Genomic DNA, 53,886 nt, shown 5'->3' on the forward strand with positions numbered 1-53,886 from the left:
GCATGCCTTCGCGGAGGCGGGTGAGGGTGCGGGTGAGGAGTCGGGAGATCTGCATCTGGGAGATGCCCAGGCGCTCACCGATCTGCGCCTGAGTCATTTCCTGCCCGAAGCGCATCTGCAGGATGAGCCGCTCACGGCCTTCGAGCTGATTCAGCAGCGGGGCGAGCGTGCGGAAGTCCTCGAAGAGCTCGATCGCGGGGTCCTCGTTGCCCAGGATTTCGGCCAGCGGCCGGGCTGCCGTATCCGAGGACTCGTCCGTGTCCTGTTCGAGGGGCTGGCTGGAGTGGCCGTTGGCGGCCACGAGGCCCTCCACGGCTTCTTCTTCGGTGATGTCCAGGTGCTCAGCCAGTTCCCGGACGGTCGGCGCGCGGTCGAGGACCGCGTGGAGTTCTTCCTTGCCGCGCGCCAGCGCGATGCGCAGCTCCTGCAGGCGGCGCGGGACGCGCACGGCCCAGGTGGTGTCGCGGAAGTGCCGCTTGATCTCCCCGGTGATGTAGGGAAGGGCCAGGGTCGTGAACTCGTTGCCGAGGGTGGGGTCGAAGCGGTCGATGGCCTTGATGAGGCCGATGGTGCCGACCTGGATGATGTCCTCGATGTCCGTACCGTCGGTGCGGTTGCGGAACCGGCGGGCCGCGAACTGGACCAGGGACAGGTTCATCTCGATCAGCGTGTTGCGGACGTACTGACGCTCGTGGGTGCCCTCGTCCAGGGTGCGCAGCCGCTCGAAGAAGGCCTTCGAAAGGGCGCGGGCGTCTTCCGGCGCGACCTCGCGGGGTTCGGCGATCCGGGGCAGTTGCGTGGGGAGTTGCGGGGTCTCCGTCACCGCCTCGGTCGTGGTGTCCGCTGCGTGCGTGGTGAGGGTGTCCATCTCATCTCCCCAAGTACTCGGCTCCGACGCCCGGGGAGGCACCCCGGCCTGGCGCTGCTGTGTGCTGACCCCCAGATCATGCGTCAGACAGCCACACCCGTCAAGCAATACGCGAAACAGGTTTCGCGAGTTCAGTTGCTGTGCAGGAGTGAAGCGTTCCCTCCGAGAGTCCGGGCAGGTCGGTAGGGGCAGGTCGGTCGCCCGTCACGGGGCGGACGGCGGTCTCGTGTCGTGGAACCGGGCGGTGTGACCCGCCGTCGGCAGCCCTCAGGACGGTGCTGAGAGGTGCGCTCCGGCGTGACTCTGCTCAGTGAAGGTTCAGGTCCACGGTGATCCGCTTACCGTTGCCGGAGGGGGTGATGGTGAGGTGATCGGCCAGGCTCTGAACCAGGGGCCAGCCGTAGCCGCCTATGCGGATGACGGCCGTGGGGCCGGTCCGGGAGAGCGGGGCTCGGGGATTGCGGTCGGCCACCGAGAGGCGCAGCACGCCACCGTGCACGTCTGCGCGGAAGTCGGTCAGGCCGTCGCCGTGGCGTACGGCGTTGGTGACGAGCTCGGAGGTCACCATCAGGGCGTCCGTCACCGCGCGGGTATCGCGGGAGAATCCGGATCGCCGCAGCAGGTCCTGGACCTGGCGGCGGGCTTCGGCCACCGTGGTGGGAAGCGGGGGGTGTTCAGCCGTGGCAATCGTTCCCGAGTGGGGGCTGTGTCCACCCCGCTCGTCGCTCCCTCGTGACCGTTCCATGTCTCGGCGTCTGCCCGGTATCCGCTGGACCACGCCGATCCTCGCATACCGGTCCCCGCCCCCGCGGTCGCAGTGACCGCGGGGGACAAGGGCCGGCCGAGCGCGGGACTTTCGCTGGCGGACCCTTCCTCTTCGGCATTTCGAAGTGCCGCTCGGACGACGCACCGGGAGCGCGCCTCCTGGTCGAGGTCCTGAGGCATTTTCGTCGGCTGCGATGGACAGCCGGCCTCGGCAGGCGGGTCATCCGCTGTCCGAGCGGATCGGCGTCCGCGGGCCGCGCCCTATGCGGCGTCGTCCGTCACGTAGGGCGCGAAACCGTCGTTGTTCTTGCAGCCGAGTTCCTCGTAGGTGTTGACCTTCGTCTGTGGATCCGTGTGGGTGAGCCGGAACTTGCAGGCCCCCTTGATGAAACGGCCCATGACCCCGCCGGGGAAGTCGACCTCCTTGTTCCACAGGTAGGGCGAGTTGTAGTTGTTCAGGCGGGCGGTGGCGTTGACGTCGATGCCGCCGGGCGCGTGGATCTCGTAGACCCAGCCGGTCTTCGCGCTGCCGTACGTGGCGAACTTCTGCGCCACCCACTTCTCACAACTGGTGCTGAGGTGTGCGCTGTTCTGGCCGCCACCCTTGACGATGTACTCGGCGAGCGGGGTGACCTGCTCGCCCCGGGGCGTGAAGCCGGTCCGGAAGATCTCGTCCACGGTCTCGCGGGTGTCGCCGCGCCACAGGGCGTTGACGTCCGAGCGCCACTGCCACCGCTCGAACGCCGCTGCGCCGGCGACGGGGCCTGCCAGCGAGGGGTTGGTCGTCGTGCGCCACCAGTCCCAGGCCCGGTACTCGACCGCGGGCCCGCAGGGCGCGGTCAGCGGGTCGTCGCGGACGGCCGCCGAGGTGGCGGGGGACACGGCCGCCGTCGCGGGAGAGACGGCGGCGGCGAAGCCGAGGGAGGCGAGGGAGACGGCGGCGAGCACCCGCAGAGCGGCCTGGAACATGGTGAGGGCCCATCAGTCGATCAATGTGACGGGCCCCTTTATAGGTGCGGGTGCCGAGGCCCGTCCGGGACCGTCCGGCGGGTCCACCCGCATGGGCGGATCAGTAGTACTGGGGAAAGGATCCGCCGCCCCACCTCGAACCCGCCGCCACAAGGCTCACGCACCCTGCTTCGGGAGCGGACGTTCGAACAAGGCCGCCGGGGACCATCCGTCGGCACCGCCGAAGGCGCCGCCTGTCCGGAAGTTGTCGCCGACATACGACGCACTACCGACCCCGACCGAGCGGCTCATCACGGCCGCTGTCCGTAGCCCGCCGTCAACTGTGCGCAACGTTCGCCCGCGCATGCTCCCGCGGCGTCTTGACTCCGCAACACCACCGACCACCGCCCCGGCTCCCCGGGGCGGTGGTCGGTCCCGCTGGACGCGACGGTGGGGACGGGTGCCGCGCGTCGCGGTAGGTCGTCAGACCCGTTGGGCGCGGTGGAAGAGGGGGTGCAGGACGCGCCGCCGCAGGGCTGCCCGTGCGGCGTTCGCCCCGGGTGCCCCGTGGACGCCTCCGCCGGGGTGGGCGGCCGCCGAAGCCAGGTACAGGTGGGCGATGGGGGTTTCGGGGCGGCCGGTGCCCGGGGTGGGGCGGAAGATCGCCTGCTGGTGCAGGGCGGTGGTGCCGTTGTTGATGGAACCGTTGTGGAGGTTCTCGTTCATGGCCTGGAGAGTCGTGGGAGCCAGGATCCGGCGGGCGCCGATCAGGGCGCGGAAGCCCGGGGCGTACCGCTCCACCTGCGCTTCCACGCGGTCGGCCATGGCTTCCTGCTCGCGGGTGTCCCAGCGGCCGGTGATGCCGTCGGCGCCGGCGTCTCCGATGACACGTTGGGGCAGGTGCGTGTAGGCCCAGGCGGACTCCGTACCGGCGGGCGAGCGATCGGGATCGGCCGTGGTCATCTGTCCGAAGAGGACGAACGGCTCGTCGGGCACGTAACCGGTGGCGATCCGGGAGGCGAAGCGGGTGAGGCCGTCCACGCCGTCGGCGAGATGGACGGTTCCCGCCCCCACCGCCCCGGGCGCCGACCACGGCACCGGCCCGGTCAGGGCCCAGTCGACCTTGAAGGTCGCGAAGTCCCACTGGAAGCGTTCCAGGTCCCTCATCAGGCGTGCCGGGAGGTGCTCCTCACCCACCAGATCCCGGTAGAGGGCGGGCGCGGAGGTGTCCGCCAGCACGGCACGGCCCGCCGGCACGTCCTCGCCGCCCTCGGTCCTGACCCCGACCGCGCGGCCGCTCCGTACGACGACGGACGCGACCCGCTCCCCGCACCGAAGGACGCCCCCACCGCGACGGAATCGGTCGACCAGGGCCGTGGTCAGGGCGCCCGCCCCGCCCACGGGGACCGGAAAGCCGTGGCTCTGCCCGAGCATCGACATCAGCCAACCGAAGCCGCCGCTGCCGGCCGCCTCGGGGGCCAGGTCGGCGTGCAGCGCGTTGCCCGCCAGGAGCAGGCGGCCGCCCTCGCCGACGAACGTCTCCTCGCCCAGCCGTCGTACGGGCAGGGCCACCATGCGGGCGAACCGCAGCCCGCCCGCGGCACGCAGCTTCCCCGCCAACCGCAGGCCGTCGCGGACCGGCGGGAACGGTGTGAAAAGAGCCTGCACGAGGTCGGGACCCAGCCGCGCCCACGTCCGGTACAGGGCCTCCCAGGCATCGCCGTCCGCGTCCGCGAACTCTGCCAGCCCCGCGCACGTGTCCTGCACGCGTCGCTCCAGGACCGCGCACCTGCCGTCGAGCAGCGGGTGGGCGAGGACACTCGGGGCGTGAGTCCAGCGCAGGCCCTCGCGGGCCAGATCGAGGCCGGCGAGGACCGGAGAAGCCGCCGCGAGCGGATAGAACGCGCTGAAGACGTCCGAGACGAAATCCGGGTCGACCCCCCGATCACTGCGCACGGCGCCGCCGGGTTCGTCCTGTGCTTCCAGGACCTCCACGCTCCACCCGGCATCGACCAGCAGGTTCGCGGCGACGAGCCCATTGGGACCGGCCCCGATGACCACCGCGTCAGGCATGGAGCACCTCGTGCGGCCGTTGTTCCACGATCCTGGCCAGGCGGGCCAGCATGCCGCGATGCCGCAATTGGAGAGCGGCCTCGCTGATCGGGTTGTGGAGGGTTCCACCGAGGCCCCGCAACGGGTGCTCGTCGCAGACGACCAGCGTCTCCTCGCCCCAGGGCCTGAGCTGGAGGAAAATCCTCGCCGTACCCAGGGACTTGAACGCCGCCTCCAGCTCCAGTTCCTTGCCGGTCTCCCGATGTCGGACCGTGGTGGTGCCTTCGGTGGCCCACGGCCCCAGTTTGATCGTGTAGCGCAGCCGGGAACCGGGTTCGGGCCAGGCGCTGTCGAGCGGGGTGGAGTCACACGGCCCCACTACCCAGTCCCCGTAACGGTTCGGGTCGGCGAGTACGGCCCACACGGCGCGCGGGGGGCGCCGGATGAGCTGATGGCGTACGGCCACGATGACCTCCTGGCGGCAGAGCGGAACGGGGAACCAAACCTGCCGCGCCGCTGCGACCGGGACGGGAGTGCTCCCTGAGGCAGGGGTGATGGCACGGTCATGGGGCGCGTACCCCGCTCCCGCCGAATCACGCGGCCCGCGGAGGGACGGCCGGACATCGACGCGGGCCACCGGCCGCGCAAGCTCCGACATCGACGCGCGGAGTGGCGGGCACTGATCGGCGGGCCACGCCGGAGCGCCGTCGGACCCTCACTGGCGCCTACGCCCGGGGGACCCGATGCTGCTTGCCACCCGCCTCCGACGGGTTCGGCCACATGGGTGACGCCCCTCGACGTCGTCCGCATCCGTCGGCATCGGACGCGATCCGGTGAACGGCGACGTAACAGGGGCAGCAGTGGCGGGCGCTTCCCCGTTTGCGCAAGGAGGCGCGGATCCTGCGGAACCAGTAGCCCTTGTCGCCGACCACCCGGTGGGGCCGGGTGCGTGGTCGGCCGGCTCCGCACGGTGTGATGCGCATGCTGGCCCTGCCCGTGGCGGCGGCCGGCTCCCCCTACAGCGGGCCTCGGGGGCCGGGGGCGGGCAGGTGACCCGTATCGGCGGGCGGCATGGCCGGCTCCGGGCGCGGCGCGCGCGATGCCTTCCGGGGTGATCACGGGCGGCGTGGGGCGTGGCGCCGGGGCCGTACACTCGGCTCATGAGTTCCGGCGGGGTGGTGACGATGAGCCCGCGGGCTGCCACGGCGCCGTACCCGGCCGCCATCCCCGGCCGTCAAGGTCTGGATTCCGCCTGCCGCGCCGAAGCGCCGCAGCCCGTCCTCCGCGCGCTGCACGGCCACGGCTAGCTGGCTTTCCCTTCGTACCACAGGGCCGTTCAGGCCCCGCCCGCTCTGCAGGTCGATCAAGGTCGCGACCGCGCGGACCGGTGAGCAGCTCGACCTCGGGCTGCGCGACCTCGGGCTGCTCGACCTCAGGCTGTTCGACCTCAGGCTGCCCGGATCCGGGTGCTTGTTCCTCCCCTCCATCGCACCGCAGGACCCCGTCCAACGGCCGAACCCGCCCCGTCGCAGCCGGCTCGCCGAGGACCGTTCCACGTCACCACCGCAGCTTCCGGCATGCCGCCGGTCCTGCCGTCCGGCGACGGTCGCACGACAGGGCCGCGCCGTTTTCGAAGGAATCACTGTGAAGCTCAGCGACTTGCTGGCCGGGCACGACCACGAGGTACTCAGGGGTGACACCGAGGTGCTGGTCACCGCGGGAACGGCCTTCGACGCACACCGGGTGACCTCGGGCTCACTGTTCTTCGCCGTACCCGGTCATCGGGCGGGCGGCCCGGAGTCCGTGGGAGCCGCCGTCGCGCGCGGTGCGGTGGCGGTACTCGTCGAAAGCGACCTTCCGGGCCTTCCCGCATCGGTACGGGCGTCCGATTCCGGAGTCTGTCTGGTCCGGGTGGCGGACACCCGGAAGGCAGCCTCGCTCGCTTCCTCGCGCTACCACGGAGAACCGGGACGACGGATGGACGTGGTCGCGGTCACCGGAACCAACGGGAAGACCTCGGTGTCGTACATGGTCGAGTCCGCGTTGCGGATCGCCGAGGGGACGAAGACCGGGGTCATCGGGACGGGTGGCAGCCGGATCGGTGACGAGTTGATCCCGATGCCGCCGTCGGTGCTCACCACGCCGGAGGCACCCGACCTGCAGTACCTGCTCGGGTACATGCGCGACCGCGACGTCGCCGGCGTGGTGCTGGAGGCAACCTCGATGGCCCTTCTGACCCACCGGCTGGACCACGCCTTCGTCGATGTCGGGGTCTTCACCAACCTGACGCAGGACCACCTGGACGACCACGGAACGATGGCGAACTACCGGGACGCCAAGCTGCGTCTGTTCCAGGGCCTGTGCCGGCACGCGGTGGTCAACGCCGACGACCCCGTCGGGGCCGGAATCCAGCGGTTGATGCCCGAGGCGGTCACCACGTACGCCCTCGACGCTGTCGAGGCGGACTACCGGGCGACCGACATCGACATGGACGCCTCGGGCATGCGGTTCACCCTGCACCACGACGGCCACGCATACCCGGCGTCGATCCCCGTGCCCGGCCGGTACGCGGTGGCCAACGCGCTCGCCACGGTGGCGGCCTGCCACACCTTGGGACACGAGTTGGCCGGGCTCATCGCCGCGCTCGCCCGGATGCCTCCGATCCCGGGCCGGTTCGAACGCTTCGAGACCCCGGGCAGGACCTCGGTGATCGTGGACTACGCCCACTCCCCCGACTCCCTGCGCAACGTCCTGACCACGATCCAGGGTTACGCCACCGGCCGGGTCATCACCGTCTTCGGCTGCGGCGGAGACCGCGACACCACCAAACGCGCGGAGATGGGCGAGATCGCCGGAGCCCACTCCGACCTGTGCGTCCTCACCTCGGACAACCCCCGCACCGAAGACCCCGAAGCGATCCTCGACCAGATCGCCCCCGGGCTCACCTCGACCGGCACACCGTTCCACCGGTTCACCGACCGCCGGCTCGCGATCGCCTTCGCCCTCTCCGCGGCGGGTCCGGACGACACCGTCCTGATCGCCGGGAAGGGCAGCGAACCCCACCAGATCATCGGCGAGGAACTCATCCCCTTCAGTGACATGGCAACGGTCCGCGAACTCGCCGGCAGCTGAAAGAGCGCTCCGAACCGAGCCCGCCACCACCCCGACCTCGGATGACGCCCGATCCCCCGCTGCTGTCCGTCGCGTCCCAGGGCAGGGGTGCGGCCGGATGGACCTTCGGCCGCTCCCACACGAGGTTCGGCCGCTCCAGCGCGAGGGCCCGGTCACCGGGGTAGAGATCCCGGGGGCGGCGTGGCCCGGTGGTCGCGAGGCCGTCTACGCCGCCGGCGCGCCGTTCCGTACCGCCTTGCGGTGGCGGGCGGTCAGCCGCGAGCCGGACTCGCGGCGGGCGGCGCGGCGCAGGAGCGGTACCGCGAGGAGGAACCCGAGGACCGCCCAAGCCGCGAGGACCAGGGCGACCGTGGGCAGTTCCCAGGAACCGGCAGGCTCGGCGGTCCGTGCCGAGTCCGGGAGCAGTGCCGAACGCAGGCCCTGCGCCATCCACTTGAGCGGAAACACCGAGGCCACCTGTTGGACCGGCACGGGCAGTGCCGTGATGGGGAACACCGTCCCCGAGGTGAGCAGCAGCCCCATCGTCGGCAGCATGATCAGTGCCAGGGCCTCGCGGGGGTTGGGCAGGACGGCGCCGATGGCCGCGCCGAGGGGTACGACGGCGAGCAACCCGAGGGCGGTGACCCACAGCAAGGTCAGCCAGTCACCCGGCCCGCGCGGTAGTGGTCCGTCCGCCAGCAGGGCGCCGGCGACCAGGAGCAGCGCCAGGGTGCCGACCGCCAGGACGACCACCAGCAGGCATTTGGCGACGAGGTAGGCGGGTATCCCTCCGGGAGTGGCGCGCAGCCGCAGTAGGGTGCCCTCTTCCCGTTCGGTCACGAGGATCTGCGGGAGGTTGATCAGCCCGACCTGGAACAGCAGGTAGGCGGCGAAACCCGCCAGCACCAGATGAGACATCGGGGTTCGGGTGCCTGGCACGTCGTCGCTGAGGTAGGCGGCGACGAGCACCGCGACGACCACGTTGGTCAGCTGGCCGGACATCTCCTTGCCGTTGCGCAGGAAGTGCCGCAGCTCGATTCCGCCGCGTTGGAGTCCGGCACGCCAGCTGTTCGCCCGGTTCGTCATCGGTGTCCCCTCATGCGGTTGGTGTTTCCGCGTCCGTGTCCGCATCCGCATCCGTGTCCGTAATGGTGTCCGTAATCGTGTCCGTGTTCGTGCCGCCGGCCTCCCGGTGCACCATGTGCAGGTAGGTGTCCTCCAGCGTCGGGCGGCGGACCTGCAGGTCGGCGATCGGGCCGTCCGCGTGTCGGTGGAGTTCCCAGACCAGCCGTGAGGGTTCCGCCGTGCGTTCGCGGCGGGGCGTCCCGTCGTCGGCCGTCCAGCGGACCTCGGCCTGGGCGGCGGCGCGCCGGGCCAGTTCCGCAGGTGAGCCGCAAGCCCGGATCCGGCCGCCGACCAGCACGGTGATCCGGTCGGCGAGCCGCTCGGCCTCCGCCAGGTCGTGGGTGGTGAGCAGGACGGTGACGCCCTCGTCGCGGGCCAGCTGTTCGACCAGGACGTGGAACTCGTGCCGCGCCTGAGGGTCGAAGCCGGTGGTCGGCTCGTCGAGGAAGAGGAGTTCGGGGCGCCCGACGATGCCGAGCGCGACATCGAGGCGCCGGCGCTGCCCGCCCGACAGGCGGTCCACCCGTTGGCCGGCCTGGTCGGTGAGGCCGACCAGGGCCAGCAGTTCGGCCGGGTCGCGTGGGTCGGGGTAGTAGGTCGCGAAGTGGGTCAGCAGCTCGGCGACCCGCCAACGGCGGTGGTCGCGCCAGGACTGCAGGACCAGGCCGATCCGGGCCCGCCACGCGTCGCCGCCCCGCTCGGGGTCGGTGCCGAGGACGCTCACCTCCCCGCCGGAGCGCTGCCGGAAGCCTTCCAGGATCTCGACGGTGGTGGTCTTCCCCGCGCCGTTGGGTCCGAGCAGCGCGAAGACCTCGCCGCGGTGAACGTCCAGATCGATGCCGCGCAGGACGTCGACATCGCCGTACGCCATGGTCAGATCGCGCACCTGGATCACCGGCTGGACGTCGGTGCGCCCGTACGTCGTCATCGGCCGGTCTGCGCGTGGGGCTGCTGTCGGGCGGCCTCCATCGCGGGTCCGGCGCCGTCGACGATGGCTCGGAGTGCCGCCACGTGCCCCTTGAAGGCGGTGCGGCCGCGGTCCGTCAGGCGTACCTTCGTACGGCGGTTGCGGCCGCCGCCCTCCTTGTGGGTCTCCAGGTACCCGGCCCCCTCCAAGGTGTGCAGTTGCTTGGACAGCGCGGAGTCGCTGAGCGAGAGGCTGTCGCGGATGAAGGCGAAGTCCGCCCACTCGGTGGCGGCGAGCAGCGCGACCACCGAAAGGCGGGTGGCGGGGTGGATCAGCTCATCGAAGCCGGTGGGAGTGCTCATCGGCCCGCCTCCTGGTCGGCGGTCGGTTTGCCGCCGCTCCGCACCGCGTCGACCGCCCAGCGGTTGACAGGACCGAGGGACAGCAGGTAGACGGCCACCGCGACCGTGGCCTGGATGGGGCCGGCGTAGATCGGCTCCAGAGGTTCGGTCAGGAGGTCCACCAGCACGATCGTCCCGCCGACCAGCACCGCCGTCACGCCGAACGCCGCCCACGTGCGCCCGGGGTAGCGCGTGTGGTGCAGTTGCATCCGGTTCCTGCGGCTGCTCATCACGATCAGAACGCTCAACAGGCCGACGTAGGCGGCCATGAACAGTCCGACGCCCCACCCGGGCAGGTCCAAGCCGACGCCGGCCAGGAACACCCACATGAGCGCGGCCGTGCCGTAGGCCATGCCGCGCCCGCCGGACGCGGAGCGCTCGAACTCGTCGTACACCCGCTCCTGCGGCACCCGGATGCGCTGGAGGTCTTTCCATGCCTGTTCGGCATCCACTGGCGTGCCCATGATCACTACTCTCCCGATCTCGATTGCTTTCCCACCAGGAAAGTTACCTTCGACTTTCCTGGCAGGCAAGTCGAAAGTGTGCCGGAGCGGGGAGGCGGGACCGGCAACGGTCTCCTCGATCCATGGCCGATGGCCCGTTCCGGCGATCTCCAACCTCGGATCGCACGCCTTTCCCCGGGGCCCTGAGGGCCCAATCCCCTGCAGGGCACGGGAGAGGCTCGCCGCTGCTACCAGCAGGCGAGTCCCGGGAACTCCGTGTCGACCTCTTCGACGATCTGGGCGGTGACGGCCCCTGCCGGGGGCAACGCCCCGCCCGCTTCGCGGTTCGGAGGAGCCACCCGGCGGGCTCCGCCAGGGCCGGCGATGGGCGGCTCTAGGTCCGGTTGAGGGGGCTTCAGGGGCGGAATTGGGGTCGGGACGTGTGGCCCGTGGGTTGCTGGGCGGGAAACATGAGTGGCGGCTTCTGCCAAATTGTCCACCACATCATGGAGTTGTCATGCGATACCGCATTTCGGCCGCCCTGGCTCTGGGGGCCGCCCTCGCCCTCGCACCCGTGGCGACTGCCTCCGCCGCCACCCCGACCACCGTCACCGCCGACCAGTGCTTCAAGAACGGCGGCTTCTTCGGCGGCTACAACAGTGACGCCAAGGCGTTCTGCACGCGCGGCGTGTACGACGGCATCCCGTTCGACAAGGACCCGAACCAGGGCTGGTGTCCCGATGGCCAGCACATCGTCTTCCGATACCTGCAGGGCCTCTTCTGCGTACCCAACGTGCCGACCGTCAAGGGCTGACCCCGGCCGCTCGGAGTTCGCGTGAGCTGACAGCCCCGCAGCGAACCGGCCACTGCGGGGCCTGTGAGCGCCTGCGCCCCCCGACACCCGCGTCGACGTCGAGGTGTACGTGTCCGCCCCGCGCGACCACCGGTCGATTCAGTCAGTGACCGCCGCTCGGTGCGATGCAGCCGCCTTCCCCGTAGGCGCCGTGGGCCTTGATCCCGTCGGGATCGGTGGGTGTTCCGGTGACGCAGGGGCCGGCGCCGGGGATGAAGAGCGTGAAGGCGAGCGCGCCGCCGGTGCGGTAGACGTGCGCGTCGTGGCTGTCCGAGCGGTAGCCGAGTCCCTTGAGCACGGACTTAAGCTCCGCTTCGGCGGTGGGCGTGGTGGCGCCGGGCCGGGTCAACGCCTGACGGATGCGCAGGGCGTGGGCGTCGCCCCGGCAGCGCATCGCCGGGGTGAGTCGGGTCGTCTGCCGGTAGGCGTGGTTCTCGGCGTACTTGGCGGCCTCGGGATCCGTGGGCAGGGCGGAAGGCTCGGTCGGCGCGGGCTCCGACGCGGCCGTCGCGGGGCAGCCTGCCGCTATCCCCGGGAAGTCCTTGTCATGGGCTGCCACGGGGTCCGTGGGGATCGGAGCGGCGACGGGCGCGCTCTCGGAGGCCGCGCCGGCACCGGCTTGCGTGGTGCCGCATGCGGCCATGGCCGACAAGCAGAGGACGAGGGCAGCGGCGGCGAGCCGGGGCGAGCGTGTCACGGTGGTCTCCCATTCCCTTCCCCACCGGGCGGGGCAGGACCATCGGCCATTTTTTCACACGACCTGCGCGGGGCTGAAGGTGCCCGGGGCAGGCGGTGGCCGCCTCCGCTCAAGGACGGTGTGAGCCTCTTCGGGTTGTGCGAACTCTCGCCCGTGGCAGGCGTCTCGGTGCGGGTGGTGATCCCGCGGGGCCGCCGGAGCGCGCGGCGCCGAGGTCCCCTCCGGGCACCGTCAGACGGGTTCGGTGGCGAAGAGTTCGAGGTGGCCGCAGCGGGAGCAGCGGTACGCCTCGATCCTGCGGCGGGGCCGGCCCAGCCGCTTGGCGCCCCCGAACAGACCACGCTCCAACGTCCCGGCGATCCAGCGTGCGTAGCCGCGCGAGCCCTCCCCCGCGTCCTCGACGAAACCCGGTTCGAGTCCGACGGCGCCGCAGTACGTGCATTTCATCCCGTCCACGGGACGAGTGTACGAAGCGAGTGAGGGGGTTCGGTCTCCCAGGGCTTCTCGCTTCTCCTTCCTCCTGCGTGCGGGCGGGCCCGATCAGAGCTCGTACGTCGTCGGCGCCGGTCGCGGAGCCGGTCCGCGAGCGTGTGTCCTCGCTCGCGGACCGCCTCGCGGGGTCGGGGGTGTGCGAGCAGATCCGTGCGACGCGGCCGGCGGTCCGCGCGCCGGTGGCTGTGCCGGATCCGCCCGCCCCCGGTCTCTCCGAGCCGCACGGCCACGGCGTCGGACTGCGGTGCGGGCCCGCCAGGGGTCAGCGCACCCAGTAGGGCCGCTTCCGGCAGTCCACGTGCGCGGCCCGGCTCCTGTCACCGCTCCGGCCGGGAGACCCCGCGCGCGGTGCCGCTGTCCTTGGATGCGGCGTCCTGGAGGCGGTCCCGTCGATTCGGCTGAGGCGCGGCTCAGCGAAACGCGGCGATGCTGCGGGCGACCCAGTTGTCGAAGGGGCGCGGGCCGCGGCCGAGGACTCGTCGCACGTCCGGGCTGATCCGCAGTTCGGCGGGGTTCGGGGCGGCAAGGATGTCGAGGGTGTCGTCTGCGAGCTCCGGCGGAACGAACCGGGTCATCGCGTCCTTGGCCTCCTCGCGGGTGAGTTCGTGGAACCGCAGCGGCCCGCCGAGCGCGGCGGCGATGACTGCCGCTTGCCGGCGCGGCGTGATCACCTCGGGACCGGTCAGCGTGAAGATCTGGCCGGTGTGCCGGTCGTCCAGCAGGCAGGCCGCCGCGACCTCGGCGATGTCCGCCGGGTCCACGACCGGAACCCCGACATCGCCGAAGGGTGCGGCGACCGTGCCTCGGGTGCGGACGGACTCAGCCCAGGCCAAGGCGTTGGAGGCGAAGCCGCCCGGCCGCAGGACGGTCCAGTCCATGCCGGACCCGCGCAAGGCGTCCTCCACCGCGCGCATCGCGATCCGCGACGGGCCGTGCGGCCTGGTGGCCACGCCCTGCGAGGACAGCAGGACGACCCGGCGGACCCCGCCGGCCTCGGCCAGATCGATGATCTCGGTCGGCCTGGCTTCGGGGGCGTGCAGGTCGCCGGACAGCAGGAGGAACAGCGCCGTCGCCCCCTCCAACACTGCGGCGAGACCCTGCGGTTCGGACAGGTCGGCCCGCACGTGCCGGACCCCGTTCGCCACCGCCGCCTCGTGTCGCGACACCGCCGTCACCTGCTCGCCCGCCTGGACCAGGGCCTGCGTCAAAGGCCGGCCCACGTTCCCGGTAGCTCCGGTCACCACCATCATGTTCTGCTCCTGGTCAGTTGTGCGCTGTGACAACCGACGCTAGGAGGCCGACTTACTTTCCGTAAGGACATACCCGGAGGTAAGCTCCGGACATGAAGGAAGGCGCGCAGCTGACGCAGGCCGAGGCGGGCCGGCCGTATGAGGTGTTTCACACCGACTGCCCCGCCCGGGACGTGGTCGACCATGTGACCAGCAGGTGGGGGATCTGGGTTCTGATCTCCCTGCGGCACAACAACCTGCGTTTCTTCGAGCTGCGCGACAGCATTCAGGGCATCAGCGAGAAGATGCTCGCTCAGACGCTGCGCGCACTGGTCCAGGACGGTCTGCTCTGGCGCGAGGTCGAACCGACGACACCACCCCAAGTCACCTACGGGGTGACCGAGTTCGGCCAGGACATCGCCGAGCCCCTGACGGACTTGTTCGACCGGGTCACGCGGCGGCTGCCGGCCGGCGGACGTTCGCCGCAGAGCGACTGAGCACGGCAGGCCGGCGAAGCGACTGCGCGGAACCGATCGACACGGTCGCCGGCTCCCGTCATCCCGGGCACCCAACTCCGCTTCGAGGAGCGGGTGATGGGTGTGCTGTACATCGCATCGGGTAGCCGCGCCGCATCACCCCTTCCAGGAATCCCGCCGCTCCGTGGAACGACAGCACCCTCGGCCTCTTGATGTACGGGTACGCGTGGCTGCCCGGCCGGATGCGCCGGGAGTCCGCAAGGGTGGTCAGAACTCAGGGTGGTGCTCTTCGACCTGATCGCCGATGTCCTCGCTCGGGCGGTGTGCGACTGGGCGGGGCTCCCCCTGAGCGACTCGGCGGCCTCGGAGCCGGCACGCGACTGCACGGCCATGGTGGACGGGTTCGCCGTTCCCGGGTCCCGCCATCTGCGCGCCCGCCGCGCCCGTGCCCGTGCCCGACCGGAGAAGGCCTTGGCCGACCTGATCGCACGGGTGCGCGGGACCCAGCCGGAGGCCGTCACCAAACGTTCGGCCCTGGAGACGGTGGCCTGGTACCGCGACCCGGAGGGGCGGCTCCTGGACCCGCGCACCGCCACGGCCGAGTTGCTGGACCTCGTACGGCCCACCATCGCCGTCGCCTGGTTCGCCACGTTCGCCGCGCACGCGCTGCACCGGTGGCGGCGATACCCGTTCACGCGTTCACCCGTTCGGATCAGAGCGGTCACTACACGTCATACCTGCGAGACACCGTGTGGCGCAGGTCCGGCAGCGCCTCCTCCCGCGTTCCGGTGTCGCCGAGCGGTTGCGGGCGGGCGCCCCGGGGTGCGGGCTGGGGAGGGGCACGAGGTGAGCGCGGGACATCGAGGTCGCTGCGCGTCACGTGCCGTACCGCACTGGAGGAATGCACCGATGAGCGCTGGAAACGGATTCCTGAGCACCGAGCAGCTGATCAACCTCACGGCCTACGACACGGACGGTGAGAAGATCGGCAGCATCGGCCAGGTGTACCGCGACGACGCGACCGGCCGACCCGAGTGGGTCACCGTCAAGACCGGCTGGTTCGGCATGAAGGAGTCGTTCGTCCCGCTGGCCGGCGCCCGCAGCGACGGCGAGGCCCTGCACGTCCCGCACGCCAAGGAGCTCGTCAAGGACGCTCCGCGCGTCGACGCCGACCAGCACCTGGACGTCGATGAGGAGCGCAGGCTGTACCAGCACTACGGCCTGCCCGGCTCCCACGACAACGGCAAGGGCAAGGGCAACGGCAACGGCAAGGCCCGCCGCACCGCCGTGGACGCCCCCGGGACCGCCACGGGAACGTACGTCGACGAGCCGCGCGAGGGCCGCGGCGGCGACGAGGTGGTCCGCTCCGAGGAGCGGCTGCGCGTGGGTACGACGAACGAAGAGGTCGGGCGCGCCCGGCTGAAGAAGGTCGTCGTCACCGAGAACGTCACCACCACCGTCCCCGTCAGCCACGAGGAGGTCCGCGTCGTGCGCGAGCCCATCCGCAAGGGCGAGCGGGTCAGGGGCGGCATCGGTGAGGCGGAGAAGGAAGTGACCCTGCACGCCGAACGCGCGGTGACGCGCAAGGAGACCGTGCCGGTCGAGCGCGTACGGCTGGAGACCGAGAGGGTGACGGAGCAGCAGGAGGTCTCCGAGACCGTCCGCAAGGAGCAGGTCCGTTACGACGAGGACAAGAACGCCCGCCGTGGCGAGGGCAGGAACGGCCCGCGCCGCTGATCCGGCGCGGCCACGGCCGCCTGCGTGCGGGAGGGCCCGGACTCGACGAGTCCGGGCCCTTCCCGCACGCCCGGTGGGCCGGAACCGTCAGACGGGCCACCGCCATCCGGTGATCTCGGCCGGGTCGACGCCGGTGCGCCGCAGCTCCGCGCGCAGCCGGTCGCGGGTCCGCCGGTAGTGCTCGGCGAGGTCCCGGGACCGGCCGGAGCGGCTCTCCGTGTACGCCAGTGCGGCGGCGGCCAGGTCGTGGCGCGAGGTCCCGTTGAGGGTGAGCAGGTCGTACGGGGTGGTCGTGGTGCCCTCCTCGACGTACCCGCGGACGTGGAACCGCTCGGGGTGCGGGCGGCCGTGGAGCAGTTGGTGCACGGCCGAGGGGTATCCGTGGAAGTCGAAGACGACGGGGACGTCCTCGCCGAACAGGGCGCGGAAGCGGTCCTCCGCCATCCCGTGGGGGTGGCGCTCCGGCGGCGCGAGGGCGCACAGGTCCACCACGTTCACGCAGCGGATCCTGGCGTCGGGCAGGTCGCGGCGCAGCAGGTCGACGGCGGCCAGCGTCTCGACGGTGGGGATGCCTCCGGCGCAGGCGAGGATGACCTCGGGTTCCTCGCCGCCGTGGGTGCTCGCCCACTCCCACACGGAGGCGCCCGCGCGGCAGTGGGCGCGGGCCGCGTCGAGGTCGAGCCACTGGGCGGCGTCGTGCTTGCCCGCGACGACGGCGTTGACCTTGCCGGTCTCGTCCAGCAGGTCCGCCATGGTGACCAGCAGGGTGTTGGCGTCGGGTGGCAGGTAGACGCCCGTGACGGTGTTCTTCCGGTTGAGCAGGTTGTTGATGAACCCGGGGCCCTGGTGGCTGTAGCCGTTGTGTTCCTGACGCCATCCCTCGCTGGTGAGGAGGTAGGTGAGGCTGCTCACCGGGGTGCGCCAGGGGACGTCGCGGGAGGCCTTCAGCCATTTCGCGTACTGGTTGACCATGCTGTCCACGACCGCGGCGAAGGCCTCGTAGGTGGGGAAGAGGCCGTGGCGGCCGGTGAGCAGGTAGCCCTGGAGCCAGCCCTGGCAGTTGTGCTCGGACAGCATCTCCATCACCCGGCCGTCGCGGGTCAGGTCCTCGGAGTAGCCCTCTGCCGGCCAGACGTAGGCACGGCCACTGACCTGCAGGACCGCGTCGAGCTTGTTGGAGGCCAGTTCGTCGGGCGAGACGATGCGGAAGTCCCGGTTCTCGGCGCTGGTGCGCATCAGTTCGGCCAGCCATCCGCCGAGGGCGCGGGTGGGGCTCGCGTCGGCCGTTCCGGGCCCCCGGGGCAGGTCGACGGCGTGGGGCTCCAGCGGGGGGAGGTCGAGCGGCCGGCGCAGGTGTCCCCCGTTGGCGGCGGGCTGGGCGCCGATGCGGGCGCCGCCCTCCGGTACGGCGACGAGGACGTCCGGCAGCGGGCGTCCCTCACGGTCGAACAGGTCCTGCGGCCGGTAGGAACGCAACCAGCCTTCGAGGGCCCGCAGTTGCTCGGGATCCTCGTGGACGTCGGGCAGCGGTACCTGGTGGGCGTGGAAGGTGCCCTCGATCGGCTTGCCCTGGACCTCGGCGGGCGCGCCCTGGCCCTTGAGGCTGCGCAGCACGATCATGGGCCAGGCCGGGCGGACCGGCTCGTCCCCCGTGCGGGCACGCTGCTGGAGTCGGCGGATGGCGGCGTGGGCGTCGAGGACCGCGGCCCCGAGGGGGTCTGCCGGCGGATCGTCGGTGACGTCCACGATCCGCGGGTCCCATCCGCATCCGCGGAAGAGGGCGGTCAGTTCCTCGTCCGACATCGTCGCGAAGACGGTGGGCGAGGAGATCTTGAAGCCGTTGAGGTGGAGGACGGGGAGTACCGCTCCCCCGCTCACCGGGTCCAGGTACTTGGTGGAGTGCCAGGCTCCGGCGGTCGGTCCGGTCTCCGCCTCGCCGTCACCGACGATGCAGGCCACGATGCGGTCGGGGGCGTCCAGTGCGGCGCCGAACGCGGTCGCGAGGGCGTAGCCCAGCTCGCCGCCCTCGTGGAGGGTGCCCGGCACGGCCGGGGAGAGGTGGCTGGGGAAGCCGTCGGGGGCGCAGTAGCGGCGTGCGAGGGTGCGCAGGCCGGCCTCGGTCCTGGCCAGTTCCGGGTCGTGGTCCTCGTGGGTCCCTTCGAGCCAGAGGTTGGCGTGCAGGGCGGGCGCTACGTGCCCGGGTCCGGTGACGAGCAGGACGTCGGCGCCGCGCTTGCGGACCAGGGTGTTGAGCGCGGTGTAGACCATGGTGATGCCGGGGCAGGTGCCCCAGTGGCCCAGCAGACGCGGCTTGATGTGCTCGGGCCGCAGCGGCTCCCTCAGCAGGACGTTGTCCTGGAGGTGGATCAGGGCCGCGGCCGCGTAGTCCGCGGCCCGCCGGTAGGTGTGCGGATCCGGCTGTACGGGCGGCTGGGGGGACTCGGTCACGACAGGACTCCGCTCGTCGGGGGGTGCGCGCCCCGCGCCTGCCCCGCCGAGCGCGGATCAGTCCCGGCGCCGCGGGGTGGCAGGAGGGGCGCAGCCGTTGAACCGGTCGGGGTCGGGGCCGGTCCGCTCGCCCCGGTCCAGTGCGGAGATCTCCGCCATGTCGCCCTCGCCGAGGCTGAGCCAGCCGGCGGGCCTGGTCGTTCGCGTACGCCTCACACCTGCGCGCGGTCCATGAATCGGCGCAGGTCGGCGATGAGGGGCGCGGTCCCCGAGTACGTGTCGACAGTACGTGTCGACACCCATGCCGCATCGGGGCTTCGGCCACGGGAGGCTCAGCGCTTGGTCTCGTACCTGGTCAGGAGCAGGCCGTCGGGGAACGTCCGGGTCTCCCTCAGGGTCAGGTTCACCCACCTGTCCAGGGCTGTGAAGAACGGCGTGCCGCCGCCCACCAGGACCGGATGGGTGAGCATCACGTACTCGTCGATCAGCCCGGCCCGCATGGCCGCCGCGGCGAGTGTGGCACCGCCGATGTCCATGGGGCCGCCGTCTTCGGCCTTGAGCCTGGTGATCTCGGTGACCGCGTCGCCGGTGACGAGACGGGTGTTCCAGTCGACCGTGCCGGTCGTGGAGGAGAACACCACTTTCGGCATGTCCCGCCAGCGCCCGGCGTATTCGATCGCCGCCGGTGTGGCACCCGGCTGCTGGTCGGCGGTCGGCCAGTGGGAGCTCATCTCGTCCCACAGCTTGCGCCCGTACAGCGCCAGGCCCGTCGCGGCCACCCGGTCGGACCACCACTGGAACAGCTCGTCGCTCGGCACGCTCCAGCCGAGGTCGTCGCCGGGCGCGGCGGTGTATCCGTCCAGGCTCACGTTCATGGCAAAGGTCAGTTTCCGCACGGCGTCAGCCTCCTGTGAGTCGGCATGCGACGTACAGACCAGCACGGCGCGGCAGAATCATCGGTCAGCCACACTGCCACCGGTGTCGGCATCGCGAAGCCCTCCGCGTGGATCCAGCCGTGCTTCAGTCCCCGCACTGGCGCGCCCCGCCCGCCCCGGAGTGGGGGCCTGGGCCTTGCCCGGACAGCCTCCGCCGGGACGCGCGCCCTGGGCAGCGCCGGGTCAGGCCGGTGTGCTGTCGTCGCGGATCTCGAACAGGGGCAGGACGCCCGTCATCTCCAGCAGCCGCCGCAACTGGCCGGGCACCGGGCCCGCGAGAACCAGCCGGCGGGTGTGGCGCAGGCGGACGAGTACACCGAGGAACGCCGAATCCGCGAACGTCAGCCCGGCCACGTCCACGACCAGGAGGTCGGCGCCGGCGGCCTGGCGGTCACAGGCGTCCGCCAGCAGGCCGATCGAATCCAGATCGAACTCTCCCGAGCACACCACCCTGCACACGCCGCCCGTCTCGGACCGCACCGCCACCGTTGGCGCCTCCACCAGCATCTCCCCTCATCAGCACAGCCTGACCCGACCGTACGGGCCCGCCGGCCGAAGCGGTGGATTCCTCCTCGCGGAACACCGGCCGTCCCGTCGGGTCTACACCGTACGGGCGCACCGGCGCGCGGTGCACCCCGCGCCAGGGTGGCACGTCAGGTGCCGGCGCGTCCCTGCTCGCTGACGGGGGTGAACCGAAGGTCGGGCCGGTGCGCGGCGCGGGCGATCGGGGCGGCGGCGGGAAAGCCGAGGTTCGCGGCGGGGTCGGATTCGGCACGGTGGGTCCGACGCCCGGCAGAAGAACGCCACCGTACTTCTGCCGGTGGAATTGCCTGGGACCGTACCCGTCCGCCGTGATCGACTGAGCCTGCCGCAGGGGCGCTGCCCCCGCACCGGCGGTCGCCCCTGCCGCCGGCGCACAGCGCCCCTGTCCTGGCCCCCCACGTGGTCCAGGAATGAAGAGCGGGACGTGTCGAGGACAACGAGAGGCAAGAGCCAGCATGAAGCAGAAGTTCCTTTTGGTTGCCGGTGCCACGGCCGTGGCCGGTGCTGTCGCGGCCGCGGCCGCGGCCTCCGGTCAGGCGTCCGAGGCGGACCGCGGCCGGCCCCGTTTCGTCCCCGCCCCGCACGCGACGGTGGCCATCGGATACCAGCTGTCCGATTCCGACCTCGTCGCGCCGCTCGGCGAGTGGGGCGTGGGCCGACGGACGCCGCGTGCGTAGTACTCCAGCCTGCTCGGGTGTGGGAGGACAGTGGGGTAGGGCGCGGCAGGACCCGCCCGCCCGCAACGGAGGGGCGGTCGTAGGTGACCGCCGAGCCGCGGCACCCGCGCCCGGAGCCGCTTCCTCATGAAGGCGTGGTGGTGGACCGGCACGGCTGCCCTCCGGGAGTCCCGACCTCCGGTCGGGCCCCGCACCGGCCCACTCGCCCACCCCGATGGTCAGGGGGCGTCGATGAGTACCCGGCCGTCGGCCGGGACCGCCCCCGCGAGCCCGTTCGCGTAGGCGTTCTGCACGCGGGACCGCTCCGTCGAGTTGGGCACGGCGTTCGTGCAGGCCGTCCCGGCGCTGGACCCGGACATCAGCTGGGTGCACGGCCCCGGCTTGGTGTCCGGCAGGCCCAGGCTGTGGCCCAGCTCGTGCGCGGCGATGCGCGTCTTGTCGTAGCCCTGGCTCACGGCCTGCGCACCGAGTTCGACTCGTACCTGTCGCCCCGGACGCACCGGCCCGAGGTTGGCCTGCGGCCAGCCGGTGGTCGCGACGATCACTATCTCGGCCCGGACCCCGGGGGCGGCCTCCACCAGCCGTACGTTGCCGACGCTCGCGTTCCAGGACGCGACCCCGGCCGCGACGGCCGCTTCCCAGCCGACGGCCCGACTGTCGTCGTAACGGAGTGTCACCACTGCCGCGGTGGTGTCCGGGGCGGGTGCGGGTGCCGCGGTCGCGGCGGTTGCCGCGGCGAGGACGAGCGCGGCGGCGGAGGTGCCTGCTTTCAGCCAGATGCCCAGAGACATGGTTGTCTTCCTTCACGCGTGGGGGGACCCGACCCCTCGGCGGAGCCGGGGCACTGGAGACGCCGCCACCGCCCGCCTGTGGCACGCGCGTTCGGGCGGCCGCCCCTCCGGAGCCCTAAGAAGGTAGCCCCCCGCCTCCCTCACTCGTCATGCACCTGCCAGCCATTTACCGCAGGGACTCCGGCCGGTGCCCGGTCAGCGGAGGGCGCGTGACCGGGCGGGACGCGCATGGTGACGTCCTCTCAGAAGGTCGACCGCGCCGCCGCCTTCGCGGATGCGCTGCTGCCCGGCCGAGACGGTCGCCGCGTCACGTCCGCGTCGTGAGTCGCGCGACGGCCGCCTCGTATCGTGCCTGAAGTTCCTCATCGGCCGATGCGCGCAGCAGAGCGCGGAGCGCCCGTACCGCGCCGTCGTCGTAGCCGCACGATTCCGCCTCCCGGGCCGCCAGGTCGAGTTGCCGGAGGCCCTCGGCCTCGTCCCCGAGACCCAGCAGCGCCTCCCCCCTCACCACGAGGAGGAGGATCCGGGGCACGTCGGACGTGCCCGGTCGGTCGTCGAAGGCCAGCGCCTCGGTCGCCGTGTCGAGGGCCTGGCGCCAATTCCCGGCGTCGGCCCGGTGGCGGGCGAGGTGTTGGGTCGCCAGCCGCTCGATGGTCCGGTCCTCCGCCCGGCGCGACAGCTCCACCGCCCGCTCGCATCCTTCAGCGGCCTCGTCCAGCTTGCCGAGCGCCGCTTGTGCCACGGCCAAAACGATGAGGGCGTTCGCCTCGGCCACCGCGTCACCCGCCCGGGAGGCGAGCGCACAAGCGGCCCCCAGACGGGTCAGCGCATCCGCGATGCGTCCTTCCTCGATCAGCACCCAGCCGAGCACGTTCAGCACCCGTGACTCGCCGTACCGGTCGGCGTCGGCGCGTGCCGCCGCGAGCCCGGTCTCCAGGAGCGGGACCCAGCCGTCCCGTACCCGCCAGACGATCAGGGGCCACAGCGTCATGACGATCCGCCAGGTCCTGCCGTGCAGTCCGGCGGCGTGCGCGGCGGCCACCGCCAGGGTGAGGTCGTCCCGTTCGGCCGCGTACCAGGCCACGGCGGCGGATCGATCGCCGAACTCCCGCACGGCGGCGGGCGGCAGGAAGTCCGGCGGCAGCGGGAAGCACTCCTCGTTGCCGGGCTCGGCCGCCGCCACCGCGGCGAGGCCGGTGGCGATGAAGTGGTCGAGCACGCGCTTGAGCGCGTCGGGCCCGACGTCCAGGCTGCGCGCATAGAGCCGCACCAGATCGTGCATCGTCCATCGTCCGGGCGCCGTCTCCGTGACGAGGTGTGCGACGGCCAGCCGCTCCAGGGCGGTTTCGGCGGCTGCCGGGTCGGTGTCCGCCAGGGCCGCCGCCGCATAGCGGTCGACGTGCGTGCCGGGGTGCCGACCGAGATGGGCGAAGTGACGGGAGACTTCGGACGGAAGCTGTTGCAGGGTCACGCGCAGCGCCGCTCGCACACCGGTGTCCTCCACGTCCAGCAGGCTCAGTCGGCGCGTCTCGTCGGACAGTTCGTCCGCCATCGCGTCCAGCGACCAGCCGGGCCGTTGCGCGAGCCGGGCTCCTGCCACCCGCAGGGCGAGGGGCAGCCCGCCGCACAGCGCGGCCAGCCGTCGCGCGGCCTCGGGCTCCGCGCGCACCCGTTCCGTGCCGAGCACCCCGGCGAGGAGCATCGTGCCGTCCTGCGGCCCGAGCACGTCCACGGCGACGGGCCGGGCCGAGTCGGTGACGATCAGCCCCGACAGCCGGTGTCTGCTGGTGACGACGGTGACGCAGCGGCGACCGCCGGGAAGGAGCGGCCTGACCTGCTCGGAGTCCCGGGCGTTGTCGAGGACGACGAGGAGCCCGCGGTCGGCGGCGAGCGACCGGAACAGCGCGGCCGCGGCGTTCGCCGACTCCGGAATCCGGCCGTGCGGCACCCCGAGCGCCGGCAGGAACTCGCGCAGCACCTCCAGGAGGGCGGGCCCGCCCGTGTCGCCGAAACCGCGCAGGTCGGCGTAGAGCCGCCCGTCGGGAAATCCGGACCGGCACCGGTGGGCCCAGTGCAGCACGAGGGCGGTCTTGCCCACCCCGGCGGGCCCGACGACCAGACAGACGGGCGCCTCGTCCGCGGCGGCCCGGGACAGGGCGTCGAGCTCCGTCGCCCGACCGTGGAAGCCGCGCGGCGCGCGCGGCAGCAGATCGGGCACGCCCGCCGGTGCCACGGCATCCCCTGCGGCGGCGGCCGGCGGGGCCTGCGTCGCGCGGGCGGGGCGGGGACGGCCCAGGCTCGCGGTGTGCTCCAGCCGCTGGGCGGCGACCGCGTCCAGGCCGAGGGCTGCGGCCAAGGCCTGCACGGTGCGGCGCTGCGGGCCCCGGGTGTGGCCGCGCTCCATGGACGACAGCGCCCGTACGCTCACCCCCGCACCGTGCGCCAGCTCCTCCTGGCTGAGCCCGGCTCCCGTCCGCAGACCGTGCAGGAGCGCGCCGAATCCGCCGGTGGCCGGTGTACCGCTGTCCATGTCTGCGTATCCCCTGGTCAGGGCGGCCCAGCCGGAACGCCGTACCTCTCCGGCAGAAGTATGCCCGACGCCACTTCTGCCGGTGAGGCTTCCGGTGCCGTCGCGGAAGACGGCGGTCAGCACATCGGCCCGGCCTCCGGCCTCCGACGTCCGGCGTCCGGCGCAGGGCCGGCGGTAGCCCTTCTCGGTTCCGATCCGGTACGGGAGTTCCATGTCCCACCCCCTCGCCGCGGTCGGAGGTACCGCGGACGTCGGCCGGGGGCGCGGTCAGCCGCCCGAGAGGCGGTACGCGTCACGCGCCAGGGTCAGGGCGATCAGGTCGCGGGGGCGGGAGAGGGACATCGAGGTCAGGTGTTCCAGCCGGCGCAGGCGGTTGAAGACCGTGTTGCGGTGGCAGTACAGCCGGCTCGCCGCGCGGCCCGCCGAGCCCTCCGCCGCCAGCCAGGCGTCGAGGGTCTCCAGCAGCATCGCCCGGTCCGCCGGATCGAGGTCCAGCAAGGGGCCGAGCACCGCGTGGACGAGTTCCGCCGAGAGTTCGGGCTGGCGCACCACCAGCGCGGTGGGCAGCCGGTCGGCCAGCTGCACCAGGGCCCGTTCCTCCTGCCCGCAGGTGCGCAGCGCCGTCTCCGCGAGCCGACGGGCCCGGCCCAGTTCGGTGAGTCCGCCCACCACCGGGCTGATTCCGCCCGGTCCCGGGCAGCGGTCCGCGAGCTCCGCGACGAGGTCGGACGGTGCGGAGTCGCCCAACGCGACCACGGCCAGTTCGCGCTCGGTGCGCATCCGCCAGAACAGGCGCATCCCGTTCGCCGCCGCCACCCGGTGTACCGCTTCGCCCCGGTCGGCCGGCAGCACCACCACCACGTAGCGTCCCGGTTCGGGCAGGTCCAGGGCGAGGGCCACCTGGGCGGCCAGGGCCGGGGCGGTGTCCCCTTCCAGCAGGGCGTCCAGGAGGGCCTGCACCCTCTCGTCGCTGCGTCGGCGCATCTCCACCTCCGTGGTGCGGTACGCCTCGGCGGTCGCGGTCGCCTGCTGCTCGATGCCCGCCCACATGGCCCCGGCCGCGCGGGCCAGTACCGGCAGCGCCTCCGGCTCCTTCTCGGTGACGGTGTCCAGCAGCGCGTCCCACGTCAGCCGGCCCGCCCGGCGGTACGCGTAGAGGAGGAGGTCCAGCGGCAGGCCCTGTTCGGCGCGCCGGCGGCCCAACTCCTCCGCGTACGCCAGGTCCTTGCGCGGGGCCGACCGGCGGGCGGTGAAGGCTTCGATGCCGTAGTGCATGGCCTCGCTGATCTGTTGCCAGTGTTCGTCGCGCGGGACGGCCAGGTCGAACAGCGGCGAGTGTTTCGCCAGGTCCTCGATGAGGTGCTCGGTGAGCCCGGGGATGTCGGCGATCAACACGTCTGCCGCCGACAGCAGGACCGACCATTCCTCTTCCGTGCGCGTTCTGCGTCCGCCGCCCATGGCCGCTGAGAATGTCATCCGCCGCCGCCCCGTCAGGGGCGCGCGTACCAGGTCTGTGCCGGTGCACAACACGTTCCGGTTCCGGCTGGTCATCGGCAGCGATTCCGCATCCGGGCGTGGACGGGTGCCCCGGGCCGGTGTTGGGGTGTGCGCCAGCACACGGGCCGTTCGTCGGCCCTTCGAAGGCCCGTGCGGGGCCGTGCAGAGGATGGAGGAGGACGTGGGTTCGCTGGAGGTGCGCGCGCTGTCCGTCGGCTACGGGCCGGTCCGGGCCCTGCGCTCGGTGTCGCTCGATGTGCCGGCCGGCGCGGTGGTCGTCGTGCTCGGCGGCAACGGCGCGGGGAAATCGACGCTGCTGCGCGCGGTGTCACGCTCGCTCGGGTTCCACCGCGGCGCCGTGACGGGCGGGAGCGTCAGCTTCGACGGCAGGCCGCTGGACGGGCTCGGTCCGGAACGGGTCGTCGCCGCGGGGGTGGTGCAGGTCCCCGAGGGCCGGCAGGTGTTCACGCGGATGACCGTCGCGGACAACCTGCGGGCCGGAGCGCTGGGCGGCCGCGCGGGATCCCGGGCCGACACCGCCCGCTCGCTCGCCCGGGTCCACGAGCTGTTCCCCGTACTGGGTCGCCGGGCGCGGCAGCGCGCCGGGCTGTTGTCCGGCGGCGAGCAGCAGATGCTCGCCCTGGGGCGCGCCCTGATGGCCCGCCCCCGCCTACTGCTGCTCGACGAACCCACCCTCGGGCTGGCGCCCAGGATGGCCGCCACCATCGCGGAGACCATCACCGAGATCAACGCCGCGGGCGCCTCGGTCCTCCTCGTCGAGCAGAACGCCGCACTGGCGTTGCGCCTCGCCTCCCACGCATACGTCCTGGAGGTCGGCGAGGTGACCCTCGACGGCCCGGCGGCCGCACTGGCCGCCTCGGACGAGGTGCGGCGCCGCTACCTCGGCATCACCGACGGGGACGGCTCCGTACCGGCTCCCGTCGGGGAGCGGCGGGAGCTGGGGCGGTGGTCGGCGTGAGCGCGTCCTCGTCCTCTCCCCCGGCACTGACCGTCACCGACGTCACGGTCCGCTTCGCCGGGCTGACCGCCCTCGACTCCGTGTCCTTCACGGTGGAACCCGGCAGCGTCCACGCCGTCATCGGGCCCAACGGGGCGGGCAAGTCGACCTGCTTCAACGTGCTGTCCGGGGTGTACCGGGCCTCCGCCGGCAGCGTCCGGTTCGGCGACGCCGAGCTCACGGACCTTGCGCCGCACGCCGTCGCGGACCTCGGCGTCGCCCGTACCTTCCAGAACCTGGCGCTGCCCCCGCACACCACCGTCGCCGACAGTCTCCTGCTGGGCCGCCACCGGCTGATGCGGTCCGGGTTCCTGGCCTCGGGCCTGCGCCTGCCCGCCGCCGCCCGGGAGGAGCGCCGGCACCGCGAACGAGTGGCGGAGATAGCCGAGTTCGTCGGACTGGATGGGGATCTGGCGGCGCCCGCGGGTTCCCTTCCGTACGGGAAGCAGAAGCTCGTCGAACTGGCCCGGGCGCTGTGCGTGGAGCCGCGGTTGCTGCTCCTCGACGAGCCCGTCGCCGGAATGACGGCGGACGAGAGGCACCGTACGGCGGCCGTCATCGCGGGCGTGCGGGACGGCCTCGGCATCTCGATCGTGCTGGTCGAACACGACATGGGGGTGGTGATGCGGCTCGCGGACGCGGTGACCGTACTCGACTTCGGCAGGCGCATCGGCGGCGGAACTCCCGCGCAGGTGCAGAACGATCCGGCCGTGATCCGGGCGTACCTCGGAGAGGAGGAGCCGGCGGCATGACCACTTTCCTCGAACTCCTCCTCGGCGGGCTCTCCATGGGCTCCGTCTACGCGCTGATCGCCCTCGGCTTCGTCGTCATCTTCAAGGCGACCGAGGTGGTCAACTTCGCCCACGCCTCCCTGCTGCTGGCCGGCGGGTACGTCACCGCGACGCTGCACGAGGAACTGGGCTTCTGGGGCGCCCTGCTGACCGGCGTCCTCGCGGCGGCGGCGGTGGGGGCGGCGATCGAATTCCTGGTGATGCGGCGCTACCGGGGCCAGGACCAGAGCGTGCTGGCCATCGTCACCATCGGCGTCGACATCCTCCTCATCACCGACCTCACCCGGCGCATCGGCACGGACGTGCTCTCGCTCGGCGATCCGTGGGGCGATCGCGTCGTCCATCTCGGCGCGGTCACGGTGCCCCAGACGCGGATCGCCGCGATCCTCGCCGCCGCTCTGTTGATCACGGTCTTCCTGCTCGTGTTCCGCCACACCTCATGGGGCGTGGCCATGCGCGCCGCCGCCGAGCGGCCCGAGACGGCCGCGCTGATGGGCGTACGGCTGGGTCGGGTCTCGCTGGCGGCCTGGGCGGTGGCCGGGGCCCTGGCGGCCGTGGCCGCGCTCTTCCTGACGGTCTTTCCCACTCCCGGCTTGGAGCGGGCCACTTCCCTCGCCGCGCTCAAAGCCTTCCCGGCGGCGATCCTCGGCGGCCTGGACTCCACGTCGGGCGCGCTGGCGGGCGGTCTGATTGTCGGAGTGACCGAGGCGCTCGCCACCGGCTACCAGGGACAGTTGGCCTTCCTCGGCCGTGGCATCGGCGACCTGGCTCCGTACCTGGTGATGGTCGCGGTCCTGCTGGTGCGTCCCGCCGGACTCCTCGGCACGAAGGAGCTGGCCCGTGTCTGACACCCGCAGCGCCGTGCGGCGCTCCGCGGCCGCCACCTCCCGGGCGGGCGGCCGGTCGCGGTCGATGAGCGTACGTGGCGTGTCGGCGGCAGCCGCGGGCCTGGTCCTCCTGGGCCTGCCGTTCTACCTCGACCGGTTCTGGCTGCAGGCCGGGCTGTTCGCGATGGCCGCCGCCATCGGGGCCATCGGACTCAACCTGCTCACCGGGGCCACCGGTCAGCTGTCGATGGGGCACGCCTTCTTCCTCGCCGTCGGCGCGTACGGGTACTGCGCGCTCGCCGGGGACGGCGGCACGTCCGGCGGTCACGCGACGGTCGGGCTGGGCCTGCCCGGTTGGCTCGCCGCCGCCTTGGCGGTGGCCCTCGCCGGGGCCGCGGGTGGTCTCTTCAGCCCCATCGCCGGCCGGCTGCGCGGGGCGTACCTCGGTATCGCCACGCTCGCGTTGATCTTCATCGGCCAGCACCTGTTGTTCAACGCGACCAGCCTCACGGGTGGCTTCAACGGCCGCGCCGTGGAGCCGCTGTCCCTCTTCGGATTCACCTTCGACGACACCGAGACCGTCATCGCCTCCGTCCCCTTCCACTCCGCGGAGAAGCTCTGGTACGTGGCCCTGGCCGCTCTGCTGGGCGGCGCCCTGTTCGCGCGAGGGGTCCTGCGGGGCCGGCCGGGCCGAGCCATGAACGCCCTGCGCGACCACAGCATCGCCGCGGAGGTGATGGGGGTGGCGGTCGCCCGGTACCGGGCCGCCGTCTTCGTCCTGTCGTCCATGTACGCGGGTCTCGCCGGGGTGCTGCTCGCCCTCGTCTTCCAGCGCACCGTGCCCGACTACTTCGGCATGGTGCTGTCCCTGGAGTTCCTGGCCATGATCGTGATTGGCGGCCTGGGTACGGTGCGGGGCGCCGTCGTCGGGGCCGTCTTCGTCTCCCTGCTGCCCCAACTGCTCACCCGCTACAGCGACGCACTCCCGCTGGTGTCCGCGCCCGGAACGGGTGGGGTGTCGCCGGGCGAGGCTTCCCGCTACCTCTACGGCGCGGCGGTCGTCGCGGTCGTCCTGTTCCTGCCCGGCGGTCTCACGAGCATCACCCGGACCGTCCGGAGCCGCATCACACCCCCGAAGGAGCGAACGTGAACAGAAGAAGGCTCTCTGCCGCGGCCTTGGCGGCCGCACTGGTCCTGACCGGCGCCGCCGGGTGCAGCAGCAAGGCCAAGCCCGCCGGGGACAGCGCCGGAGACAAGGCGGCGGGCGGGGTCAAGGCCGGGGTCGGGGTGAACGACACGGCCATCCGGCTCGGCTCGCTCACCGATATGACGGGCGTCTACGCGTCCCTCGGCAAGAGCGTCACCCAGGCCCAGCAATTGTGGGCGAAGCAGACCAACGCCGCCGGCGGCATCTGCGGCCGCACCGTCGAACTGGCGGTGCGCGACCACGGCTACGACCCGCAGAAAGCCCTCGCCGCCTACACCGAACTGGAGCCCTCGGTACTGGGCTTCACCCAGTTCATCGGCTCGCCCTTCGTCTCCGCGGTCAAGGAGCGGATCGACGGCCGGGACAAGGGCCTGGTGATCCCGCAGGCCTGGTCGGCCTCGTTGCTGGGCAGCCCGTACGTCCGTACGGTGGGCGCCACGTACGACGTGGAGACCATCAACGCCGTCGGCTTCCTGCTGGACCAGAAGCGGATCGCCTCGGGCGACCGGATCGGGCACGTGTACTTCGAGGGCGACTACGGCGAGAACGCGCTGACCGGAGCCAAGGCAGCGGCAGCGGAAGCCGGGTTGACGGTCTTCGAGCAGAAGATCAAGCCGACCGACAACGACATGACGGCCCAGGTCGCCGCGCTCAAGCAGGCCGGGGTCAAGGCCGTGGTGATCAGCGCCGGTCCCCGCCAGGCCGCCTCGCTCGTCGGCGTGGCCGCCGCGGGCGCCTGGAACGTGCCCATCGTCGGCAACAACTCGGCGTTCGCTCCGCAGCTGTTGGCCACTCCGGCCGGCGCCGCCCTGCAGAAGGACTACTACGTCGCCTCCTCCGCCCTGCCGATCGGCTCCACCGAAGCGGCCCCGGCCGCGCTGGCCGCGGCGTACAAGGCGGAGTACCCGGACTCCGGGCTCGACAACGGCGTGGTGGCCGGCTTCACCGCCGGCGCCCTGTTCGGGGAGGTACTGAAGAAGGCCTGCGCCGACAAGGACCTGACCCGGGAGGGTATCCGCGCGGCGTTGCTCAGTTTGAAGTCGTACGACAACGGCTTCGGCATCACCCACGACTTCTCGGACCCGAAGGCCCCCTCCACCCGGCAGAGCGTGATCCTCAAGCCCGACGCGGGGGTGCCGGGCGGTATGAAGGTCGTGAAGGAGGCCACGGCGGCGCCCGCCGCGACCAAGTTCACGCCTACCCCCTGAGGTCCCCCGCCGCGACCGGCACCGGCACCGGCACCGGCACCGGCACCGGCCGACGTTGTCGGTGGTCGGCCGTAACGTTCACCGGGTGAGCGATGTCCATGAGTTGTTGATTGCCGTCGACCTGCGGGACGAGATCTCCGCGAGCGAGCTGGCCGAGCTGAGCTGGCACGTGGGGATCGGGCCCCGGCCGGATCGTCTGTCCATCGTCACCGAGTACCCGGTCGTGGTGGAGGACGAATCCGGGAACCCGGTGATCGACGACGATCCCTACCCGCTGCTGGCCGAACAGGGCGCGGCGTCACGGGTGGGTGGTGTGCTCTGCTCGACACTGGCCCCTCGCTCGGACCCGGCCCGGCCGGGCTGGGCGCTGACGTCCCGACAGGAGATCCATCCGGACGGGTTCGAGAAGGTCGGCGAGCTGCTCTGCTGGCTGGCCGGTCGGGCTCACGCCACCCACCTGCACGGAAACGGCGCGGTCGGGGTCGGATTCCTCAGGTTCTGCGAAGCCGAGGTTCCGGATGTACTCCAGGTCGAGGGCGGACAGGTCAACTGGCCCGGCTGAGAGGCGCTGTTGTCGGACCGGGGTGCTTCACTGGAAAGGGCTCCTCGCGATGGACGGTAGGGGCGTCGCGGGTGGACCGGTCGGGGGTTCAGGGGGCACGCCCGAGGGCGTGAGGCGTTGGGGGCGGCGCATGGGGGTGGTTCGGTGATGACGTATCACATCAAGCATCTACCGGTCGGGGCTCTGCCCGAGGACCGTGTGGGCAGCTGGTCCGTGACCCGGGACGGTGTCGCCTCCCGGTCCGTGTCCGGAGGCGGTATCGCCACGTGGCCCGTGGCCGACGCCGAACGATGGCGGCGGGCGGCGGTCCCGACCGTGCTCGCACCGGCCGTGGGCGGCTGGGTCCTGGCTGTCCTGGTGGCGACGGCGTACGTCCTGCTGTTCGGGCTCTCGTCCATCTCCGCGGCCTGGCACAGCGGGCCCGGGGACGGCACGGACTGGCGCGGGTATCCGGGTCTGATCCTGTTGACGGCCCTGCCGTTCTGGTACCGGTACGTTCCGGTCGCGGCCGTACCGGCGGCCGTGTTCGTCGCGGGGGAAGCGGCGTTGGCCCTGGCCCGGCCCGCTGACGTGGACCGTCCGGCGGGGGCCGGGTGGCTGGTGGTCCTCGCCGCCTGCGCCGTCGCGGCCACGGGAAGCTGTCTGCGGCTGCGGGCCCGACGACGACAGCGGTCCCTGGCCCTCGCCACCGCGGGGGCACGCCGCTTCCCACTACCGAAGGGCACCCCGGAAACGGACGGTCACCGCGGACACCAGCAGGTCTGGACCGGGCTGGCGCTCTGCCTGGTCGCCGCGGCCGTCCTCGCCGACGGCCTGTTCCGCGGACCGGCCGCCTCCGGTGTTGCCTACGACGCCGTCGGGCAGCAGGGCGTCACACTGGTGCTCCTCGTGGCCGGTACGACCGTCTACGGTCGGGGCCTGCTCGCCCACCGGGCGGCCCGGCGGTTGCACGAGGAGCCGCAGCCGGCCCTGATCGTCGGCGTGCGCGCCGGGGCGGACGGGCGCCACTGGGTGTGCCCGGACGCCCGCACCCGCTCGGCGGCGCCCCTGATCGCGTACCTTCCCCGCAAGAACGACACCCGCGCCAGGACGCGGCTCCTGGGCAGCGGTTCGGCGTACGGAGTGGGGAACGGACACCATGACGTCGACCCTCGGCACGAGCCCTTCGAGGCGGTCCTGTACGGCACCCTCGCGGAGGGGGACGAGGTCGTCCTCGCCTACGCCTGCGTGGAATACCACCGCGACCAGGACATGGGGCGGATGTACGAGACCGTGACCGCTGCCCCCCTCCGCCCGGACCGCCGCCACGGGCTGGGCCCGTGGGAACCGGCGGACGGAGCCGCCCGGCAGCGCCGGCGGCTCGAGGAGGAGCGGGAGAGGGCGGAGCGCTACCGGGAGGCGCAGCGCCGGGCGGAGGAGAGCCGTAGGAACCCGCCGCGCGGCTCGTCGAGCAGGGGGGACGGGGGCGGCTCCGGCAACCGGTACAACGCGGGCGGCTGCGGCTCCGGTTGCGGGTCGAGCTGCGGGTCGGGTTGTGGGGGTGACTGAGCCGCGACGGCACACGGGGCGGGTTCCCCCCGACGGCCCCGGTTCCGTCCGGCGAGCAAGGGCGGCGCGCCGGACGTCTTCAGCCGGCGGACAGGCTCGCCTCCGATGCCCTCAGTGGCCTCCGATGTCGGGGGAGGCGCCGAAGGAGGGGCGAGGGGGTGAGCGGGGCGGGCGCTCAGCCCAGGACGCCGTCCAAGATTTCCTCCACCCAGTACGTCAGGCGGTGCCGACGGCTGCAGAACCGCTTCGGGCGCCGCCACCGGCTGCGCCCGTCGAGCGGCCGACGGCATTGCTTGCAGTGCTTCACACGTGTCCGTTCCCCCATGGCCTGCGACTGTAGCGGCCACGCGCGGGTGGGCGGCCGCCGGGCCCCGGCCGGCACGCGGGATCGCACGAGCCGGAGCCCGACGGCCGGGCAGCAGCGAGCCCCTCCGCGGCGGGGAGCCACCGGTGAGCCGTGGTCGGGGTGGCATCAGGGCCGGTCGGCGGGGCATGCGCGGAGGAGGCGGCTGATCCCGGTCGGCTACCCACGTACGTCGTTCCCGGCCAGGGAACCTCGCCGAACCGGAGGGCACCGCAGTGACACGTACCGTCGCTCATGTGATCGTCGACGCGCTGAAGGAGCTGGGCGTTCAGCATGTCTTCGGCGTCGTCGGCGACGCCCTGAACCCCCTGACCGAAGCCATCCGCACCACCGAGGACCTCGACTGGGTGGGATGCCGGCACGAGGAGGCGGCGGCCTTCGCGGCCGGTGCCCAGTCCCAGCTGTCGGGCACCTTGGGCGTGTGCATGGGCACGGTCGGCCCTGGTTCCGTGCACCTGCTCAACGGGCTGTACGACGCCGCCAAGAGCCACGCCCCGGTGCTGGCCATCTGTGGTCAGGTGCCGCTCGCCGAGCTCGGCAGCGACTACTTCCAGGAGGTCGACAACGATCTGCTCTTCCGGGACGTCGCCGTCTACCGTGCCACCGTCACCTCGCCGGAGCAGATGCCGCGGATGCTCGAATCCGCCGTGCGCGCCGCGATCAGCCGCAGCGGTGTGGCGGTCCTGACGATTCCCGGCGACCTGGGTGACCAGGAGGTGCCGCAGGACCGGCCCGCCCGATTCGCTCTCGATCGGCCCGTGACCCGCCCGGACGACCCCGCCCTCGCGGAGGCGGCCGAGCTGCTGAACGCGGCCTCCCGCGTCACCCTGCTCGTGGGTCGGGGAGCCCGCGACGGTCGGGACGACGTCCTTCGCCTGGCCGACCACCTCGCCGCGCCCATGGTGCTGACGCTGAAGGCCAAGGAGGGTTTCGAGGGCGACAACCCCTTCCAGGTGGGCCAGACCGGGCTCATCGGCAACCCCGCCGCCGCGCACGCCATGGAGCACGCGGAGGCCCTGCTGATGCTGGGCACCGACTTCCCGTACCGGGACTGGTACCCCGAGGGCGTCAAGGTGGTCCAGATCGACACCAGTGAGGAGCGGCTCGGCCGCCGGGTCCCGGTGGACGTGGGCCTGGCGGGCGACGTCGGCGCCACCTTGCGCGCCCTGCTGCCGTTGCTGGACGAGGCACCGGACCGGGCCCACCTCGACGATGCGGTGAAGAGGTTCGGCAGCTGGCAGGAGGGCCAGGGGCGGCTGGCGGACCCGCGTCACGAACACCGCTGGACCGGCAAGCTGCGGGCCGTGTTCGACAACCGTGATCACGAGATCCGGCCCGAGGCGCTGGCGGCGGCCGTGGACGCGCACGCGGCCGACGACGCGGTCTTCACCTCCGACACGGGCATGGCGACCGTCTGGCTCTCCCGGTTCGTCTCCATGCACGGCTCACGGCGCCTGATCGGCTCCTACAACCTCGGCTCGATGGCCAACGCCATGCCCCAGTCCATCGGGGCGCAGTTGTGGGCACCCGAGCGGCAGGTCGTGGCCTTCTGCGGTGACGGCGGTCTGAGCATGCTGCTCGGGGACCTGATGACGATCAAGACGTATCAACTGCCGGTCAAGCTCGTGGTCTTCGACAACCGTCGCTTGGGCATGGTCAAGCTCGAACAGGAGCAGGCGGGGCTGCCGGAGTTCGGCACGGAACTGGACAACCCGGACTTCGCCGCCGTCGCCACCGCACTCGGCATCACCGGCATCCGTGTCACCGACCCGGACCGCATGGACGACGCCGTCCGCCGCGCCTTCGCGATGCCCGGACCGGTGCTGCTGGACGTCCTGACCAATCCCGAGGAGATCGCCGTGCCGGCGAAGCCCACCGTCGCGCAGGGGTGGGGCTTCGCCATCGCCAAGCTGAAGGAGAACCTCCCCAGCCGCGAGGGGTGACGGCTCCGGTCCGGGCGCACGCCGCGCGGCGTGCGCCCGGGCAGCCGGGCTTCGGGCCGTCGCGGGGGCGGGACGAGCGCCGACGGGAGGCCCGGACTGTATCGGCGGGTCCCCCCGGCTACGCGGCGCGGACGGCTTCCAAACTCTTCACGACCGTGAACAGGTCCGTCATCCCGGTGAGGTCGAAGAGTCGTACCAGCTGGCGCGGAAGAGGACCGACCAGGACCAGACGGCCGGAGCGCAGCAGGAGCACGAGTTCGTTGAGGACGGACGAGTCCGCGAACGTCAGCCCCTTCACGTCGACCGCGATCCGTCGCAGGCCGGGGTCCGTGAGGGCGGCCCGGCCGGCCGACCTGAGGGGTTCGATGGTGTCGACGTCGAAGTCGCCCTCGCACACGATCACGCGGACGCCGTCCGCGTCGGGCAGCACCCGTACCTGCTTCTCCACCCGAAGCTCCCCATCGATCACAGTGGACGGACTGGAACACCTGCGGTCATGCCACCTCACTCGTGATGTCCTGCGGTGCCCGGACATGGAACAAGAACTGTTGGCCCCGCTGCGGCCACCCGTGAGGGCCACGGGCCACCCGGTCCGGTGGTTCACTCCCTGCCCGGAGCCCCGTTCTCTCCCGACCGCGAGAGAAACCATAACCACACCACCTTGCAATGTCTACTTTGGCCGCATTAGCTTTCGCGTTCCGTCCCGCAAGGAAATCGCCATCAGTGGGGCGAGGAGGGCGCTGGGGGCACGAGCGCCGGGCGGCGGGCCGCCGCCGTCCGCTCCGCGTCGCTGTCGGACGTGGGGGCGTGGTTCGCCGGACGGCAACCCGGCACGTTCGGTTTCCGTCGGCCGGCCACCGGCGTTCGGGGCACCCTCCGCTTCCCCCGCGTGCGACGCCCTTGAGCGGGTAGACGTCGCGCATGATCGCCCACAGCACTCTTGCGGCCTCCGGGTCCTCGTCCTTGTTCCTCATCCTGGCCGGCGTGGTCGTCGCCGCGCTCCTGATCGTCGCGTTCTGGTACGGCAGCAGGCGTACGGCGGCGCGCAAGGACCCCGGCGCGCGGCCGGTGGACCAGAGCCCGACCGCCCGCGCCCGCCAGGATTCGTGGCAGACGCCGGACGACGCCGGGAACGACGACGCCCCGCGGCGCGGCTGATCGGCAAGGCCTCGTCCTGGCCTCCGCCCACGGTTGGCTCCGGGTGCGGAGGCCCAGGAGGTACGGGCCGCGGTCCCTCACACGACGGCTGGGGTCACCGACGCGGCGGTAGGCGGTGGAGTGTCACGTCGTCCACCCTCGCGTCGGCCACGGTCAGCGTCATGAACGTGCAGAACGGTTGACGGCGACGGTCCGTGGGCGATCCGGGGTTGAGCAGGCGCAGACGCCCGAGGGTGGTGTCCCACGGAATGTGACTGTGCCCGAACACCAGGACGTCCACATCGGGATACCGCTCGGCACAACGGCGTTCGCGTCCTGTGGCCGCTCCTGTCTCGTGCACGACTCCGAACCGCAGTCCTTCCAGCTCGACGAAGGCGACCTCGGGAAGCCGGCGGCGCAGGGCCGGGCCGTCGTTGTTGCCGTACACCCCGATGAGTCGCCGGGCCCTGGCAGCCAACAGGTCGAGCGTGGCCTCGTCGATCCAGTCCCCCGCGTGGATGACGACGTCAGCGTCGTCGACAGCCGCCATCAAGGCGTCCGGAAGGGACCCGGCGCGGGAGGGCAGGTGGGTGTCGGAGGTCAGCAGAAGCCGCATGGGACCCACGGTAGAGCGCTGCGTCCCCCCGGCGCTGCCAGGACCCGGCCTGTGGCGACGCGCGCCATGACCGTTGCGTGCGGCAAGCGCGTCGACGAGGCACCGCGCACGATCCGCGTGCCCGGCTCGGACGTCGCGTTCCGCTGCACCAAGGTCAACGAACAGACGGTTTGCGGATGGGGCGACGACAACACCCCTGTCGCCATCGCCTTTTCCCCGGCGGCCGACTCCCACGAACCGGCCGCAGCGGAGGCCCACAGAATTCGCGATGCCATCCGGAGACCGGTCGTTCCTTGACGCGAACCCATCGGCTTGGCGCGATGTCGTTTAGGACGCGCGGCGGGGGTAGGCGAGCCGCATGTTCAGGCACCGGCGGGTACGTACAGTTGCGGTCTTCCTCATCAGCTGGGTGGTGTTGTGCGGCGTCGAGCTGTGGGGTGAGGACGCGCCGTGGCGGGCGGCTCTGGTCAGCGGGCTGCTGTGGGCAGCCGTGGTCACCGGCGCCTGGTGGTTCGCGGAATGGACGCAGGCAAGCCGTCTGCGGAGGCCACACCCCGGCGGTGGCACGGGGGACCAGGACAGCCGCACCTCGGTCTGAATTCGTCACGCGGGAGCGGTTCGTGGCGACGCGGCCCGAGGCGGGGCACGGACTGACTCGGATCCCGCCGCCGCTGCGGCCATGAGTCCACGCGTGCGCGGCGGCCGGGGTGATGGGTGGGTACCCGGTCCAGCGGGCCCCGGCCGTGGGGTCGTCGGGATCGTCGGCCGCGTCGGAGGGAATGGCCACCCAGGGCCCTGTCCGTCATGCCGGGCGCGGCAGCGACGGCATGACGGTGACGGGGTACACAGATGGGCGGAGACGGCCTCGGCGCGGTGCGGGTGTCCGCAGCCCACAGGCCAGGGCGTCGACGACGAGGCCGTAGGGCTCGTCCCAGCCCGGCGGAACCAGCGCGGCGCCGGCGCCGGCGAGCAGTGCTGCGCGCTCCCGTCGGGCCAGGTGCCCCACGTACCGCGCTTCCGGTCCGAGCCGGGGCGCTACACCCCTGCCTCGAAGTAGCGCGCGTCTGCCACGGGGCCCGCGATCCGCAAGGCCGGCGGCTCGCGCCGCCCGGAGCGCCCGGTGTGGCGCCTTCTCCGGGACCAGCCGGCCGGACCACATGAGGTCGCCGCCGCCTGCGCCCGGCTTCCAGAAGTCGGTGTCGATGCCGTTGCGCACGACGCGGGCGGCCGGCACGGTCGGGCGAGCTGCCAGGTGTGCCCCTCCTGCCCGCCTGCGAACGGCTCGCTGATCGGGAAGCGGGCCGACGCGCTCAGGGCGATCCTCAACCGTCCGGTCACAACAGCCCTTGCGGCCACCAGCGCTTCGAGGTGCCGGGGGCGCCCATCGGACGCGGCTCGGTCAGCCGGGTGACGCCCTCCCGTGCGGACGCGAAGCAGTGCTGGACGTACGCGGTGGAGGAACAGCGTCCCTCGGGCCGCTCCCGCCGACTTCTTCGATGGCACGCTGCGCCTGCCCCGCAGGACGCGACGCGATCGTCGCACCGGGCGACGCCCCACACGGGGCGCGGCCGTAGTGCTCCGGGCGCGGGATTCCGGCTCGGTCGGCCACGCCGCCCGTCCCGGCGGCGCAGATTCTCGCTCGCCGCAGACCTTCGGCGGGGCCGCAGACGGTAAGGTTGAGACTTAGTTGCCGCATGACAATTTTTTAGGTGATGAATAGTGGTCCCGGGTCGGTTCGATGGCGGACATCCGCGATGGTGCCGGTTCGTCCAAGTTCGTCAAGCATGAACCTCCCGCTCGCGCGGACGCCCAGGCGATCCGCCCGACCTGTCGACCACTTCGCAAGAAACGACGACCACCATGACGAATTATCTTGCTGTGGAACGCGCTCTGCGCACGGCCGCGCCGCACGACCTCCTGCGGGCGGTCAGAACGGCACTCGTGACGCACTACGGGGCCATCGAAGTCGATCTTCTGATGGCCGACTACAGCCTGAGTGTTCTCCAGCAGGTCACCGCGCTTCCGCACACCGCCGATCCGCTGCCGGTGCAGAGCACGCCGCAAGGCCGTGCCTTCGGGAGTCAGGAGCCCTACGGACAGTACTTCACCGACGGCGCCACCCTGGACCTCCACCTGCCGGTGACCGTACGAGGAGACCGGCTCGGGATCCTCACCGTACGCATGCCCGACCAGGCGTGCGGCCCGGCCACCGTCGAAGAGCTCAAGGACATCGCCGAGTTGCTGGGTCACGAGATCATCGTCGCCGAGCGGGACACCGACCTGTACCTGCAGGCACGCCGGGCGAGCCGACTCACCCTGGCGGCCGAGATGCAGTGGCAGCTGCTGCCCGGTCGCGCCTGTGCCCGCCCGGAATACGCCATCGGCGCTCAACTGGAGCCGGCCTACGACATCCACGGCGACAATTTCGACTGGTCCACCACCGCGGACACGCTCACGATGACCGTCACCAACGGGATGGGTGAAGGGATCCAGGCCTCGCTCCTCACCAATCTCACGGTCAATGCCCTGCGCAACGCCCGCCGGGCCGGGGTGGGCATCGCGGACCAAGCGGCGCTGGCGGACCAGGCCGTCTACGGCCAGCACCGGGGCCAACAGTACGTCTCGACCCTCCTTCTGTGTCTGGAGCTGGCCACGGGCCGCGGCGAGATCGTGGACGCCGGCTCGCCGCAGCTGTGGCGGTACCGGGACAGATCGGTGGAGAGGGTCCACTTCGAGGCACAGTTCCCGCTGGGAATGTTCGAGGAGTCGCACTACTCGACACAGCCCTTCCAGGCCCTTCCGGGAGACCGTCTCGTCTTCGTCAGCGACGGGGTGTACGGGGCGGCGGACAAGGGCGGGGTGGCCTACAGCGAGCGCGCCCTGGCCCGCGCCATCCAGGCCACCAGCCTCCTGCCGGCCGCCGCGGTGCCCCGCGCGATCCTGGAGACGCTGACCGCCTATCGCGATACCGAGGCCGACGACGACGCGCTGGTCACCTGCCTGGACTGGTTCGGCAGGCCGTCGGCGCAGTGACGTCCGCCCCACCCCGCCGAAGGGACCGCGAGCGGGATGCGGGAGCGGGGGGCGCCGGCGGGCGCGAGGGGGACGCGCACGCTCGTGATGCAATCCGGGCCGTTCGCAGGGGATACTTTCGCCACTGCGGGCACACGCGGGGGTATCCCTCCCGCCGGCGGCCCGTGACGGGCGGCACGGGCGGAGAGGCACCTGCTCATTGGGGAGTGACGGCCACCATGGACCGTGCGGGACCTGAGGACGCGCTGGCCGCCATGGCACACGATGTGGCGAGCGCCGCGACCGCTCTGGTGGACCTGTGGGAGCGCACCGCCCACGCCGCCTCCCCCCGGTTGTCGAGCCTGCAGCTACGCGCCCTGACGGCCGCCCGACTCAGTCCCGGCATCAATCTCACCCGGCTGGCCGAAGAAGTGGGAGCCGGTGCCCCGGCCGCCAGCAGGCTGTGCGACCGGCTGGAGGCCGCCGGCCTGCTGCGCCGCCGACGGAACGAGGACGACCGGCGTGAGGTGGGACTGGTCCTGACGACACACGGCCACGAAATGGTGAACGGACTGCAGGAGCGACGCCGCCGGGCTCTGCAGGAGGTGCTGGGGGACATGCCGTCCGCCCACCGCCGGCACCTGTTGGAGGGGTTGCGCTCCTTCGCCGAAGTGACGGAGACCCGCGACGATTAGCGCGCGTGCGAGCCGAGTCGGCCACCGGGCGCCGGGTGCCGACCACCGGGTGCCGGACTCACGGTGATGAGGGTCGACCGTTCCAGTCCAAGCAGACGACGACGGCGTCCTTGGCGAGTTCGGATCCCCCTTGGTGCTGGATGAGGCCGTCGACGAGTGCGCGTGCGGTCTCGTGCGCGGAGGACCTGCCGGTGGCGGCGACGGTCTCCTTCAGCGCCCGCTCGCCGAAGGCACTGCCGTCCGGTGAGGGGGAGCCGTGCACCCCACTGCTCACGATCACCAGGCGGTCGCCGGGGGCGACCGTGAAGGACTGGTGCCGGTAGTCGGTCTCCTCGAACATGCCCAGGGGGGTCTGGGCCTCGAACATCACCTGCTCCACCAGGCCGCCCCGGAAGCGGAACAACTGGGGGGACCCGGCCTCCACCGCCTGGGCCCGTCCTGTTGCCAGGTCGAACCGCAACAGGAGCGACGGGGCGTACCGTTCGCCGCCGTACTCGGCGTAGACGGCCTGGTCGGCGAGGCACGCCTGCTCCGCCAGGGAGACCCCGGCCCGGCGGGCGTTGCGCAGGGCGTTGACGGCCAGGTTCGTCAGGAGAGCGGCGTCGATGCCGTGGCCCTGGCCGTCGGTGACGGTGAGGGTGAGGAAGTCCTCGGTGGTGCTCCAGTCGAAGTTGTCCCCGCCGATGGCGTAGGCCGGTTCGAGGTGGCCACCCAGGGTGTACTCCTGTCGGCTGAATCCGCGGCCGGGCAACAACTGCCACTGCATCTCGGCGGCCAAGGTGAGCCGTCGACGCCGACGGGCCTGGCGGTAGAGGTCGGTGTCCCGGTCCGCCACGACCAGTTCGTGCCCCAGCGCGGTGGCGAAGGCGGCCAGGTCCAGCACGGCGGGAGCGCCCTTGGCCGACTCGGGACACCGCACGGACAGCACGCCCAGCCGATCACCGCGCACGGTGATCGGGAGGTGGGCGATGACTGTGCCGGGGTCGTCGGTGACCTCCAGGACGGGGGTCTGCGTGGCGAAGGCCCGGCCGGCCGGGGCTCCGTCCCGTACGGGGACCCGCGTTCCCGTGTGGGGCAGGTGCGTCACCGGCTGCAGCACGTCCAGCCCGTAGTCCGCCAGCAGGAGCGTGACCTCGCTCGCCCTGACGTGGGTGGTGAGGAGTTCCCGGGCCGCTGACGGCAGTGCGGTGGGTGCTGCCGCTCGCAGCGCGTCTTCAGCGGCGCCGAGCCAGGCTTCGGAGTGGTTGCGCATGCCCTCGTCCCTTGTCGCGGTGGCCGGTGCCGGTCACGGGTGCAGTCTGCCGGGACGGGCGCCGACCCGTGCGCCTCTCGTTGCCCCGCCGCCCCGTCGGGCGCGGTTCAGGCGGTGTCCGACAGGGTGTCACCGCGCGGAGGGACACCGTGGGCCGCCGGATCGGCGGCCGCGGCGCGGAAGGCGGCCAGGCTCTCGGCGAGGGTGCGCCTGTCCTCGGTCGACATCCGCTGCATCACCTCGGCCGTCCTGAGCGCGCGCAGGGCGCGGTTGTTCGCCAGGACGGCGTGTCCGCGCCTGCTCAGGGTCAGCTCGACTTCGCGTCGATTCGTGCTGACGCGGGAGCGCTGGAGCAGCCCCGCCGCCTCCAGGCGGTCGCACAGGCGACTGACGGCGGGCGCGGCCGAACCGAGGGCGTCCCCGAGATCGCGCAGATTGATCCCGTCCCGCTGTTCGATGACGGTCAGCGCCCGCAGCTGCGACGGCGGAACCGAGCCTTCGGCGGCTTCGTGGCCCGGGCGCCACAGGACCTCGAGCAATTCGGCGACGGCGCACGCCTCCAGCACCTCCTGCTCGTCGACGAGGGGATGCAAGGCTCTGGGCATGGCCCCACTGTGTCAGCCGGAAGCCCATTTGTCAGGCGCCGCGGGATACTGCCGGGGCCGCCCGGGAGCGGCATCGCACGGCAGCGGGGGTCGGCACGTGAACAGGTCGAACCTGGCGGGTGCACGTCCGGGGGGCGCTGTGACGGAGGAAGCGCTTGGTTGCCACGGGCCTACGAGGGCTTGGTTGCCACGGGCCTGCGGGAGAGATAGTTTCCATAGGGAAACTGTTCCCTTTCGACATGATGAGGTGAGGGGTTCGCCCAGCGAACCGAAGGTGTGGTGAACTCCACGAAGGCGACCACGTCCGGTTCGGCCTCGGGGCACAACCCCTGGGCGGGCGCGCCGTATCCGGTGCTCGTGGCGGACCGTCAGGCGGTACTGCTCGCCGTCAACGAAGCCGCCTCTCTCATCCTGCCGGACGCCTGCCCCGGCTCCGCGCTGGCGGACGTGGCGCCCGCCTGGCTCACCGCCCCACCCGCGCGGCGGCCCGGGGTCGACGTCGAGTACGCGACGGTGCAGGGCCCGGTCGCCGACCGCACGTACGAAGCGCATCCCACCGTGCGGGACGACGGCACGGTGGTGTGGTGGCTGGTCGACGACACCGATCACCGGTTGGCCCGAGAGGCCCTCCTGCTCGAACGGGAGCGCACCGCATTCCTCACCGACGCCTCGAACAGGCTGCTGTCGTCCTTGAACATCGAGCGGTGCACGGACGTCACGACCATGATGGCGGCCGAACACCTCGCCGACGCCGCGGTGGTGATCGCCCCCGCACACGGCCGCGAGTTCCCCGTGGTGAGCTGCCTGCGCGGTGGAACGCCCGTCGCGTCCCGCGTGCCGGCCGATCCGCGGGACGTGCCGGGACTGGCGGAGGCGCTACAGGGCTTCCCCCCGGTTCCGGCCCGATGGATCGACCCGGTCGCGGCGCCGGCCTGGCTGGTCCCGGAGGGTTTCGGCACGGTGGGGTCGATAGTGATCACTCCGCTGCCCGGGCAGGGGGTACCCGCGGGCGCCCTGGTGCTGCTGCGGCGGGAGAGCGACACGGCGTTCACGGAGACCGAGGAGGTGTTCGCCCGGCTGTTCGCCGCGCGGGCGGGGGCGGCGATGTCGGCCGCCCGGCTGTACGCGGAACAGGCTTCGATCTCCGAGACGTTGATGCGTGACCTGTTGCCACCGTCCCTGCACCAGGTGGCGGGGGTGGAGTACGCCGGCGGCTACCGGCCCTCGAAGGACCACGAGCGGATCGGCGGCGACTTCTACGACGTCCACCCCTCCGCCGTCGAGGGCGACGCTTCGTTGGTCGTGCTGGGCGACGTGTGCGGCAAGGGCCTGGAGGCCGCGGTGATGGCGGGCAAGATCCGCAACACGATGCACGCCCTGCTGCCGATGGCCGGCGACCACCACCGGATGTTGACCCTGCTCAACACCTCCTTGCTCAACACCCGCAACGCCCGCTTCGCCACCATGGTGCTCGCCTCCGCCCGGAGGCGGGGCAACTCGGTGCACATGCGGCTGACCAGCGCCGGGCATCCCGCTCCACTGATCGTGCGAAGCGGCGGCGGGGTCGAGGAGGCACCCACCCGCGGCAGCCTCGTCGGGGCGCTCCCCCACTTCACCGCCGTCGGCGCCGACGTCACGCTGGCGCCGGGCGACGCCTGCGTCCTGTACACGGACGGGATCAGCGAGGCCCGCGGCGGTCCCACGGGCGGCGCCGAGTTCGGGGAGGAACGGCTGCGGCACGCCTTGTCGACCTGTGCGGGCATGCCCGCGGAAGCCATCGTGGAACGCGTCCAGATGCTCACGTCCCAGTGGGTGGCGGGCGGACAGCACGACGACATGGCGATCGTGGTCATCTCCGCGCCGCGCAACGAACATCTGAGCGCCGTGGACGGCCGCACCCGAGGCCGATTCACCGCATGACGATCGCTCCGCCGCCGGAACGGCGTGCGTGCCCCGGGTGGCACCGGGCCTCAGTACTCCTCGTCCGGGTAGTTCCAGTCCACCACCACGGTCGCCGCGGGCGCCGCCTCCTTCGCGTACCAGGCCAGGGACTCCTCGAACTTCGGGCGCCACAGGTAGGAGCGGCTCACGATGAGGGGGAAGTCGGTGTCCCCCACGACGAACCAGGCTCCGTCCGCCCCCTCCACGGCCAGCCGGACCTGGTCGGCGATGCGCTCTTCCCCCAGCAGTTCCTTGAGCTCCGCGAGGACCGCCTGCGCCTGCGCCTCGTCGGCGACGTTCGACACCCGGAAACTGAATTCGATGTTCACTGACATGCCGGGCAGGCTAATCGATCGCTTTCGGTCCCGGCGGAGACGGGGCACCGGAGGGCGGCCGCGAGGACGCCGGGGCCGGGGGTCAACGGACGTGGGGTGCCCGGTGGGTGAGGTGGCTCATGCGCAGGCGTAGGTCGATTTCGTAGGGGGCGGCGGCCGTTTCGGCTTCCGAGGTGAGTGCGGTGAGCGCCGCGACGACGGTGTCGGGGGTGGTTTCGGGCTCCAGCCAGACGCGCGCCCGCACGTGCAGGTGCCGGCGGCGGACGTGGATGCGCGTGCGGCAGCGGCTGACGCCGTCGATGGTCAGGGCCCGTTCGGCGAGTGCCTTCTCCAGGGCGCGGGTGCGCAGTGATCCTCCCGCCGCGGCCAGGGGCAGTCGGGGGCGGCGGCGGATGCGGAGCTGGGCGATGAGCCACCAGCCGAGTGCGAGGGTCGCGAGCACCCCGACCGCGGTGACGGTGGGGGTCCACCAGGGATGGGTGCGGAGCTCGGCGAGGGCCGCACGGTCGAGAAGGGGCGCGTCGGGTGGCGCGGGCCAACCGGAGGGGACGTGTTCGGCCACAGAGGTGTGGGCGGAGGCGATCCACCCTCCGCCGAGCAGGAGCGTGAGGCCGACGGCGGCGAGGACGGTTCGGTTGGCGGCGGTACGGGGCGGGGTCATCCGGCGTGGCCCTTCGGCTCGTCGGGGGTGTTGTCGGTCTCGGGCGGTGGGCTCTGCCAGGTCGGCTCCGGGGTCACGGACACCCTGCCTCGCGGTGTGCGGCGCAGCCGGCAGCCGGACAGGATCCGGTCGGTCGCGGCGGTGGCCTGCCGGAGTGCTTCCTGCTGGTCGCCGAAGGCCAGTCCGGCGCGGACGGTCAGGCGTCGGCGCCCGGCACGAACCCGAACCGTCTCGATGCCGGGGACGTCGTGGACGGCGCCGCGGACCAGCTCGGCCACCGTGGAACGGTCCACGGCCACGTTGTGGCGCGGTGTCGGGCCGCTGACGGTGAGCCGGCCCCTCCGTCCGGGTGTGAGGGCCTGTGCGAGCAGCCACAGGCCGACGACCGCTCCGACCGCCGCGCCGACGGTCACCCCGAGGTCGCCGAAGCGGTGTGCGGCGAACCAGTCGACGATGTGCAGGCGCCACGCGGCAGCGCGGTGCCCGCCGGCGTGGACCCGGATCACGTCGACGGTCACGGTGGCGCACGCGGCGGCGGCGAGCAGGACGAGCACGGCCGTCGGGGCGCGTCTGGCGGACCACCACCGGCGCGGGCCACGGGCCGGCGGGCGGTCGTCCGTCGTCAACGGGTCGGGTGCCACGGGTGCGGCGCCCTGCGCGCTGAGTCGGGTGACGGCCAAGCGGGGCGGGGCGATCTCCAGTCCGGTCAGTTCCCGAGTGCGCTCGGCGACGTGCTGCTGCACGCGTCGGGCCGCTTCCGACAGCGGAGTCGGGTAGGGCAGCGCCACGTGGAGGGCCACGTCGGCCGTGCGTCCGTGGACGTGCGCCGAGCCCGTGGCCGTACCCGCCGACGGGGCGGGCAGTACTTCCGAGGCCGCCTTCTCGGCGATCCTGCGTACGGCCTTGTCCGCGATGGTGGTCGTCCCGCGGCCGGCGGCCCCGGTCACCGCCGGCTCCGCTCGAACATCTGCCGCAGTTCGTGCGGCTGTCCGCCGGCGTCCAGCCAGGCCCCGGCCGCGTATCCGGCCCCGCCCAGGAAGGCGACGAGTACGAAGGCGCCGAAGCCTCCGAACCACCCCGCGAACGCGAGGGCCATCCCCGCGGTCATGCCGATGAGGGCTCGGCTCATCTCTTTCCTCCTTGTCCGTGCTCGGTACCGGGGGTACGAGCCGGTGTCGTCGCGCGGAGCGGGTCCTCGCGCGCAGGGGTGGGTTGCGAACGGTGTTACTCGACGCGGCCCTCGCCGGCGGCCGTGTGGTGGTCGTCCTCGGGGAGGTGGACGTCGTTGATGGCGATGTTGACCTCGACGACCTCCAGACCGGTGATGCGCTCGACGGCACCGATGACGTTCTCGCGGACGTCCGCGGCGACCTCGGTGACGCTGACGCCGTACTCGACGACGAGGTCCAGGTCGATGGCGGTCTGTCGTTCCCCCACCTCGACCTTCACGCCACGGCCGATGTTCGGACGGCCACCCGGCACCCGGTCGCGGACCGCGCCGAGCGTTCGGGACAGGCCGCCACCCATGTCGTGGACGCCGGGGATCTCCCGCGCGGCGATGCCCGCCACCTTGACCACGACCACGTCGGCGATGGAGGTCTTCCCGCGCGTGCCGGCCGGTTCGTCCGTGCCCGGCTTGCCGAGGGCGATGTCGGTCGTGCCGGCGCCCGCCCGGTCGTTCTGCGGGGCGGAGGCGCGCGGGGACGAGGGGATCAACTGCTGAGTGGTCATGCTCCGTAGGTCCTCTCCGTGGGCGCCGCCGGATGCGGCGCGCTGTGTGGTCTCACTTCCATGGACACCGGCCGGCGGCCGTTGTGACGCACCGGATCGAAATCCGCCCGTTCCTTGTTTCCGGGCGCGGTCGGCGGCGACGTGATGTCCGCCCTTCCGATTCCGACTGTTTCCGCCTGTTGTCTCCCTGATTACGAAGATGTCGGCGGGGCACCCGGGTACCGCGGGTGAGGATGCAGTGACCCGGAGCTGCCGGCTCCTGATCACCCGCCGCGCGCCGTGTCCGCCGGGTGCGGCGGGGACGGGCGGGGGCGGGCCGTACACCGGATGGACACCGTGACGAAGGGAGCCGCCCGATGGCGGGGACACTGACGAGGGCGCCGGACGACGGCACGAGGGCCGGCGATGACGCCCTGCTGGCGGTACGCGCCGCTGAAGGCGATGACGAGGCCTTCGCCGTCCTGGTCCGTCGTCACGTGCCGGCCTTGGTCCGCCTGGCCACCGGGCTGCTGGGCGATCGCGCGGAAGCGGAGGACGCGGTCCAGGACGCCCTGATCAGCGCCTGGCGCAAGCTGCCCGAGTTCCGTGGCCGGTCCTCGTTCGGGACGTGGGTGTACCGCATCGTCACGAACCGCTGTCTGAACGTCCTGCGCGCCCGTAGACCCCAGGCTCGGCTGGAGGAGGCTTCGGAGGTGAGCGCCCCGGAGCACAGCGTCGCCCCCGACCGGATCGCCGAGGCGCGTGCCGCCGTCACGGATCTCCACCATGCGCTCGCCGACCTCTCGGCCGAGCAGCGGACCTGCTGGGTGTTGAGAGAACTGGACGATCATTCCTACACTTTCATCGCGGAAACGGTCGGCATCACCGAGCAGGCCGTCCGCGCCCGCGTCTTTCGCGCCCGACGCCAACTCACCGACGCCTTGGGGGCCTGGCGATGACCACAAGCACCCACCCGCCTTCCTCCCCGCCGCCCGGACCGGACGACGAACGACTGCCCTGCGGACGGCTCCTCTCGCAGGCCTGGGCCGCCTGGGAGGACGGCGCCACCGACCCCCGCCACGCCACGTGCCCGTCCTGCGCCCGCGCCGCCGCGGAACTCGAACAGCTCGAAACGGCGGTACGGGGACTGCGCGGGGCGCGGGGCCCGGCCGACTACGACGCCACCGGCCTGACGGACCGCGTGATGGACATCGTCCGCACCGAGTTGCGGCCCGGACGCCCCCTGCCCCTGGGCGCCCCCGAGGAAGCCATGTGGATCACCGAATCGGCGGCCGCCCGGGTCCTGCGTACGGCGGCCGAACAGGTTCCCGGAGTACGTTCCGGATCGTGCCGCATCACTCCCGACACGGACGGCGGCCACGTCGCCGTCAGCATGCAGATCCTGGCCCCCATGAGCGCGTCGAACCTGCCGGCCCTGGCGGACGAGGTCCGCCGGAGGGTGCGGGCAGCGGCGGACGGCTCCATCGGGTTGGAGGTCACCGCCATCGACGTCCGCGTCATCGGTTTCGCCGACGCCTCGGGCGGCGGCCCGGGAGGGGGGACACAGTGACGCAGGATCCGCTGGACCAGGCTCTCGCCCGGATCGTGCGCGAGGTACCCGGCGTCGCCTTCCTCACCCCCGGGTTCACCGACCGGCTCCGCACCGCGTTCCAGGGTCCGCAGGCTGCCGCGCGCAGCCCTTCCGGCCTGCGCATCAGCCGCAGCAGGGCCACCGGCCGGTGGGAGATCGACGTACGCGTCGTCACCCTGTCCGGCAGCAGGGCGCTCGACGTCACCCGCGCCACCCGGTCCGCGGTCCTGACCCACCTGCTCGCACACCACTCCCCCGGCACGGCCGGGGCCGCGGTCACCGTGACGGTCACCGGCGTCGTGTGACGGGCGGCGTCATGTGACGGTCGGGGGGACGAAGCGGTTCGGCCGGTCCGGGCCCCTGACCGGCGAGGCACCCAGAGGTGGGTCAGCCCGCGCGAGCGACTCGGCCTTCGCGGCGTCAGCGCCTGCGCAGGCGGCCGGCCCCCGCCCCGCACCTCGCCCCGACCGACGACCCGTCAGGGGGCCGTGAGCCGCATGTGCAGGCGGATGGTCGTTCCGGTGCCCGGCGCCGAGCGGATCTCCACCAGGTCGCACAGTTGGTGGGCCAGCCACAGCCCGCGCCCGCCGTACTGCCCGTTGGGGGGCCGGGTCCTACCGGCCAGGGGATCATCGATGTGGCCGGCGTCGCGGAACTCGCAGACGAAGGTGGAGTCCTGGGTCCAGGTGCGCAGGGTTCCGTGGCCGCCGCCGTGGCGGATGCTGTTGGAGGCGATCTCGGTTGCCGCCAGGAGGAGTTCGTCCAGCCGGGCCTCGGGAAGGTCGGTCTCCGTCGCGCAGGTGGTGATCTTCTCGCGCACGGCGGTGAGACCGCCCCGCTTGTACGTCAGCTCGTCCAACGGCCCACACGGAGCGGTGAGTTCCTCGAAGGTGTAAGGGGCTTGCCGATCGTAGTCCTCGCTCGGCAGGGCGATGCCGTTGCGGCGGATCAGGGGGTGGCAGCGGGCCAGGGCCCGCAGCGAGTCGGAGTCGTCATCGGTGGTGTCATAGGGGCAGAGCAGGGACCAGGCGGCGCTCTGTGCGAAAGCCAGGTTCAGAAGCCATTCGTGGTAGCGCAACTCGGCTGCCTCGGAGGCGGATTGGGCCTGGCGCCAGGCGGACTCGCCGATCCCGCGCAGCGGGCGGCCGTCGGCCGCCTGCCGGGCGATCTCGTCGTGCCACACGGCCAGCAGCCTGCCGGGGTTGCGGCCGGGGGTCGCCGCGTCGAGGAAGGTGATCGACTTGGCGTCGGGGAGTTCGGCGCGCAACAGTGCCTCACGATCGGCGGGCACGGAGATGATCACTCCCTCGCGCGATTCCTGGGCTTCGCGGATGAAGTCGAGGGCGCCGCTGAGGAACTCGTCGTCACCGACGTAGGGGTAGAGCTCGTGACGGAAGCCGTCCTGGGGCCGTACGGAGGTGGTCATGCGAGGACCTCCACCGGGGTTCGGGGTCCGGCGTAGCCGGAGAGGTCCCAGGACAGTTTGACGAGGCGGTTGGCGCCTTCGATGATCACGCGGCGGTCCGGCAGATGGGTCGCGGCGTCGACGAGAGCCCGCATCCCCGCCGCGTCGATCAGCTTGACCTCGTCGAAGCGGAGTCGGATCCGGGACGCGCGCCGGAAAGCCGATCGAAGGACGGTGGCGAATGCGTGTGCCCCATCGGCGTCGATCACTCCAGACACCTTCCAGTCCTCATTTACCAATCTGAACATCTGGAATCCGGGCAGTTCAGGTCGGCTGCCCACGGTCTGCGGGTGTACGCACATCACGGCCTCCCACTCCGCACGGCTCCACGAGCCCGGAAGGTAGGCGCAGACCACGGTGGCGCCGCTGAGGGCCGCCGTCTCGTCGAACCCGAGCTCCTCGTCCACCAGCCCGTCCAAGCCCCGCGCGCCGGGTTCGCGGCACGCCAGGACACGAGTGGTGGGGTAGCCGGCGCTCCTGGCCCGCTGCACCTCGCGGTCCACGGTGAGGGCGAGCGACCCGGGCTCCTGACGCGTGTCGATCATCACGACGGATTCGGGTACGGAGCGCAGTCGACCCACCTCGGTCAGCGACGTCGGGGAACCGACGATCACGAGCCGGTCGCCGTACAGGGTTCCGTCGGCGACGAACGACTCCAAGCCGCCCGTGAGTCCCGGCGCCCCGTCCACCTTCCAGCAGACGTGGTCTCCGGGTACCACCCCGTCCAGTGTCGCCAGGGCCTTCACTGCCCTCACTTCCACTCCTCGCCGCCACACCCGCCGGGACCTGCTCACGATCTCCCAGTCTAGGCCGGTCGTCGGCCCGATCGGAGCGCTCCACGGACGGGACCGCGACCGGGCGCCCCGGCCCCGCGGCGAACCCTGGCCAGGACGACCCCGTACGACCTTGCGTGACGAGCCCACCCGCACGACGGCCAGGCGGTTCGGCGGGCGCCGGGGCACGTAGGAGGAACAGCGCAGCCCGGCCCCGGCGGTACGAAGGAGTGATCCTCGTACCACTCGCCGGAGACGGTGTCTCTTCGAGGACGTCGCGCAGCGGTTCGACGCCGAGGCCGGGGCCGGGGCCGGGGCCGGGGCCGGGGCCGGTGGGGACGTCGAGGTGGCCGTCCTCGTCGAGGACGAACGGCTCGGTGGTGTCGGTGGCGAAGTACCGGCTGCAGCCGGAGGTGTCGCCGGGCAGCGTGCGGCCGGGCAGGCCGGCGAGGGCGACGTTCGCGTCGCGGCCGATGCCGGTTTCCGGCATGCCTCCGCACCGGACGGGGATGCCGTGGGCGTGGGCGAGGTCGTGGATCCGGCGGGCTTCGAGGTAGCCGCCGACTCGGGCGGGTCTGACGTTGATGACGGGGCAGGCGCCGAGGGAGATCGCGGCCGCGGCGTCTGCGGCGGACTCGATGGACTCGTCCGGGCAGATGGGTGTGCGCAGGAGTGTGGCGAGTCGGGCGTGCTGGACCATGTCGTCGTTGGCGAGGGGTTGTTCGATCAGGAGGAGATCGAAGGCCTCAACCCCGCCACCACGCTGGAGGACGTCCAGGAGATTCTGGACACCACGCGCTGACCATCAGGCACGAGCGGCCACGGCGGGGCCGACGAGACCCCTGCGCACACGTTGGCTACGACAGGACGGTGAGGAGGGCGGCCACGACGGTGACCGCGCACATGGCGACCATCCAGCCGCTCCCCGGACCCACCATGTCGCCGCCGCCGTCCCCTGCCCCGTCGGGGCCCGCTCCCCCGAGGTCGCGGCACCACGGGCACGTCTCACCGTGCACGAGGGCATCCCGCCACACCTCACCGTCGAGCGACGCCCGCGCGAACAGCCTTCCGTCTTCATCCACGCCAGGAACAACGCCGCGGCATCGCGGGCGTCACCCCCGACACCCGATCCGAGACCCAACCGACATCAAAGTGGGGCCTGTTGAGCTACCCGACTGGTTACCCGGGGGCTCCGGGAGCGAGCCCCCCGGTGATGGCCCGCCCCCCGCCTCGTGCCCGGAGCAAGGTTCGACCGTCGCCCACCTCGGCGGCCGGCCGAACCGGGCTCAGACCGGGTCGGGTTCGGAGCCGGACGCCAACCTCGTGGCCGAGGTGACCGCGACGGCCGCGGCCAGGGGATCACGGGCCGGGCGGCCCAGCAGGTCGGTGAGGTCGGGAGAGGTCCCGTCCAGGAAGCCGTGCCGGATGCCGGTGGCGATCGAGGCGAGCATCGGCGGCTGGAACGGCAGCAACCCCGGCGTCCCGTTCAGAAGCCGATGCCGATATTCACCCAAGTCAATCGTCCGGTGCGGGACTTCGAGCCGGTCGGCCACCTGCGCCGCCGTGATCGGCGTCCCGACGAGTTCATGAACGCGCCCGCTGTGCCGAGCCGGATCCGCCGCGACGAGCGCCGCCGCATCGGCGAGATCCTCTCGCGCGACCGCTGCCAGTGCGCCGTCACCGAACGCCGACTCCAAGCCGTCGTCGGTCCACGTCAGGAGAGCGCCGAAGAGTTCGGCGTAGAGCCCGTTGCGCAGGATCGTCCACGGCAGGCCGCTCCCCCGCACCAGACGCTCGGTCGCGCGATGGGCGAGCGCGAAACCGAGGTGGTCGCCGGCGCCGGTCAGGCTCGTCTGGACGACGTGGCGGACGCCGTCCCTGACGGCGGCGTCCAGGACCGACGCGTGCCGTCCGATCACCCGGTCGTCCTCGCCGTACCCGGCGGAGATCAGCACTAGCGTGGACACGCCCTCCAGGTCGAGGCTTTCAAAATCATCGAAGTCGAGACGCCGCATCCCCTCGACCGGCGTGCGGCTGCCGCCCTCCGCGACGACGCCACGCGTACGCAGCGCCGCGAGCGTGGCCCTGCCGAGGTTCCCGCTCGCTCCGGTCACCAGGATCATGTTCCCTCACCGTCTTCCGTCGTGGCCCTCATCAGCACCTTCGTCCATGCCTACGCTTGAATCCTTGACCGCGGGCCCACCGGCTACAAGAAGGCAGTTCGATGTCACTCACGCACACCGGGGTAACCACCACCCCCGCCGACCTCGACCCCTGCGGACGCGAGGACCACCCGGACTGCGGGATCCGCGATGTCCAGGACCGGCTCGGAGACAAGTGGTCGGTGCTCGTGATCGTCGAACTGGCCACCGGGCCACGCAGGTTCCGCGAACTGCAACGCGCCCTCGACGGCATATCCCAGCGCATGCTCACCCTCACCGTGCGCAGGCTCGAACGGGACGGCCTCGTAGTGCGTACCGTCTACCCGACCGTGCCGGCCCAGGTCGACTACCGGCTGACCGGGACCGGAGCGGACCTGACCCACCTCGTCAAGGCCCTTGCCGACTGGTCCCTCGCCCACCGCGCCGACATCGCCGAGGCGCGGGACACCTACGACCGGGCCCACCCCGACCATGACATCCGCTGACGATGCCTCTCCCCACTCCGGACGTGGCCGGGGCCGCGTGGTCATCGCAGCGCGCCTCACCGACTCGTGTCCGGGTGGTGGACGTTGAGGTCGCCGTACGCCGACAACGCGCGGGACAGGTCGATTCGTTCGTGCCGCAGGGTGGAGTCGAGGAACGCGAGAGTGGCCGCGGCGACGACGCGCGGGCTCTCGGTGCGGCCCAGGGAACCGACCAGGGCGGGCACCGGCGGCAGGTACAGGGGGCCGTCCGTGAAGGTGAGGTGCGCGGCTCCTGGAAGGGTGAGCCGGTAGCTCGTCGCGGTGCCGCGATCGAGGACCTCGGTGAGGCGGGGTAGGTAGCGCGGGTCGGTCTGCGGGCCGACGGCTTGGGTGAGCGCGAGCGCCGGCTGGTGGAACGGGCGCGCGCCGGGGTCGCGGGGGTAGCCGTCCAGGTTGATGACGGCGGCGAACCGG

57 protein-coding genes and 1 pseudogene (2 of these 58 only partly in view) are annotated in these 53,886 nt (G+C 72.2%); 24 read left to right on the forward strand and 34 right to left on the reverse strand.

Translation table 11 applies throughout. From position 1 onward, the window contains the following. The 5 genes from ACZ4XJ_RS25225 to ACZ4XJ_RS25245 form a co-directional block, all read right to left on the reverse strand. Positions 1–868: the 5' portion of a SigB/SigF/SigG family RNA polymerase sigma factor gene (locus tag ACZ4XJ_RS25225; RefSeq protein ID WP_468497454.1), read on the reverse strand. 11 nt of this gene lie to the left of the window's left edge; the window shows 868 of its 879 coding nt (coding positions 1–868); its start codon is at positions 866–868; the stop codon falls past the left edge of the window. 307 nt (positions 869–1,175) lie between these two features. Continuing rightward, on the reverse strand, positions 1,176–1,613 hold the full coding sequence (locus tag ACZ4XJ_RS25230; protein ID WP_468497455.1) for an ATP-binding protein: 438 nt from the start codon (positions 1,611–1,613) through the stop codon (positions 1,176–1,178). 281 nt (positions 1,614–1,894) lie between these two features. Next, complete coding sequence (locus ACZ4XJ_RS25235; protein WP_362876059.1) at positions 1,895–2,602, reverse strand: scabin-related ADP-ribosyltransferase; 708 nt, start codon at positions 2,600–2,602, stop codon at positions 1,895–1,897. Positions 2,603–3,064: 462 nt separating this feature from the next. Continuing rightward, entirely contained in the window at positions 3,065–4,654 is a 1,590-nt protein-coding gene (locus ACZ4XJ_RS25240; protein WP_468497456.1) for a phytoene desaturase family protein, read from the reverse strand. Beyond that, positions 4,647–5,099 carry an SRPBCC family protein gene (locus tag ACZ4XJ_RS25245; RefSeq protein ID WP_362876061.1) on the reverse strand — a complete coding sequence of 151 codons (453 nt, stop codon included), beginning with the start codon at positions 5,097–5,099 and terminating at the stop codon, positions 4,647–4,649. The genes ACZ4XJ_RS25240 and ACZ4XJ_RS25245 overlap by 8 nt, the downstream gene beginning before the upstream one ends. Before the next feature lie 694 nt (positions 5,100–5,793). Here ACZ4XJ_RS25245 and ACZ4XJ_RS25250 point away from each other — a divergent pair. Together ACZ4XJ_RS25250 and ACZ4XJ_RS25255 are read left to right on the forward strand one after the other, a co-directional pair. After that, a complete protein-coding gene (locus tag ACZ4XJ_RS25250; protein ID WP_468497457.1) occupies positions 5,794–5,940 on the forward strand; it encodes a hypothetical protein in 147 nt (48 codons plus the stop codon). Positions 5,941–6,277: 337 nt separating this feature from the next. Next, complete coding sequence (locus ACZ4XJ_RS25255; RefSeq protein WP_468497458.1) at positions 6,278–7,765, forward strand: UDP-N-acetylmuramoyl-L-alanyl-D-glutamate--2,6-diaminopimelate ligase; 1,488 nt, start codon at positions 6,278–6,280, stop codon at positions 7,763–7,765. A gap of 204 nt (positions 7,766–7,969) precedes the next feature. Here ACZ4XJ_RS25255 and ACZ4XJ_RS25260 read toward each other — a convergent pair whose 3' ends face one another. Genes ACZ4XJ_RS25260 through ACZ4XJ_RS25275 form a run of 4 tightly spaced genes read right to left on the reverse strand, consistent with a single transcriptional unit; the run spans position 7,970 to position 10,641 of the window. Continuing rightward, positions 7,970–8,830 (reverse strand): ABC transporter permease, encoded by an 861-nt coding sequence (locus ACZ4XJ_RS25260; protein ID WP_468497459.1) that lies wholly within the window; start codon positions 8,828–8,830, stop codon positions 7,970–7,972. 10 nt (positions 8,831–8,840) lie between these two features. Beyond that, on the reverse strand, positions 8,841–9,797 hold the full coding sequence (locus ACZ4XJ_RS25265) for an ABC transporter ATP-binding protein (protein WP_468497460.1): 957 nt from the start codon (positions 9,795–9,797) through the stop codon (positions 8,841–8,843). Further along, complete coding sequence (locus tag ACZ4XJ_RS25270; RefSeq protein WP_362876066.1) at positions 9,794–10,138, reverse strand: transcriptional regulator; 345 nt, start codon at positions 10,136–10,138, stop codon at positions 9,794–9,796. Before ACZ4XJ_RS25270 ends, ACZ4XJ_RS25265 begins: the two co-directional genes overlap by 4 nt. Beyond that, a complete protein-coding gene (locus ACZ4XJ_RS25275; RefSeq protein ID WP_362876067.1) occupies positions 10,135–10,641 on the reverse strand; it encodes a hypothetical protein in 507 nt (168 codons plus the stop codon). The genes ACZ4XJ_RS25270 and ACZ4XJ_RS25275 overlap by 4 nt, the downstream gene beginning before the upstream one ends. A gap of 496 nt (positions 10,642–11,137) precedes the next feature. On the opposite strand from ACZ4XJ_RS25275, the gene ACZ4XJ_RS25280 reads away from it, so the two are divergent. Then, complete coding sequence (locus ACZ4XJ_RS25280) at positions 11,138–11,434, forward strand: hypothetical protein (RefSeq protein ID WP_362876068.1); 297 nt, start codon at positions 11,138–11,140, stop codon at positions 11,432–11,434. Between the two features lie 142 nt (positions 11,435–11,576). On the opposite strand, the gene ACZ4XJ_RS25285 is transcribed toward ACZ4XJ_RS25280, so the two are convergent. From ACZ4XJ_RS25285 to ACZ4XJ_RS25295, 3 genes are all read right to left on the reverse strand, one after another. Further along, entirely contained in the window at positions 11,577–12,170 is a 594-nt protein-coding gene (locus tag ACZ4XJ_RS25285; protein WP_468497461.1) for a hypothetical protein, read from the reverse strand. 231 nt (positions 12,171–12,401) lie between these two features. Next, positions 12,402–12,617, reverse strand: coding sequence for a hypothetical protein (locus ACZ4XJ_RS25290; protein WP_468497547.1), 216 nt, complete (start codon positions 12,615–12,617; stop codon positions 12,402–12,404). 455 nt (positions 12,618–13,072) lie between these two features. After that, complete coding sequence (locus ACZ4XJ_RS25295) at positions 13,073–13,912, reverse strand: SDR family oxidoreductase (protein WP_468497462.1); 840 nt, start codon at positions 13,910–13,912, stop codon at positions 13,073–13,075. Positions 13,913–14,004: 92 nt separating this feature from the next. Between ACZ4XJ_RS25295 and ACZ4XJ_RS25300 the strand changes: the two genes are divergently transcribed. After that, positions 14,005–14,388 (forward strand): winged helix-turn-helix transcriptional regulator, encoded by a 384-nt coding sequence (locus ACZ4XJ_RS25300; protein ID WP_362876072.1) that lies wholly within the window; start codon positions 14,005–14,007, stop codon positions 14,386–14,388. Positions 14,389–15,276: 888 nt separating this feature from the next. Next, a complete protein-coding gene (locus ACZ4XJ_RS25305; RefSeq protein WP_468497463.1) occupies positions 15,277–16,104 on the forward strand; it encodes a DUF2382 domain-containing protein in 828 nt (275 codons plus the stop codon). Positions 16,105–16,191: 87 nt separating this feature from the next. Here ACZ4XJ_RS25305 and ACZ4XJ_RS25310 read toward each other — a convergent pair whose 3' ends face one another. From ACZ4XJ_RS25310 to ACZ4XJ_RS25325, 4 genes are all read right to left on the reverse strand, one after another. After that, on the reverse strand, positions 16,192–18,552 hold the full coding sequence (locus tag ACZ4XJ_RS25310; RefSeq protein WP_468497464.1) for a phosphoketolase family protein: 2,361 nt from the start codon (positions 18,550–18,552) through the stop codon (positions 16,192–16,194). 57 nt (positions 18,553–18,609) lie between these two features. Continuing rightward, the gene (locus tag ACZ4XJ_RS25315) at positions 18,610–18,768 is read right to left on the reverse strand and encodes a hypothetical protein (RefSeq protein ID WP_362876161.1); all 159 of its coding nucleotides are present in this window, start codon (positions 18,766–18,768) and stop codon (positions 18,610–18,612) included. Between the two features lie 116 nt (positions 18,769–18,884). Continuing rightward, positions 18,885–19,448 carry a dihydrofolate reductase family protein gene (locus ACZ4XJ_RS25320; protein ID WP_468497465.1) on the reverse strand — a complete coding sequence of 188 codons (564 nt, stop codon included), beginning with the start codon at positions 19,446–19,448 and terminating at the stop codon, positions 18,885–18,887. A gap of 222 nt (positions 19,449–19,670) precedes the next feature. Continuing rightward, entirely contained in the window at positions 19,671–19,988 is a 318-nt protein-coding gene (locus ACZ4XJ_RS25325; protein WP_468497466.1) for an STAS domain-containing protein, read from the reverse strand. A gap of 497 nt (positions 19,989–20,485) precedes the next feature. Here ACZ4XJ_RS25325 and ACZ4XJ_RS25330 point away from each other — a divergent pair, with 497 nt between their 5' ends. Next, positions 20,486–20,707, forward strand: coding sequence for a hypothetical protein (locus ACZ4XJ_RS25330; RefSeq protein ID WP_468497467.1), 222 nt, complete (start codon positions 20,486–20,488; stop codon positions 20,705–20,707). A gap of 218 nt (positions 20,708–20,925) precedes the next feature. Here ACZ4XJ_RS25330 and ACZ4XJ_RS25335 read toward each other — a convergent pair whose 3' ends face one another. From ACZ4XJ_RS25335 to ACZ4XJ_RS25345, 3 genes are all read right to left on the reverse strand, one after another. Beyond that, positions 20,926–21,498 carry a snapalysin family zinc-dependent metalloprotease gene (locus ACZ4XJ_RS25335; RefSeq protein ID WP_468497468.1) on the reverse strand — a complete coding sequence of 191 codons (573 nt, stop codon included), beginning with the start codon at positions 21,496–21,498 and terminating at the stop codon, positions 20,926–20,928. A gap of 307 nt (positions 21,499–21,805) precedes the next feature. Further along, positions 21,806–24,241: a helix-turn-helix domain-containing protein gene (locus tag ACZ4XJ_RS25340; RefSeq protein WP_468497469.1), complete on the reverse strand. Its 2,436-nt coding sequence runs from the start codon at positions 24,239–24,241 to the stop codon at positions 21,806–21,808. A 54-nt stretch (positions 24,242–24,295) separates the two neighbouring features. Then, positions 24,296–25,504 (reverse strand): PucR family transcriptional regulator, encoded by a 1,209-nt coding sequence (locus ACZ4XJ_RS25345; protein ID WP_362876080.1) that lies wholly within the window; start codon positions 25,502–25,504, stop codon positions 24,296–24,298. A 202-nt stretch (positions 25,505–25,706) separates the two neighbouring features. On the opposite strand from ACZ4XJ_RS25345, the gene ACZ4XJ_RS25350 reads away from it, so the two are divergent. The 8 genes from ACZ4XJ_RS25350 (at position 25,707) to ACZ4XJ_RS25385 (ending at position 34,993) form a co-directional block, all read left to right on the forward strand. After that, positions 25,707–26,504: an ABC transporter ATP-binding protein gene (locus tag ACZ4XJ_RS25350; protein ID WP_362876081.1), complete on the forward strand. Its 798-nt coding sequence runs from the start codon at positions 25,707–25,709 to the stop codon at positions 26,502–26,504. Then, positions 26,501–27,295 (forward strand): ABC transporter ATP-binding protein, encoded by a 795-nt coding sequence (locus ACZ4XJ_RS25355; protein ID WP_362876082.1) that lies wholly within the window; start codon positions 26,501–26,503, stop codon positions 27,293–27,295. The genes ACZ4XJ_RS25350 and ACZ4XJ_RS25355 overlap by 4 nt, the downstream gene beginning before the upstream one ends. Further along, entirely contained in the window at positions 27,292–28,182 is an 891-nt protein-coding gene (locus tag ACZ4XJ_RS25360) for a branched-chain amino acid ABC transporter permease (protein WP_362876083.1), read from the forward strand. Before ACZ4XJ_RS25355 ends, ACZ4XJ_RS25360 begins: the two co-directional genes overlap by 4 nt. A gap of 64 nt (positions 28,183–28,246) precedes the next feature. Continuing rightward, entirely contained in the window at positions 28,247–29,311 is a 1,065-nt protein-coding gene (locus ACZ4XJ_RS25365; protein WP_362876156.1) for a branched-chain amino acid ABC transporter permease, read from the forward strand. Continuing rightward, complete coding sequence (locus tag ACZ4XJ_RS25370; RefSeq protein WP_468497470.1) at positions 29,308–30,576, forward strand: ABC transporter substrate-binding protein; 1,269 nt, start codon at positions 29,308–29,310, stop codon at positions 30,574–30,576. The genes ACZ4XJ_RS25365 and ACZ4XJ_RS25370 overlap by 4 nt, the downstream gene beginning before the upstream one ends. Before the next feature lie 85 nt (positions 30,577–30,661). Next, positions 30,662–31,138 (forward strand): hypothetical protein, encoded by a 477-nt coding sequence (locus tag ACZ4XJ_RS25375; protein WP_468497471.1) that lies wholly within the window; start codon positions 30,662–30,664, stop codon positions 31,136–31,138. 147 nt (positions 31,139–31,285) lie between these two features. Next, positions 31,286–32,686: a hypothetical protein gene (locus ACZ4XJ_RS25380; RefSeq protein WP_468497472.1), complete on the forward strand. Its 1,401-nt coding sequence runs from the start codon at positions 31,286–31,288 to the stop codon at positions 32,684–32,686. 579 nt (positions 32,687–33,265) lie between these two features. After that, positions 33,266–34,993: a thiamine pyrophosphate-dependent enzyme gene (locus ACZ4XJ_RS25385; protein ID WP_468497473.1), complete on the forward strand. Its 1,728-nt coding sequence runs from the start codon at positions 33,266–33,268 to the stop codon at positions 34,991–34,993. Positions 34,994–35,111: 118 nt separating this feature from the next. On the opposite strand, the gene ACZ4XJ_RS25390 is transcribed toward ACZ4XJ_RS25385, so the two are convergent. Then, positions 35,112–35,441 carry an STAS domain-containing protein gene (locus ACZ4XJ_RS25390; protein WP_362876088.1) on the reverse strand — a complete coding sequence of 110 codons (330 nt, stop codon included), beginning with the start codon at positions 35,439–35,441 and terminating at the stop codon, positions 35,112–35,114. Positions 35,442–35,914: 473 nt separating this feature from the next. Between ACZ4XJ_RS25390 and ACZ4XJ_RS25395 the strand changes: the two genes are divergently transcribed. After that, complete coding sequence (locus tag ACZ4XJ_RS25395) at positions 35,915–36,151, forward strand: DUF6479 family protein (protein ID WP_362876089.1); 237 nt, start codon at positions 35,915–35,917, stop codon at positions 36,149–36,151. 94 nt (positions 36,152–36,245) lie between these two features. Here the strand turns inward: ACZ4XJ_RS25395 and ACZ4XJ_RS25400 are convergent, their stop codons facing one another. Beyond that, positions 36,246–36,746 (reverse strand): metallophosphoesterase family protein, encoded by a 501-nt coding sequence (locus ACZ4XJ_RS25400; protein ID WP_468497474.1) that lies wholly within the window; start codon positions 36,744–36,746, stop codon positions 36,246–36,248. A gap of 51 nt (positions 36,747–36,797) precedes the next feature. Between ACZ4XJ_RS25400 and ACZ4XJ_RS25405 the strand changes: the two genes are divergently transcribed. The 4 genes from ACZ4XJ_RS25405 to ACZ4XJ_RS25420 all read left to right on the forward strand — a co-directional run bounded on the left by ACZ4XJ_RS25405 (position 36,798) and on the right by ACZ4XJ_RS25420 (position 40,453). After that, complete coding sequence (locus ACZ4XJ_RS25405) at positions 36,798–37,043, forward strand: hypothetical protein (RefSeq protein ID WP_468497475.1); 246 nt, start codon at positions 36,798–36,800, stop codon at positions 37,041–37,043. A gap of 61 nt (positions 37,044–37,104) precedes the next feature. Next, positions 37,105–37,344, forward strand: a complete 240-nt coding sequence (locus ACZ4XJ_RS25410; protein ID WP_468497476.1) for a hypothetical protein — start codon at positions 37,105–37,107, stop codon at positions 37,342–37,344. A 1,262-nt stretch (positions 37,345–38,606) separates the two neighbouring features. Continuing rightward, a complete protein-coding gene (locus ACZ4XJ_RS25415; protein ID WP_362876093.1) occupies positions 38,607–39,779 on the forward strand; it encodes a PP2C family protein-serine/threonine phosphatase in 1,173 nt (390 codons plus the stop codon). 254 nt (positions 39,780–40,033) lie between these two features. After that, positions 40,034–40,453, forward strand: coding sequence for a MarR family winged helix-turn-helix transcriptional regulator (locus ACZ4XJ_RS25420; RefSeq protein ID WP_468497477.1), 420 nt, complete (start codon positions 40,034–40,036; stop codon positions 40,451–40,453). Positions 40,454–40,511: 58 nt separating this feature from the next. Here ACZ4XJ_RS25420 and ACZ4XJ_RS25425 read toward each other — a convergent pair whose 3' ends face one another. Both ACZ4XJ_RS25425 and ACZ4XJ_RS25430 read right to left on the reverse strand, forming a co-directional pair. Beyond that, positions 40,512–41,705, reverse strand: coding sequence for a PP2C family protein-serine/threonine phosphatase (locus tag ACZ4XJ_RS25425; protein WP_362876095.1), 1,194 nt, complete (start codon positions 41,703–41,705; stop codon positions 40,512–40,514). 107 nt (positions 41,706–41,812) lie between these two features. Then, positions 41,813–42,310, reverse strand: coding sequence for a MarR family transcriptional regulator (locus tag ACZ4XJ_RS25430; protein ID WP_362876096.1), 498 nt, complete (start codon positions 42,308–42,310; stop codon positions 41,813–41,815). A 351-nt stretch (positions 42,311–42,661) separates the two neighbouring features. Between ACZ4XJ_RS25430 and ACZ4XJ_RS25435 the strand changes: the two genes are divergently transcribed. Beyond that, complete coding sequence (locus ACZ4XJ_RS25435; RefSeq protein WP_468497548.1) at positions 42,662–44,230, forward strand: PP2C family protein-serine/threonine phosphatase; 1,569 nt, start codon at positions 42,662–42,664, stop codon at positions 44,228–44,230. Positions 44,231–44,280: 50 nt separating this feature from the next. Here ACZ4XJ_RS25435 and ACZ4XJ_RS25440 read toward each other — a convergent pair whose 3' ends face one another. From ACZ4XJ_RS25440 to ACZ4XJ_RS25460, 5 genes are all read right to left on the reverse strand, one after another. Then, positions 44,281–44,586, reverse strand: a complete 306-nt coding sequence (locus ACZ4XJ_RS25440) for a hypothetical protein (protein ID WP_468497478.1) — start codon at positions 44,584–44,586, stop codon at positions 44,281–44,283. An 82-nt stretch (positions 44,587–44,668) separates the two neighbouring features. Beyond that, entirely contained in the window at positions 44,669–45,247 is a 579-nt protein-coding gene (locus ACZ4XJ_RS25445; RefSeq protein ID WP_468497479.1) for an Asp23/Gls24 family envelope stress response protein, read from the reverse strand. Then, the gene (locus tag ACZ4XJ_RS25450) at positions 45,244–46,194 is read right to left on the reverse strand and encodes a DUF6286 domain-containing protein (RefSeq protein ID WP_468497480.1); all 951 of its coding nucleotides are present in this window, start codon (positions 46,192–46,194) and stop codon (positions 45,244–45,246) included. The genes ACZ4XJ_RS25445 and ACZ4XJ_RS25450 overlap by 4 nt, the downstream gene beginning before the upstream one ends. After that, a complete protein-coding gene (locus ACZ4XJ_RS25455; protein ID WP_362876100.1) occupies positions 46,191–46,376 on the reverse strand; it encodes a hypothetical protein in 186 nt (61 codons plus the stop codon). The genes ACZ4XJ_RS25450 and ACZ4XJ_RS25455 overlap by 4 nt, the downstream gene beginning before the upstream one ends. A 95-nt stretch (positions 46,377–46,471) precedes the next feature. Continuing rightward, positions 46,472–46,978, reverse strand: a complete 507-nt coding sequence (locus tag ACZ4XJ_RS25460) for an Asp23/Gls24 family envelope stress response protein (RefSeq protein WP_362876101.1) — start codon at positions 46,976–46,978, stop codon at positions 46,472–46,474. Between the two features lie 356 nt (positions 46,979–47,334). Between ACZ4XJ_RS25460 and ACZ4XJ_RS25465 the strand changes: the two genes are divergently transcribed. From ACZ4XJ_RS25465 to ACZ4XJ_RS25475, 3 genes are read left to right on the forward strand one after another with little or no spacing between them, the layout of a single operon-like run. Then, positions 47,335–47,916 (forward strand): RNA polymerase sigma factor, encoded by a 582-nt coding sequence (locus ACZ4XJ_RS25465; RefSeq protein ID WP_362876102.1) that lies wholly within the window; start codon positions 47,335–47,337, stop codon positions 47,914–47,916. Next, entirely contained in the window at positions 47,913–48,527 is a 615-nt protein-coding gene (locus ACZ4XJ_RS25470) for an Asp23/Gls24 family envelope stress response protein (protein ID WP_468497481.1), read from the forward strand. The genes ACZ4XJ_RS25465 and ACZ4XJ_RS25470 overlap by 4 nt, the downstream gene beginning before the upstream one ends. Further along, entirely contained in the window at positions 48,524–48,853 is a 330-nt protein-coding gene (locus ACZ4XJ_RS25475; protein WP_468497482.1) for an Asp23/Gls24 family envelope stress response protein, read from the forward strand. The genes ACZ4XJ_RS25470 and ACZ4XJ_RS25475 overlap by 4 nt, the downstream gene beginning before the upstream one ends. 173 nt (positions 48,854–49,026) lie before the next feature. On the opposite strand, the gene ACZ4XJ_RS25480 is transcribed toward ACZ4XJ_RS25475, so the two are convergent. The 5 genes and pseudogenes from ACZ4XJ_RS25480 to ACZ4XJ_RS25500 all read right to left on the reverse strand — a co-directional run bounded on the left by ACZ4XJ_RS25480 (position 49,027) and on the right by ACZ4XJ_RS25500 (position 52,909). Next, entirely contained in the window at positions 49,027–49,974 is a 948-nt protein-coding gene (locus ACZ4XJ_RS25480) for an anti-sigma factor RsbA family regulatory protein (RefSeq protein WP_468497483.1), read from the reverse strand. Further along, positions 49,971–50,768, reverse strand: coding sequence for an MEDS domain-containing protein (locus tag ACZ4XJ_RS25485; protein ID WP_362876106.1), 798 nt, complete (start codon positions 50,766–50,768; stop codon positions 49,971–49,973). Before ACZ4XJ_RS25485 ends, ACZ4XJ_RS25480 begins: the two co-directional genes overlap by 4 nt. A gap of 280 nt (positions 50,769–51,048) precedes the next feature. Next, positions 51,049–51,537, reverse strand: a pseudogene (locus ACZ4XJ_RS25490) (enolase C-terminal domain-like protein); the annotation flags it as partial. 106 nt (positions 51,538–51,643) lie between these two features. After that, a complete protein-coding gene (locus tag ACZ4XJ_RS25495) occupies positions 51,644–51,868 on the reverse strand; it encodes a hypothetical protein (RefSeq protein ID WP_468497484.1) in 225 nt (74 codons plus the stop codon). Between the two features lie 204 nt (positions 51,869–52,072). Then, positions 52,073–52,909 (reverse strand): NAD(P)H-binding protein, encoded by an 837-nt coding sequence (locus ACZ4XJ_RS25500; RefSeq protein WP_468497485.1) that lies wholly within the window; start codon positions 52,907–52,909, stop codon positions 52,073–52,075. A gap of 101 nt (positions 52,910–53,010) precedes the next feature. On the opposite strand from ACZ4XJ_RS25500, the gene ACZ4XJ_RS25505 reads away from it, so the two are divergent. Next, on the forward strand, positions 53,011–53,433 hold the full coding sequence (locus ACZ4XJ_RS25505) for a winged helix-turn-helix transcriptional regulator (protein ID WP_468497486.1): 423 nt from the start codon (positions 53,011–53,013) through the stop codon (positions 53,431–53,433). Between the two features lie 56 nt (positions 53,434–53,489). Here ACZ4XJ_RS25505 and ACZ4XJ_RS25510 read toward each other — a convergent pair whose 3' ends face one another. Next, positions 53,490–53,886: the 3' portion of an alpha/beta hydrolase family protein gene (locus ACZ4XJ_RS25510; protein ID WP_468497487.1), read on the reverse strand. It continues 1,058 nt past the right edge of the window; only the last 397 of its 1,455 coding nucleotides appear in the window; the start codon falls outside the window, past its right edge — the gene reads right to left on this strand; the stop codon is at positions 53,490–53,492.

The organism is Streptomyces sp. NPDC029836, assembly GCF_055574495.1.

What these genes read in the sequence shown, in the direction of transcription:
- ACZ4XJ_RS25275 (WP_362876067.1), bottom strand. Translation starts at nt 10,641, where the DNA reads ATGGGCACGCCAGTGGATGCCGAACAGGCATGGAAAGACCTCCAGCGC.
- ACZ4XJ_RS25400 (WP_468497474.1), bottom strand. Translation starts at nt 36,746, where the DNA reads ATGCGGCTTCTGCTGACCTCCGACACCCACCTGCCCTCCCGCGCCGGG.
- ACZ4XJ_RS25295 (WP_468497462.1), bottom strand. Translation starts at nt 13,912, where the DNA reads ATGATGGTGGTGACCGGAGCTACCGGGAACGTGGGCCGGCCTTTGACG.
- ACZ4XJ_RS25505 (WP_468497486.1), top strand. Translation starts at nt 53,011, where the DNA reads ATGTCACTCACGCACACCGGGGTAACCACCACCCCCGCCGACCTCGAC.
- ACZ4XJ_RS25305 (WP_468497463.1), top strand. Translation starts at nt 15,277, where the DNA reads ATGAGCGCTGGAAACGGATTCCTGAGCACCGAGCAGCTGATCAACCTC.
- ACZ4XJ_RS25455 (WP_362876100.1), bottom strand. Translation starts at nt 46,376, where the DNA reads ATGAGCCGAGCCCTCATCGGCATGACCGCGGGGATGGCCCTCGCGTTC.
- ACZ4XJ_RS25410 (WP_468497476.1), top strand. Translation starts at nt 37,105, where the DNA reads ATGTTCAGGCACCGGCGGGTACGTACAGTTGCGGTCTTCCTCATCAGC.
- ACZ4XJ_RS25365 (WP_362876156.1), top strand. Translation starts at nt 28,247, where the DNA reads ATGAGCGTACGTGGCGTGTCGGCGGCAGCCGCGGGCCTGGTCCTCCTG.
- ACZ4XJ_RS25460 (WP_362876101.1), bottom strand. Translation starts at nt 46,978, where the DNA reads ATGACCACTCAGCAGTTGATCCCCTCGTCCCCGCGCGCCTCCGCCCCG.
- ACZ4XJ_RS25500 (WP_468497485.1), bottom strand. Translation starts at nt 52,909, where the DNA reads ATGATCCTGGTGACCGGAGCGAGCGGGAACCTCGGCAGGGCCACGCTC.
- ACZ4XJ_RS25250 (WP_468497457.1), top strand. Translation starts at nt 5,794, where the DNA reads ATGAGTTCCGGCGGGGTGGTGACGATGAGCCCGCGGGCTGCCACGGCG.
- ACZ4XJ_RS25470 (WP_468497481.1), top strand. Translation starts at nt 47,913, where the DNA reads ATGACCACAAGCACCCACCCGCCTTCCTCCCCGCCGCCCGGACCGGAC.
- ACZ4XJ_RS25280 (WP_362876068.1), top strand. Translation starts at nt 11,138, where the DNA reads ATGCGATACCGCATTTCGGCCGCCCTGGCTCTGGGGGCCGCCCTCGCC.
- ACZ4XJ_RS25440 (WP_468497478.1), bottom strand. Translation starts at nt 44,586, where the DNA reads ATGTCAGTGAACATCGAATTCAGTTTCCGGGTGTCGAACGTCGCCGAC.
- ACZ4XJ_RS25445 (WP_468497479.1), bottom strand. Translation starts at nt 45,247, where the DNA reads ATGACCCCGCCCCGTACCGCCGCCAACCGAACCGTCCTCGCCGCCGTC.
- ACZ4XJ_RS25235 (WP_362876059.1), bottom strand. Translation starts at nt 2,602, where the DNA reads ATGTTCCAGGCCGCTCTGCGGGTGCTCGCCGCCGTCTCCCTCGCCTCC.
- ACZ4XJ_RS25380 (WP_468497472.1), top strand. Translation starts at nt 31,286, where the DNA reads ATGACGTATCACATCAAGCATCTACCGGTCGGGGCTCTGCCCGAGGAC.
- ACZ4XJ_RS25260 (WP_468497459.1), bottom strand. Translation starts at nt 8,830, where the DNA reads ATGACGAACCGGGCGAACAGCTGGCGTGCCGGACTCCAACGCGGCGGA.
- ACZ4XJ_RS25230 (WP_468497455.1), bottom strand. Translation starts at nt 1,613, where the DNA reads ATGGAACGGTCACGAGGGAGCGACGAGCGGGGTGGACACAGCCCCCAC.
- ACZ4XJ_RS25360 (WP_362876083.1), top strand. Translation starts at nt 27,292, where the DNA reads ATGACCACTTTCCTCGAACTCCTCCTCGGCGGGCTCTCCATGGGCTCC.
- ACZ4XJ_RS25240 (WP_468497456.1), bottom strand. Translation starts at nt 4,654, where the DNA reads ATGCCTGACGCGGTGGTCATCGGGGCCGGTCCCAATGGGCTCGTCGCC.
- ACZ4XJ_RS25345 (WP_362876080.1), bottom strand. Translation starts at nt 25,504, where the DNA reads ATGACATTCTCAGCGGCCATGGGCGGCGGACGCAGAACGCGCACGGAA.
- ACZ4XJ_RS25270 (WP_362876066.1), bottom strand. Translation starts at nt 10,138, where the DNA reads ATGAGCACTCCCACCGGCTTCGATGAGCTGATCCACCCCGCCACCCGC.
- ACZ4XJ_RS25420 (WP_468497477.1), top strand. Translation starts at nt 40,034, where the DNA reads ATGGCACACGATGTGGCGAGCGCCGCGACCGCTCTGGTGGACCTGTGG.
- ACZ4XJ_RS25300 (WP_362876072.1), top strand. Translation starts at nt 14,005, where the DNA reads ATGAAGGAAGGCGCGCAGCTGACGCAGGCCGAGGCGGGCCGGCCGTAT.
- ACZ4XJ_RS25335 (WP_468497468.1), bottom strand. Translation starts at nt 21,498, where the DNA reads ATGTCTCTGGGCATCTGGCTGAAAGCAGGCACCTCCGCCGCCGCGCTC.
- ACZ4XJ_RS25340 (WP_468497469.1), bottom strand. Translation starts at nt 24,241, where the DNA reads ATGGAACTCCCGTACCGGATCGGAACCGAGAAGGGCTACCGCCGGCCC.
- ACZ4XJ_RS25480 (WP_468497483.1), bottom strand. Translation starts at nt 49,974, where the DNA reads ATGACCACCTCCGTACGGCCCCAGGACGGCTTCCGTCACGAGCTCTAC.
- ACZ4XJ_RS25465 (WP_362876102.1), top strand. Translation starts at nt 47,335, where the DNA reads ATGGCGGGGACACTGACGAGGGCGCCGGACGACGGCACGAGGGCCGGC.
- ACZ4XJ_RS25425 (WP_362876095.1), bottom strand. Translation starts at nt 41,705, where the DNA reads ATGCGCAACCACTCCGAAGCCTGGCTCGGCGCCGCTGAAGACGCGCTG.
- ACZ4XJ_RS25290 (WP_468497547.1), bottom strand. Translation starts at nt 12,617, where the DNA reads ATGAAATGCACGTACTGCGGCGCCGTCGGACTCGAACCGGGTTTCGTC.
- ACZ4XJ_RS25265 (WP_468497460.1), bottom strand. Translation starts at nt 9,797, where the DNA reads ATGACGACGTACGGGCGCACCGACGTCCAGCCGGTGATCCAGGTGCGC.
- ACZ4XJ_RS25330 (WP_468497467.1), top strand. Translation starts at nt 20,486, where the DNA reads ATGAAGCAGAAGTTCCTTTTGGTTGCCGGTGCCACGGCCGTGGCCGGT.
- ACZ4XJ_RS25395 (WP_362876089.1), top strand. Translation starts at nt 35,915, where the DNA reads ATGATCGCCCACAGCACTCTTGCGGCCTCCGGGTCCTCGTCCTTGTTC.
- ACZ4XJ_RS25415 (WP_362876093.1), top strand. Translation starts at nt 38,607, where the DNA reads ATGACGAATTATCTTGCTGTGGAACGCGCTCTGCGCACGGCCGCGCCG.
- ACZ4XJ_RS25430 (WP_362876096.1), bottom strand. Translation starts at nt 42,310, where the DNA reads ATGCCCAGAGCCTTGCATCCCCTCGTCGACGAGCAGGAGGTGCTGGAG.